The 54,759-nt window shown below is 67.3% G+C and carries 54 protein-coding genes and 2 riboswitches (1 of these 56 only partly in view); of the genes, 27 read left to right on the plus strand and 27 right to left on the minus strand.

Annotated elements, in window-relative coordinates; all coding sequences use genetic code 11:
- The 4 genes from ACIQCM_RS10445 to ACIQCM_RS10460 form a co-directional block, all read left to right on the plus strand.
- Positions 1–557 (plus strand): hypothetical protein (locus ACIQCM_RS10445; protein WP_400633676.1); only part of this gene is annotated, 557 nt, incomplete at its 5' end.
- A gap of 121 nt (positions 558–678) precedes the next feature.
- Positions 679–1,755 (plus strand): YihY/virulence factor BrkB family protein, encoded by a 1,077-nt coding sequence (locus ACIQCM_RS10450; protein ID WP_400608442.1) that lies wholly within the window; start codon positions 679–681, stop codon positions 1,753–1,755.
- Between the two features lie 347 nt (positions 1,756–2,102).
- Positions 2,103–2,360, plus strand: a complete 258-nt coding sequence (locus ACIQCM_RS10455) for a hypothetical protein (RefSeq protein WP_400608444.1) — start codon at positions 2,103–2,105, stop codon at positions 2,358–2,360.
- Between the two features lie 99 nt (positions 2,361–2,459).
- Positions 2,460–2,636, plus strand: coding sequence for a CsbD family protein (locus tag ACIQCM_RS10460; RefSeq protein WP_400608446.1), 177 nt, complete (start codon positions 2,460–2,462; stop codon positions 2,634–2,636).
- Positions 2,637–2,720: 84 nt separating this feature from the next.
- Here the strand turns inward: ACIQCM_RS10460 and ACIQCM_RS10465 are convergent, their stop codons facing one another.
- Entirely contained in the window at positions 2,721–3,398 is a 678-nt protein-coding gene (locus ACIQCM_RS10465; protein WP_400608448.1) for an O-methyltransferase, read from the minus strand.
- 49 nt (positions 3,399–3,447) lie between these two features.
- Entirely contained in the window at positions 3,448–3,771 is a 324-nt protein-coding gene (locus tag ACIQCM_RS10470; RefSeq protein WP_400608449.1) for an MTH1187 family thiamine-binding protein, read from the minus strand.
- 110 nt (positions 3,772–3,881) lie between these two features.
- Here ACIQCM_RS10470 and ACIQCM_RS10475 point away from each other — a divergent pair, with 110 nt between their 5' ends.
- Positions 3,882–4,556, plus strand: a complete 675-nt coding sequence (locus ACIQCM_RS10475; protein WP_400608451.1) for a TetR/AcrR family transcriptional regulator — start codon at positions 3,882–3,884, stop codon at positions 4,554–4,556.
- A gap of 151 nt (positions 4,557–4,707) precedes the next feature.
- Positions 4,708–4,947 carry a hypothetical protein gene (locus ACIQCM_RS10480; protein ID WP_400608453.1) on the plus strand — a complete coding sequence of 80 codons (240 nt, stop codon included), beginning with the start codon at positions 4,708–4,710 and terminating at the stop codon, positions 4,945–4,947.
- Here ACIQCM_RS10480 and ACIQCM_RS10485 read toward each other — a convergent pair.
- The 6 genes from ACIQCM_RS10485 to ACIQCM_RS10510 all read right to left on the minus strand — a co-directional run bounded on the left by ACIQCM_RS10485 (position 4,925) and on the right by ACIQCM_RS10510 (position 8,063).
- The gene (locus ACIQCM_RS10485) at positions 4,925–5,134 is read right to left on the minus strand and encodes a hypothetical protein (protein ID WP_400608455.1); all 210 of its coding nucleotides are present in this window, start codon (positions 5,132–5,134) and stop codon (positions 4,925–4,927) included. The two genes, ACIQCM_RS10480 and ACIQCM_RS10485, sit on opposite strands and share 23 nt — an antisense overlap.
- Positions 5,131–5,409 (minus strand): hypothetical protein, encoded by a 279-nt coding sequence (locus ACIQCM_RS10490; RefSeq protein ID WP_400608457.1) that lies wholly within the window; start codon positions 5,407–5,409, stop codon positions 5,131–5,133. Before ACIQCM_RS10490 ends, ACIQCM_RS10485 begins: the two co-directional genes overlap by 4 nt.
- Before the next feature lie 122 nt (positions 5,410–5,531).
- The gene (locus ACIQCM_RS10495) at positions 5,532–5,843 is read right to left on the minus strand and encodes an AzlD domain-containing protein (RefSeq protein WP_400608459.1); all 312 of its coding nucleotides are present in this window, start codon (positions 5,841–5,843) and stop codon (positions 5,532–5,534) included.
- Positions 5,840–6,622, minus strand: a complete 783-nt coding sequence (locus tag ACIQCM_RS10500; RefSeq protein WP_400608461.1) for an AzlC family ABC transporter permease — start codon at positions 6,620–6,622, stop codon at positions 5,840–5,842. The genes ACIQCM_RS10495 and ACIQCM_RS10500 overlap by 4 nt, the downstream gene beginning before the upstream one ends.
- On the minus strand, positions 6,619–7,149 hold the full coding sequence (locus ACIQCM_RS10505) for a hypothetical protein (protein ID WP_400608462.1): 531 nt from the start codon (positions 7,147–7,149) through the stop codon (positions 6,619–6,621). The genes ACIQCM_RS10500 and ACIQCM_RS10505 overlap by 4 nt, the downstream gene beginning before the upstream one ends.
- A gap of 8 nt (positions 7,150–7,157) precedes the next feature.
- Positions 7,158–8,063: a glycerophosphodiester phosphodiesterase gene (locus tag ACIQCM_RS10510; RefSeq protein WP_400608464.1), complete on the minus strand. Its 906-nt coding sequence runs from the start codon at positions 8,061–8,063 to the stop codon at positions 7,158–7,160.
- Positions 8,064–8,112: 49 nt separating this feature from the next.
- Here ACIQCM_RS10510 and ACIQCM_RS10515 point away from each other — a divergent pair, with 49 nt between their 5' ends.
- Complete coding sequence (locus tag ACIQCM_RS10515) at positions 8,113–9,459, plus strand: DUF445 domain-containing protein (RefSeq protein WP_400608466.1); 1,347 nt, start codon at positions 8,113–8,115, stop codon at positions 9,457–9,459.
- 31 nt (positions 9,460–9,490) lie between these two features.
- On the opposite strand, the gene ACIQCM_RS10520 is transcribed toward ACIQCM_RS10515, so the two are convergent.
- From ACIQCM_RS10520 to purU, 3 genes are all read right to left on the minus strand, one after another.
- Entirely contained in the window at positions 9,491–10,240 is a 750-nt protein-coding gene (locus tag ACIQCM_RS10520) for a LamB/YcsF family protein (RefSeq protein WP_400608468.1), read from the minus strand.
- Positions 10,224–11,036: a hypothetical protein gene (locus ACIQCM_RS10525; protein WP_400608470.1), complete on the minus strand. Its 813-nt coding sequence runs from the start codon at positions 11,034–11,036 to the stop codon at positions 10,224–10,226. The genes ACIQCM_RS10520 and ACIQCM_RS10525 overlap by 17 nt, the downstream gene beginning before the upstream one ends.
- A gap of 140 nt (positions 11,037–11,176) precedes the next feature.
- Positions 11,177–12,103 carry a formyltetrahydrofolate deformylase gene (purU, locus tag ACIQCM_RS10530; RefSeq protein ID WP_400608472.1) on the minus strand — a complete coding sequence of 309 codons (927 nt, stop codon included), beginning with the start codon at positions 12,101–12,103 and terminating at the stop codon, positions 11,177–11,179.
- 133 nt (positions 12,104–12,236) lie between these two features.
- Positions 12,237–12,337, minus strand: a riboswitch (glycine riboswitch).
- Between the two features lie 242 nt (positions 12,338–12,579).
- A riboswitch (glycine riboswitch) is annotated at positions 12,580–12,681 on the plus strand.
- A gap of 155 nt (positions 12,682–12,836) precedes the next feature.
- Here purU and gcvP point away from each other — a divergent pair.
- The 7 genes from gcvP (at position 12,837) to ACIQCM_RS10565 (ending at position 22,635) form a co-directional block, all read left to right on the plus strand.
- Positions 12,837–15,719 carry an aminomethyl-transferring glycine dehydrogenase gene (gcvP, locus tag ACIQCM_RS10535; RefSeq protein ID WP_400608474.1) on the plus strand — a complete coding sequence of 961 codons (2,883 nt, stop codon included), beginning with the start codon at positions 12,837–12,839 and terminating at the stop codon, positions 15,717–15,719.
- Between the two features lie 13 nt (positions 15,720–15,732).
- Entirely contained in the window at positions 15,733–16,866 is a 1,134-nt protein-coding gene (gene gcvT, locus ACIQCM_RS10540; RefSeq protein ID WP_400608476.1) for a glycine cleavage system aminomethyltransferase GcvT, read from the plus strand.
- 208 nt (positions 16,867–17,074) lie between these two features.
- Complete coding sequence (gcvH, locus tag ACIQCM_RS10545; RefSeq protein WP_400608478.1) at positions 17,075–17,458, plus strand: glycine cleavage system protein GcvH; 384 nt, start codon at positions 17,075–17,077, stop codon at positions 17,456–17,458.
- On the plus strand, positions 17,455–18,762 hold the full coding sequence (gene glyA, locus ACIQCM_RS10550; RefSeq protein ID WP_400608480.1) for a serine hydroxymethyltransferase: 1,308 nt from the start codon (positions 17,455–17,457) through the stop codon (positions 18,760–18,762). The genes gcvH and glyA overlap by 4 nt, the downstream gene beginning before the upstream one ends.
- A 92-nt stretch (positions 18,763–18,854) precedes the next feature.
- Positions 18,855–20,270 carry an L-serine ammonia-lyase gene (locus ACIQCM_RS10555; protein ID WP_400608482.1) on the plus strand — a complete coding sequence of 472 codons (1,416 nt, stop codon included), beginning with the start codon at positions 18,855–18,857 and terminating at the stop codon, positions 20,268–20,270.
- Between the two features lie 13 nt (positions 20,271–20,283).
- Entirely contained in the window at positions 20,284–21,297 is a 1,014-nt protein-coding gene (lipA, locus tag ACIQCM_RS10560; RefSeq protein ID WP_400633678.1) for a lipoyl synthase, read from the plus strand.
- A 39-nt stretch (positions 21,298–21,336) separates the two neighbouring features.
- Complete coding sequence (locus tag ACIQCM_RS10565) at positions 21,337–22,635, plus strand: MFS transporter (protein ID WP_400607449.1); 1,299 nt, start codon at positions 21,337–21,339, stop codon at positions 22,633–22,635.
- A 32-nt stretch (positions 22,636–22,667) separates the two neighbouring features.
- Here the strand turns inward: ACIQCM_RS10565 and ACIQCM_RS10570 are convergent, their stop codons facing one another.
- From ACIQCM_RS10570 to ACIQCM_RS10580, 3 genes are all read right to left on the minus strand, one after another.
- On the minus strand, positions 22,668–25,010 hold the full coding sequence (locus ACIQCM_RS10570) for a glycoside hydrolase family 65 protein (RefSeq protein WP_400607451.1): 2,343 nt from the start codon (positions 25,008–25,010) through the stop codon (positions 22,668–22,670).
- Positions 25,011–25,144: 134 nt separating this feature from the next.
- Positions 25,145–25,882 (minus strand): HAD family hydrolase, encoded by a 738-nt coding sequence (locus ACIQCM_RS10575; protein WP_400607453.1) that lies wholly within the window; start codon positions 25,880–25,882, stop codon positions 25,145–25,147.
- A 104-nt stretch (positions 25,883–25,986) separates the two neighbouring features.
- Positions 25,987–26,604: an alpha/beta hydrolase gene (locus ACIQCM_RS10580; RefSeq protein ID WP_400607456.1), complete on the minus strand. Its 618-nt coding sequence runs from the start codon at positions 26,602–26,604 to the stop codon at positions 25,987–25,989.
- A gap of 160 nt (positions 26,605–26,764) precedes the next feature.
- Here ACIQCM_RS10580 and ACIQCM_RS10585 point away from each other — a divergent pair, with 160 nt between their 5' ends.
- The 5 genes from ACIQCM_RS10585 (at position 26,765) to ACIQCM_RS10605 (ending at position 31,482) form a co-directional block, all read left to right on the plus strand.
- The gene (locus ACIQCM_RS10585) at positions 26,765–27,022 is read left to right on the plus strand and encodes a DUF6458 family protein (protein WP_400607458.1); all 258 of its coding nucleotides are present in this window, start codon (positions 26,765–26,767) and stop codon (positions 27,020–27,022) included.
- Positions 27,023–27,298: 276 nt separating this feature from the next.
- On the plus strand, positions 27,299–28,123 hold the full coding sequence (locus ACIQCM_RS10590; RefSeq protein WP_400607882.1) for a DeoR/GlpR family DNA-binding transcription regulator: 825 nt from the start codon (positions 27,299–27,301) through the stop codon (positions 28,121–28,123).
- On the plus strand, positions 28,120–29,100 hold the full coding sequence (locus ACIQCM_RS10595) for a 1-phosphofructokinase family hexose kinase (protein ID WP_400607461.1): 981 nt from the start codon (positions 28,120–28,122) through the stop codon (positions 29,098–29,100). The genes ACIQCM_RS10590 and ACIQCM_RS10595 overlap by 4 nt, the downstream gene beginning before the upstream one ends.
- 2 nt (positions 29,101–29,102) lie before the next feature.
- Entirely contained in the window at positions 29,103–31,136 is a 2,034-nt protein-coding gene (locus ACIQCM_RS10600; RefSeq protein ID WP_400607462.1) for a fructose-specific PTS transporter subunit EIIC, read from the plus strand.
- 67 nt (positions 31,137–31,203) lie between these two features.
- On the plus strand, positions 31,204–31,482 hold the full coding sequence (locus ACIQCM_RS10605; RefSeq protein ID WP_400607464.1) for an HPr family phosphocarrier protein: 279 nt from the start codon (positions 31,204–31,206) through the stop codon (positions 31,480–31,482).
- 112 nt (positions 31,483–31,594) lie between these two features.
- Here ACIQCM_RS10605 and ACIQCM_RS10610 read toward each other — a convergent pair whose 3' ends face one another.
- Complete coding sequence (locus tag ACIQCM_RS10610) at positions 31,595–32,458, minus strand: class I SAM-dependent methyltransferase (RefSeq protein WP_400607466.1); 864 nt, start codon at positions 32,456–32,458, stop codon at positions 31,595–31,597.
- Positions 32,459–32,620: 162 nt separating this feature from the next.
- Here ACIQCM_RS10610 and ACIQCM_RS10615 point away from each other — a divergent pair, with 162 nt between their 5' ends.
- A complete protein-coding gene (locus tag ACIQCM_RS10615) occupies positions 32,621–32,887 on the plus strand; it encodes a Rho termination factor N-terminal domain-containing protein (RefSeq protein WP_400607469.1) in 267 nt (88 codons plus the stop codon).
- Positions 32,888–32,892: 5 nt separating this feature from the next.
- Here the strand turns inward: ACIQCM_RS10615 and ACIQCM_RS10620 are convergent, their stop codons facing one another.
- On the minus strand, positions 32,893–33,948 hold the full coding sequence (locus ACIQCM_RS10620; RefSeq protein WP_400607471.1) for a Ku protein: 1,056 nt from the start codon (positions 33,946–33,948) through the stop codon (positions 32,893–32,895).
- Positions 33,949–33,988: 40 nt separating this feature from the next.
- Here ACIQCM_RS10620 and ACIQCM_RS10625 point away from each other — a divergent pair, with 40 nt between their 5' ends.
- On the plus strand, positions 33,989–36,514 hold the full coding sequence (locus ACIQCM_RS10625; protein ID WP_400607472.1) for an ATP-dependent DNA ligase: 2,526 nt from the start codon (positions 33,989–33,991) through the stop codon (positions 36,512–36,514).
- A gap of 116 nt (positions 36,515–36,630) precedes the next feature.
- On the opposite strand, the gene ACIQCM_RS10630 is transcribed toward ACIQCM_RS10625, so the two are convergent.
- From ACIQCM_RS10630 to ACIQCM_RS10640, 3 genes are all read right to left on the minus strand, one after another.
- A complete protein-coding gene (locus tag ACIQCM_RS10630) occupies positions 36,631–36,882 on the minus strand; it encodes a hypothetical protein (protein WP_400607475.1) in 252 nt (83 codons plus the stop codon).
- A gap of 171 nt (positions 36,883–37,053) precedes the next feature.
- Entirely contained in the window at positions 37,054–38,217 is a 1,164-nt protein-coding gene (locus tag ACIQCM_RS10635) for an MFS transporter (RefSeq protein WP_400607477.1), read from the minus strand.
- Between the two features lie 67 nt (positions 38,218–38,284).
- Positions 38,285–39,199 (minus strand): LysR substrate-binding domain-containing protein, encoded by a 915-nt coding sequence (locus ACIQCM_RS10640; protein ID WP_400607480.1) that lies wholly within the window; start codon positions 39,197–39,199, stop codon positions 38,285–38,287.
- Positions 39,200–39,476: 277 nt separating this feature from the next.
- On the opposite strand from ACIQCM_RS10640, the gene ACIQCM_RS10645 reads away from it, so the two are divergent.
- From ACIQCM_RS10645 to ACIQCM_RS10670, 6 genes are all read left to right on the plus strand, one after another.
- Positions 39,477–40,556 (plus strand): PrpF domain-containing protein, encoded by a 1,080-nt coding sequence (locus ACIQCM_RS10645; RefSeq protein WP_400607483.1) that lies wholly within the window; start codon positions 39,477–39,479, stop codon positions 40,554–40,556.
- Positions 40,557–40,629: 73 nt separating this feature from the next.
- A complete protein-coding gene (locus ACIQCM_RS10650) occupies positions 40,630–41,823 on the plus strand; it encodes a hypothetical protein (RefSeq protein WP_400607485.1) in 1,194 nt (397 codons plus the stop codon).
- A gap of 8 nt (positions 41,824–41,831) precedes the next feature.
- Positions 41,832–43,802, plus strand: a complete 1,971-nt coding sequence (locus ACIQCM_RS10655) for a tripartite tricarboxylate transporter permease (RefSeq protein ID WP_400607488.1) — start codon at positions 41,832–41,834, stop codon at positions 43,800–43,802.
- Between the two features lie 40 nt (positions 43,803–43,842).
- Positions 43,843–44,223, plus strand: coding sequence for a universal stress protein (locus ACIQCM_RS10660; RefSeq protein ID WP_400607491.1), 381 nt, complete (start codon positions 43,843–43,845; stop codon positions 44,221–44,223).
- A gap of 498 nt (positions 44,224–44,721) precedes the next feature.
- The gene (locus ACIQCM_RS10665) at positions 44,722–46,338 is read left to right on the plus strand and encodes an MFS transporter (protein WP_400607492.1); all 1,617 of its coding nucleotides are present in this window, start codon (positions 44,722–44,724) and stop codon (positions 46,336–46,338) included.
- 272 nt (positions 46,339–46,610) lie between these two features.
- The gene (locus ACIQCM_RS10670) at positions 46,611–46,793 is read left to right on the plus strand and encodes a hypothetical protein (protein WP_400607494.1); all 183 of its coding nucleotides are present in this window, start codon (positions 46,611–46,613) and stop codon (positions 46,791–46,793) included.
- On the opposite strand, the gene ACIQCM_RS10675 is transcribed toward ACIQCM_RS10670, so the two are convergent.
- The 8 genes from ACIQCM_RS10675 to ACIQCM_RS10710 form a co-directional block, all read right to left on the minus strand.
- On the minus strand, positions 46,777–47,565 hold the full coding sequence (locus ACIQCM_RS10675; protein WP_400607497.1) for an SDR family NAD(P)-dependent oxidoreductase: 789 nt from the start codon (positions 47,563–47,565) through the stop codon (positions 46,777–46,779). The two genes, ACIQCM_RS10670 and ACIQCM_RS10675, sit on opposite strands and share 17 nt — an antisense overlap.
- Positions 47,566–47,586: 21 nt before the next feature.
- The gene (locus tag ACIQCM_RS10680; RefSeq protein WP_400607499.1) at positions 47,587–49,413 is read right to left on the minus strand and encodes an IucA/IucC family protein; all 1,827 of its coding nucleotides are present in this window, start codon (positions 49,411–49,413) and stop codon (positions 47,587–47,589) included.
- A complete protein-coding gene (locus ACIQCM_RS10685) occupies positions 49,410–49,985 on the minus strand; it encodes a GNAT family N-acetyltransferase (RefSeq protein ID WP_400607501.1) in 576 nt (191 codons plus the stop codon). Before ACIQCM_RS10685 ends, ACIQCM_RS10680 begins: the two co-directional genes overlap by 4 nt.
- The gene (locus tag ACIQCM_RS10690) at positions 49,982–51,340 is read right to left on the minus strand and encodes a lysine N(6)-hydroxylase/L-ornithine N(5)-oxygenase family protein (protein ID WP_400607884.1); all 1,359 of its coding nucleotides are present in this window, start codon (positions 51,338–51,340) and stop codon (positions 49,982–49,984) included. The genes ACIQCM_RS10685 and ACIQCM_RS10690 overlap by 4 nt, the downstream gene beginning before the upstream one ends.
- 2 nt (positions 51,341–51,342) lie before the next feature.
- Positions 51,343–52,986, minus strand: coding sequence for a pyridoxal phosphate-dependent decarboxylase family protein (locus ACIQCM_RS10695; protein WP_400607886.1), 1,644 nt, complete (start codon positions 52,984–52,986; stop codon positions 51,343–51,345).
- Positions 52,987–53,186: 200 nt separating this feature from the next.
- Positions 53,187–54,176 carry a cyclase family protein gene (locus ACIQCM_RS10700; protein WP_400607504.1) on the minus strand — a complete coding sequence of 330 codons (990 nt, stop codon included), beginning with the start codon at positions 54,174–54,176 and terminating at the stop codon, positions 53,187–53,189.
- Positions 54,173–54,433 (minus strand): hypothetical protein, encoded by a 261-nt coding sequence (locus ACIQCM_RS10705; RefSeq protein ID WP_400607506.1) that lies wholly within the window; start codon positions 54,431–54,433, stop codon positions 54,173–54,175. Before ACIQCM_RS10705 ends, ACIQCM_RS10700 begins: the two co-directional genes overlap by 4 nt.
- 11 nt (positions 54,434–54,444) lie before the next feature.
- Positions 54,445–54,759: the final stretch of a TRAP transporter large permease subunit gene (locus tag ACIQCM_RS10710; RefSeq protein ID WP_400607509.1), read on the minus strand. 1,023 nt of this gene lie beyond the right edge of the window; the window shows 315 of its 1,338 coding nt (coding positions 1,024–1,338); its start codon lies off the right edge, out of view — the gene reads right to left on this strand; it ends in the stop codon at positions 54,445–54,447.

The following is a 54,759-nucleotide window of genomic DNA, read 5'->3' on the forward strand; positions in this document are numbered from 1 at the left end:
AAGTCAGCCCGTCCAACATCGTCCACCGCCAAACCGACAAGGCCAAAGAGGCCCTCACCGGCGTGAAGGAGAAAATCATGGGCACAGCAGACCACACCACCACCCGCGTCCAGGACACCATGCACACCGGCGCCGGACACACCACCGGCACCCTCCACGACGCCAAGGACACCGTCACCACCCGGCTCTCCGACGCCGGCACCGCGGTCTCCCACGCACCGGACCAGGTCAAAGCCAAAACCCAGGGCAACCCCCTGGCCGCAGGCCTGATCGCCTTCGGCGCCGGAATGCTCGTCTCCTCCCTGATCCCGCCCACGGACAAGGAACGCCAGGCCGCGGACCAGCTCAAAACCGCCGCCGAACCCCTCACCACCCAGGTCACCGACGCCGCCAAAAACATGGCCGAAGACCTCAAAGCACCAGCACAAGAAGCCATGGACCACGTCAAAACCGCCGCGACCGACGCCGCCCAAAACGTCAAAGCCGAAGGCCAAACCGCCGCCACCGACGTCAAGGACCGCGCCACCAACGCCAAAGACCACATCCAACACACCTAAACCTGGCGGCCCCACGCCCTGCCGGGAAAGCCGCAAGGGCAAACGCACCACCGGACAGGCCGGCCCCGCCCGCTGCGGGGCCGGCCTGTCCGGTGTCACCCCCTGATCGAGAGGAAACCCGATGGCCACTCACGACTCATCCGAAACCAGCACGGCAAAGGCGGGGCAGGCCCCCGCGCCGGACGACACCCGCAAACCGGACAGCCCAACCGACGTCGAAAAGCCGTCCTGGAAGTACATCGCCAAGAAGACGCTCCGCGAATTCTCCAAGGACCAGTGCCCCGACCTGGCGGCGTCCCTTACGTACTACGGGATCCTGTCGCTCTTCCCGGCGATGCTGGCCCTCGTTTCGCTGGTAGGGCTCTTCGGTGATCCGGAAAAGACCACCAACGCCTTGATCGAGATCGTTCGCGGCTTTGCTCCCGCCGAAACCGTGAACACAGTGGGCGGAACCGTAAAAGAGCTGGCCAGTGCGCCCGCGGCAGGGTTCACCCTGGTCATCGGTCTTGCCACTGCCCTGTGGTCCGCGTCCGGCTACGTTGGCGCGTTTGGCCGGGCCATGAACCGCATCTACGAAGTGGACGAGGGGCGCGGGTTCGTCAAGCTGCGCGGCACCATGCTGGCCGTGACGCTCCTGGCCATCGTCATCGTGGCGCTGCTGGGCGGCATGCTGGTGCTCAGCGGCCCCGTCGCAGAGGCAGTGGGCGGCCTGATCGGGCTCAGCGGTGCCTTCCTCACGGTCTGGAACATCGCCAAGTGGCCGGTCATGGTAGCGCTCATCATCGTGATCATCGCTGTCCTCTACTACGCCACTCCCAACGTCAAGCAGCCCCGCTTCAAGTGGATGAGCCTTGGCTCCGGAATCGCCCTGGTGGTTTTCCTGCTGGCGTCCCTCGGCTTTGGCTTCTATGTGGGCAACTTCGGAAATTACAACAAGACGTATGGGGCACTCGGTGGCGTGATCGTCATGCTGCTGTGGCTGTGGATCCTGAACATGGCCCTGCTGTTCGGCGCGGAGTTCGACGCCGAGATGGAGCGCGGCCGCCAGCTCCAGGCAGGCATCAAGGCGGAGGAAACGATTCAGCTTCCCCCGCGTGGCACTAAGAAGAGCGAAAAGCTGCAGGCGCAGGAGGAAGAGGACATCAGGCGCGGCCGCGAGCTCCGGGAGAAGTACGCGTCCGAGCCGAAGAAGGACTAGGCAGAACGCCTCCTGAAGGAGGAAAATTGTCCTGTAGGTCCCTTTGATTTCCCGGGTTTACTGAGGCTGGCGGTCGGCAGTCCGGGGCGTTAGCGGGGTCGGCGGTGAGATGGCCTCTACTGAGACCGAGGCCAGTCCCCCCAGTCGCCGTCGGCCCCCTCGTTTGCCGGCGGCGGGCCCATTTGGAGCATGCAGGGACAGGCACACAAGGATGTAAGGGGCAGGCAACTTTACATCGTGCGCCGTCTGGAATACTTTCATGATTACTCTGCTGGTTCCGGTCCGGAGCCGGCAGGCCGCTGAAGCAGATCCGGCGGCTCCACGGTCGACCCCGAAAACGAGCGGACATGCCTGCGACACATTTTGAAGATTTTCTTGCCGAAGCAGTCGTCCCTGACAGGGAGCCGGGCCTCGGCCTCGGACGCGATGAGCTTTACGGCCTGTACACCAGCTGGTGCCTGATCCAGAAAGCCCAGCTGCAGCCGCCCGAGTCACTCTGGGCAGCCATGCAGGCCCACGGAATCGACCCCGACAGCAACAACCTCTCCATGACCGGCCCGGCTGCCGCCGATTACATCGTGGCCAGCGCACCGGACCTGGTTTAGTCCCCGCTCCGGGCCTGTTGCAGCGCCCCATTGCTGGCTAGCATTGGGGGCATGGCTGGCGGAAGGGCCTGCCGGCCACCAGCCGAAGGGAGCAATGCCATGGGTTTGGATGACAAGATCGAGAACACCGCCGAGAAGTTGGGCGGCAAGGCAAAAGAAGCCGCCGGTCGGGCCACGGATGACGAGAGTCTCCGCACCGAAGGCCAGACAGACCAGGCCAAGGCGGACCTCAAGCAGGCCGGCGAAAAGGTAAAGGACGCCTTTAAGCAGGACTAGCCAAACTCACGGAAACGGGCCCCTGCACGCAGCGGCCCGTTTTTTGTGCCCGCGGCCCCCGGGCCTGCTCCTGCGCCGCAGGGCCTATGTAATCCGGGCCAGGGCGAACCCATCCCAACCCTTGGCGCCCACGGTCTGGATCACGGTGGCGTCCAGCCGAGGGTGCGAGCCGAGGAACCTGAGTGCTTCCACGATCCCGGGAGCGTTCACCGGGTCCATGCCCGGGTCAAGCACTGCGCCTTCCCACACGGCGTTGTCCAGCACCACAGCCGCACCCTTCCGGCCGAGCTTCACCGCCCAGTCGAGGTACTTGCTGTCGTTTTCCTTGTCCGCGTCGATGAAGATGAAATCGAAGGGCCCACGCCCTTCCTCCTCAAGTGCCGCCAGGGTGTCCAGGGCGGGGCCCAGCCTGATCTCCACCTTCTCGCCCAGGCCGGCGGCATCGATGTTGGCCCACGCCACCTCGGCGTGCTTGGGCAGGAATTCGCAGGTGACCACGGTTCCGTCGGCGGGAAGTCCCTGCGCCATCCAGATGGTGCTGTATCCGGCCAGTGTGCCAATCTCCAGGACGCGCCGGGCACCCGTGAGCTGCACCAGCAGCTTGAGCATCTTTCCGGCGTTGGGCGCCACTTCGATGCGCGGAAGGCCGGCCTCCTCCGCGGCCGCCGCCACGCGCTGCAGCGCCGCGCCGGGGTGAACCACGACGTCGGACAGGAACCTTTCCGTGTCGATCCACCCGGGCAGGGGCTTGTGCTCGAACATGGCCACAGTCTGGCACGCTGCCAGTCGGCGGTCCAGAGGAGAACGGTGCCTACGGGGCTTCGCCGATGGCCTCTTCCAGGCGCTCGACCTTGGCCGTCAGTTCCCCGGTGTAGCCCGGCCGGATGTCCGCCTTGATAACCAGCGAAACACGGCTGCCGAACTGGCCCACCGCTTCGGTGGCGCGCTTGACGACGTCGAACACCTCATCCCACTCGCCCTCTATTTCGGTGAACATGGAACTGGTGCGGTTGGGCAGCCCCGACTCCCTGACGATCCTCACGGCGGCGGCAACGGCGTCGTGCACCGACGCATCATCCGGCCGGGCGCCACCCGCCGGGACGCCGGAAGGGGCAACAGAAAACGCAAGCAACATGGGCCCAGTGTGCCACGGCCACCCATCCCGGCGGGCCCGTGGGCGTGTCACATTACCTCCTACCCTCCAGTAAGGATGTCGGGCCCAGGCTGCGTTGCTAGGCTCTTGGCATGAGTGTCGCAGTCGCCCGCAAACCCCTCCGCGCCGATGCCGCGCGGAACGTGGACAAGATCATCACGGCGGCGCGGCAGTGTTTCCGGGATTTTGGCCCCGAAGTGCCCCTGCAAACCATTGCCATCACCGCAGGAGTCGGCCCCGCCACCCTGTTCCGGAATTTTGCGGACAAAGAAGAGTTGGTACTGGCCACCCTTAACCGGCAACTGCGGCTCACCGTGGATCCGGTGATGGATGGGGCCCTGGCCGATATCGACGCTGCCGCCGGCCTGTTCAGGGTCATGGAGGCGATCATGGCTGCGGCCAGCACCGATGCAAACCTGCTCGGAGCCGTGGCAGGCCGCCGCGGACTGCTGACCGGCATTACCGGATCGCTGGTCGAATCCATCAGCGTCCTGCTGGTGCGCGGCCAGGGTCAGGGCAGCCTGAGGGCGGACATCGCCATGACGGACATGTTCCGGCTGCTGGCAATGCTCATCAGCGTGGTGGACACCATGGAGCCAGGCTCTGACGCGTGGCGGCGGCCGCTTGCGCTCGTGGAAGATGCCATCCGCGCCCAGCGTCCGGCGCGGCCGCTCCCGCCGCAGGTGCCGGTACCAGCCGCTGTGGCTCCAGCCGGGGTGGCCGAAGCCGCCGCGTCCCCTGCGGCCGACGCCTCGCAGGCGGGCTGAGCCCACCGGGTACAGAGCCGCCGGGGCCATTGTGGGCGCCCAGCGGGTGCCATACACTCGAAGAGGGTTACGCAGCCAGCCCCTGGAAGTCTCAGGATGGAGCCCCAATGAAGCCAAACTTGCCCGTCCGGCGTTCACCGGCAGCACGGAAATGAACCACTCCACGCTGCTTTTCCGTTGCCTCAGCGATCCCCGCGGCCCCGAGGAAATCCTGCCCGCCATGTCCTCGGAGGACTTGGCCAGGCTGCTGGATGCGTTGTTCCAGAACCTGGACACCCCGGAACCGGAGTTTGGGGCGCAGACCTGGTACGAGATGGCCGTGGAGGAAACCCGCCTCCGGACCGAAGCCCGGGATTGGATCGCTCCGGCTAGTGCTGGCGGCGCTCGTTAGGGATGTGGTCCTTAGCTTCCATGAGGTGCTGCTGCAGCTTCTCCTCCGCGTCACGCCGGCGCCGGGCCGTATCCCGCAGTTCACGGGTACCCTCCGACCCCCGGGTATCCCGGTAGCCCTGCCGGGGCTTTCCGGCCGGGTTTCCGCGTTCGTAGTCCCCGCCGCTTCCGTGCTCCTGCTCACTCATTCCAATTCCTCCATGCCCTCGGGCCGCCCTGCCGGCTTCCGCTTGGCCATTTCGCGGCGCACCATGGCCTTGAGTCCCGGTACCGGGGACTCCGGGCCGAACTCCATTGCCTTTCGCAGCCCCGCCGCAAACAGCTCAAGGTCCTGATCAGGGACGTCGGCGAGACCGGCAAAGCGCCTGAAGAAGCGTTTGGCCGGAAGTCCTGCCCTCCGTCGGCCATTGGGGTGGACGGGCCGGCCTGCCCTGTCTCCGGCTGCCTGCAGTTGATGATCCATGGATACCGTTCAGAAGAAGTTCCCAAGGCCAACTGCATAGCCAATCTCATCCTACAACCGCCGGGCGGCAGTGGGAGTGATTCAGCTCACGCGTCGACGGCACCGGGCAACCGCCGGCGTCCCTAGTTCCAGCCCAACAGGCGCAGGAGGGCCGCGGTTCCGGCTCCGGCGATCACCACCACCAGGAACGGGGCCCGGAACGCGAGGGCGACGGCGGCTGCCGCCAGGGCGCCAAGGCGGGCGTCGGCTGCGAGCTGCTGCCCGGACGCCACGGCGTTCACGACGGTGAGGGAAGCCAGCAGGCCGATGGTCATGGTGCCGGCAATGCGGGACGTCCGGGGATTCTCCAGGAGCCTGGCCGGCACCAGATACCCCACCAGCTTCCAGGCGTAGGCGAGCGCACAGGCAACGAGCAGCCAGATCCACAGGCTCATGCGTCCCCTCCGGAGGGGTGCCCGGCTTGGGGGCTGCCGGCGATGGGTGCGGTCCCGGAGTGGCGGCCGTGGTCCGAATACGGTTCAACGTCCGGCTCGAGCCCTTCGTCACTGCGGCCGTGGCTGAACCAGCCGGCCACCGCCGCCACCAGGGCGGCCACCAGGATGGGCACGCCGGCCGGGACGAACGGCACGGCAAGAACGGTGGCCACTGCGCACGCCGCCGCGATGGCGACGGGTTCACGGCCCTTGAGCCGCGGCCACAGCAGGGCAAGGAAGGCTGCGACAGCGGCCCCGTCCAGCCCCCACTGCTTGGGGTCCCCCAGCCCGCTCCCGGCAAGCGCGCCAACAGCGGTGAAGAGGTTCCACAGCACGTAAATGCCGATGCCCGCCGTCCAGAATCCACGCCGCTGTTCCACGGGATCCGCTTGGCCGGTGGCGGTTGCGGTGGACTCGTCGATGGTGAGCTGCGCACCCACGTACCTGCGCCAGCCGGATGGCCGGAACAGTGCGTTGAGTTGCATGCCGTAGATCCCGTTGCGCATGCCCAGGAGCGTAGCGGCGCTCATCGCGGCGATGCCCGAACCGCCCCCGGCTACCACGCCGATAAACGCGAACTGCGAGCCACCGCTGAACAGCAGGACGCTCAGCGCCATGGTCTGCCAGAAGTCGAGCCCCGAGGTGACGGACAGCGCCCCGAAGGACACCCCGTACAGCCCGGTGGCGATGCTGATCGAGATGCCCACGCGGACGGCCTGCGACGCCAGCAACTTTTTCACGGGCGGCCTCCGCCGAGCCGCGCGCCGCCCGGCTTGCGCAGGCTCCAGGCCCAGGCAACCAGCGGCGCCTGCAGGGGAAGGCGCAGGGTGTGGATCCCCCGCTGCAGCGGCGTTCCCCGGGGACCATAGGCCCGAAGCAGTGCATCGATGTGCCCCGCCATGAACGCGGTGAACATCACGGTAAGCGCGGTGGCCGTCGACTTCCGTGTCGACGGGAGGAGGATTCCGACGGCGGCGGCGAACTCGAGCAGGCCGCTCACCGCAATCCATTCATCCCTGGTGAGCACCGCGAGAGGCCGGCCGTCGCTGTGGTGCGCGCCGTCGTCGTGCGCTGCTGCGGCGGTTTTCCGGGTAGCGAGCGCATCTTCGCGGCACAGAAAGCGCGGCACCACCTGGTGGTAGAAGCGGGGGTTCCGGAAGTGGTGCCAGGCGCTGGCCAGGAGCAATGCGCCCATGGCAGCGGCGGAGAGGTTCCCGGCATTCCCCGGAAGGCTACGGGGCGCCCTTCGGGACCGCGGAAACAGCATGCCCCAACTCAATCACAGCAACCGCCGCCGCTCGTAACCCGGAGCTGGTCCAGTACCAGCGCGGGGACGTTCGTGGTGATCTCGTGGATGCCCGCCTCCCGGCACAGCGCCACGTCCTCCGGCTTATCCACGGTCCACACCCGGAACCGCCGCCCGGCGTCGTGCCAGCGCCGGATGGTTTCCGGATGCTCGCGCACGTAGTCGATGCCGGGTCCGGCCAGTCCGGCGGTGCCGGCATCCAGGATCCGTTCGGCCTCCAGCTGGGTGGCCTTCATCAGGTTGGCAACCGCGCTGCCGGTGATGGGGCCCAGTCCCAGGCCGCCCCGGATCTCGTGGATGTCGATGTCGTCCACCAGCTGGCAGACGTAGGGCGCGGGTACGGTTTCCAGCAGGTGGCGGACCGATTCGGGGCTGAAGCTCATGAACGTCACATCCACGTTGTCCAGCGTGGAGTTTTCCGGGTCAAACCCCTCGGCGCGGAGCACCTCCAGGACCCGGTCCTCCAGCTTCAACTGATAAGGGCTGGGGTGCTTCAGTTCGATGGCCAGCCGCACCGGCCGTCCGGCCTCGCGAAGGAGGTCCAGCAGGTCCGGCAGGGTCAGGAACTGCTCGGACCGCGCCCCGAAGGCTTCCGGAATCCGGGCGCCCTTCCAGGAGGAGAAGTCCAGGTGGTGCAGTTCCTGGAGCGTCCGCTCGGCGACAGGGCCGGTGCCGTCCGAGGTCCGGTCCAGGTTGGCGTCATGCAGCAGGACAACGTGCTGGTCCCGGGTGAGGTGGACGTCGCATTCCACGCCGTCCGCGCCGTCCGCCAGCGCCTGCAGGTAGGCGGCCCGCGTGTGTTCGGCGAACGCCGCACTCGAGCCGCGGTGGGCAAAGACCAGCGGCCGGTGTGGGCCTGGGCCGTCAACTGTCATGGTGCCACGCTAGCGGACCGGGCCGGGCGTGCGGGACTAGGCTGGGCACATGCAGGTGAACTCTGAGCCAACTACCCGCCCGGACCCGGCCGGTCCCGCACCGAAGGCGACCCCGCGCACCCGCGGTGGCGCCGCCGTGCGCCACCAGCTCACGGAAGCGGACGCCGAAAAGGCGGCAGCGCTGCGGAAAATGAAGGCTCTGGCCCTGGCGCTGCTGATCGCCATGGCCGTGGTCTTCGTGGTGGCGTTTGCGCTGCAGAAGGAGTATCCGTGGCTGCAGTACGTGCGGGCCGCGGCGGAGGGCGGCATGGTCGGTGCGCTGGCGGACTGGTTCGCGGTCACAGCACTGTTCAAGTACCCCCTGGGCATCAAAATTCCGCACACCGCCATCATTCCGCGCCGCAAGGACCAGATCGGCGCCTCGCTCGGCGAGTTCGTGGAAACCAACTTCCTCTCGGAGCAGGTGGTGCAGGAGAAGCTCGCCAGCGTCAATATTGCCCGCCGTGCCGGGGAATGGCTGGCCACCCCGGCCGGGGCTGACCGGGTGGCCAAGGAAGGCGCCGCCGTCATCCGCGGCGCCTTCAAGGTCCTGAATGACGACGACGTCCAGGCGGTGATCGAGGGCATGGTGCGCAAGCATCTGCTGGCTCCGCCGTGGGGACCGCCCGTGGGACGGCTTGCCGAGCGTATCTTCCATGACGGGCACCATCACGCCCTGGTTGACCTGCTGGTGGACCGCGCCGCGGACTGGGTGGACGACAACCACGTAACCGTCTCCCGACTGGTCTCGGACCGCTCCCCCACCTGGGTTCCGCAGTTCGTGGACGGACTGGTGGGCGACAAGGTGTACGTGGAGATCCTGAAGTTCGTCAAGGCGGTGCAGGCCGACCCCAACCACCAGGTGCGCACGCAGATCGACAAGTACCTCAACGACCTGGCCCGGGACCTGCAGCACGATCCGGCCATGATTGCCCGGGCAGAAGGCATCAAGGCACAGGTGCTGGGCGACCCCGAGGTGCGGGAGCTGGCATCGCGCACCTGGGACACCGTGAAGAACGCCCTTCTGGGGGCCGTGGACGATCCCGACAGCGACCTGACCATCAAGTTCAAGGCGGCGGTGCGGGACTTCGGGTCGCGGCTGGTGAACGATCCGGAGCTGGCCGGCAAGGTCAACGCCTGGATCGGCGACGCTGCGGGGTACCTGGTACGGACCTACCGCTCCGACATCGCCGGCGTCATCACGGACACCGTGGCCCGCTGGAATGCCGAAGAGACCTCCCGGAAGATCGAGTTGCAGGTGGGCAGGGACCTGCAGTACATCCGGATCAACGGCACCGTCGTGGGCTCGCTGGCGGGGCTGGCGATCTTCTCCGTGGCGCACCTGATCTTCGGCTGACCCGGCTTCTTAAAGCAACGCGGCGTAGAGGTCAGGCGAAGGACTCCAGCTCCACGCCGGCGGCTTCCAGGCCGGCCCGGACGCGTTCCGCCATCTCCACGGCACCGGGGGTGTCCCCGTGGATGCACAGTGAGTCAGGCCGCACCTGGACCAGCGTGCCATCGACGGCCACTACCTCGCCCTTGGTCGCAAGGCGCACGGCCCGCTCGACGATCGCGTCGACGTCGTGCAGTACCGCCCCTTCCCGGGAGCGCGGCACCAGGCTGCCGTCCGGGAGGTAGGCGCGGTCCACGAAAGCCTCCGCGAACACGGGGTGCCCGGCGTCCCTGGCCTGGTTGAGAAGTTCGGACCCCGGCAGGCCAAGGATGGGCAGGCCGGGATCGTAGGCGTTGACGGCGGCCACCACTGCCGAGGCCTGGTCGGGGTCGGCAACGATCCGGTTGTACAGCGCACCGTGCGGCTTCACATAGTCCACGGAGGCGCCCACGGCGTGCGCCACCCCGTCCAGCGCGCCCAGCTGGTAGAGCACGTCGCCGAACAGCTCATCGAAACTCATGTCCAGGGAGCGGCGGCCGAACCCCGCAAGGTCACGGTAGCCAACGTGCGCGCCCACGGTGACATCGAGTTCGTAGGCGGCACGGCAGCTGTCCAGCATGGTGACAGGATCACCGGCATGGAACCCGCAGGCCAGGTTCGCGCTTGTGACGAGGCGGAACATGGAGGCGTCGTCCCCCATGTTCCAGGAGCCGAATGATTCGCCGAGGTCAGCGTTGAGATCCAAAGGTGTCGCCTTCCAGCGCGGGGTTGTCCGGAGCTGCGGCGGCGGCCGTGAGCTCCCCGGGAATGGTGTCCGGCATGGGACCAAACGCCTCTTTGGCATTGGCCACCACCGCACGGCCCATCACGAGGTTACCCGCTCCGCCCACCACAGCACCGATGCCGAAGGGCAGGGCGCGGCCGAACATCGCTGTGCCCTGCCGCTTGAGCAGGTTCTTCAGGAAAGCCTTCTGGATGCGGTTCCGCACAGCTCCCCATCCGGAACCCGGCATCGCCTTGGAGAGGACATTTCCCCAGGCCTTGGTTGCACCCACGCCGTTGCTGGCGGCCTGCCCGCTGAGGGTGCCGAGCAGGGTGGTGCCTTCCTCGCCGAGCATGATCGCCATGACCATGGTGCTGGCTTTCTCCGGATTGGTCATCCGAATGCCGTGCAGTTCGGCCAGCGAGGTGGCATACAGCGCCGTGGCCTCCAGGAACCCCACGGTTGCGGCCGCGGAAAGCCCCAGGGACGCTACGGTTCCCACCCCGGGGACGACGGCGGTGGCACCTACCACGGCACCCCCGCCTGTCACGGCACGCAGGTAGTCGCGCTCCAGGAAGTCAGCCAGCTGCGCCGCAGTGGCGCGGGGGTGCTTTCGCTGGAGCCTCTTGATGTACGCCACGACCAGCGGGCGCTGGATCTCCACCGCGCGGAGGAGCAGGTTATGGACGCCGGGTTTGGGCTTGCCGTCTGCGTCGAACACCGCGTTGTGCGCGGTTTCCTGGGCGATTCGGAATGCTGGATTGCTGCGCTTGGCCATGGTCACCTTCGTTCGCGTCCGGCGGCAGCAGCAGCTGCCGCGTTTTCCCCCATCCTACGGGCAATACTAAGCATGCTTAAGGTTTACTGTCGCGGACCGCCGGCCTGCTGCGGCGCGCGCAGGCACCGCAGCAGTTGCAGTCATCGCAGGATGACCGTGCGGTTTCCCGAGAGCAGGATGCGTCCTTCGGCGTGCCAGCGGACCGCGTTGGTCAGCGCCTTGCACTCGGCATCCTTGCCGACAGTGACCAGGTCCGCCGGTCCGTAGGCGTGGTCCACTTCGATGACCTGCTGCGAGATGATGGGCCCCTCGTCCAGTTCTGAGTTGACGTAGTGGGCCGTGGCGCCGACGGTCTTGACCCCGCGCTCGTAGGCCTGGTGGTAGGGCCTGGCGCCCTTGAAGCTCGGCAGGAAGGAGTGGTGGATGTTGATGGCCTTCCCGCTAAGCCGCTCCGTGGCAGCGTCGCTGAGGACCTGCATGTAGCGGGCCAGGACCACCAGCTCCGCCCCGTAGCTGTCCACGAGCGCCAAAAGCTGCGCTTCGGCGTCGGGCTTGGTCTCCGGGGTGACCGGAATGTGGTGGAACGGGACGCCGTGCCAGTCCACCAGGCCGGACAGGTCCGGATGATTGGACACGACAGCCACGATCTCCACGGGAAGTTCGCCGTTTTGTGCCCGGAACAGCAGGTCGCGGAGGCAATGGTCATACTTGGACACCATCACCAGGATGGGCTGCCTGCGGCCATCCCGCTCCAGCTGCCACTCCATCCGCCACTCGGCGGCCACTGGCGCAAAATCTTCGCGGAGCCGGTCCGCTTCCCTGCCGTCCGGAGCGCTGAAGTGCACCCGCATGAAGAACTGGCCGCCGGCATGGTCCCCGAATTGCTTGATGTCCAGGATGTAGCACTCCTGCGTGAGCAGGAACCCGGCCACGGCCTGGACGATGCCAAGCGAGTCGGGGCACTGGAACGTGAGGACGAAACCGTCTGCGCCAGGGCGCGGGGGCTCGTTGCGCCGGCCTGCCGCGCGGGCGGACGGGGAGGGAGGAACGGTCACGTGGAACTCCATCGTTCGAGCAACGCCGGGGCGCCGCAGGGATTCGGTTCCTCCCCGCTCTGTATAGACCTGAGAGTTTCCGCAAGACCATGAAGATCCGCTTGCACCGTCGGTGAGCCGGAGTCCGGCTGCTTTTCAGAGTTGCCTCGCCGCGGCGGTACGGGGTGCCTGAGAGTTTCCTGGGGAGGACTTGCTCCTACGGCGCCTGCTGGATGTACCGGGGCAGGTCTCTCCCGCCGCAGGTCAAAGGCTTTGTCGGTTGTCGTGGGGATAAAGCCAGGCTGCCTTGGCGGCCGCCCCGGTCCATGCCGCACGATCCGGAACCAGTGTGTTGCCGGCCGGCCGGGAATGTCAAACGTCCCGCTGACTGCTGCAGCAGGAGCGTCCAGGACCACCGCCTTCCCGCCGGATGGAGGGGCGCGGATTTGCCTCGGGACGCATTGTCGTGTACCTTGTGAGCCGAATCACCCACATTTTAATATGCCTTTCGAGCTGCGGCGGGAGAGTTCTCCCGGACCGACATCCGGGCAGGCGCCGTAGGAGCAAATCCTCCCCAGGAATCTCTCAGGCCCATGTACCGTCGCGGCGAGGCAACTCTGGAAAGCAGCCAGGCGAAGCGCCAGGCTCACCGACGGTGCAAGCGGATCTTCATGGTCTTGCGGAATCTCTCAGGTCCAATACAGAGCGGGGAGGAGCCCACCGTATACCGTGCCACCCCCATGGCAGGCCAGACCTGGAGTTCCTCATGACGATTCAGTCCCTTCAATCAACGTTCGTTGACCGGCATATCGGCGCGCGCCGCCAGGCCGACATCGACACCATGCTCAAGGCCGTTGGCTACGACTCCGTGGACGGCCTTGTTGACGTGGCGGTTCCTGCGTCCATCCGCCAGGAGACTGCCCTTCGCCTGCAGGACGCCCTCAGCGAGGTTGAGGTGCTGGCCGAACTGCGCCGGTTGGCCGCCAAGAACAAGACTGCCGTGCAGATGATCGGCCAGGGCTACTACGACACCATCACGCCGGCCGTGATCCGCCGCAACATCCTGGAAGCGCCTGCCTGGTACACCGCGTACACGCCGTACCAGCCGGAAATCTCACAGGGCCGCCTCGAGGCCCTGCTGAACTTCCAGACCATGGTCCAGGACCTGGTTGGCCTGCCCATCGCCAACGCTTCCCTGCTGGATGAAGCCACCGCCGTGGCCGAAGCCGTGCTGCTGATGCGCAGGGCCAACAAGAACAAGGACGCCAAGGACGGCAAGACGGTCCTTGACGCTGACGTCCTGCCCCAGACCATCGCCATCGTCAAAGGCCGCGCCGAGGCCCTCGGCTTCGAGGTGGAAGTCGCCGACCTCTCCGCCGGCCTGCCCGAAGGCCCCATTAACGGCATCGTTCTGCAGCAGCCCGGTGTTTCCGGACGGGTGTGGGACCAGGCCGGCGTCATCGCCGAGGCAAAATCCCGGGGCGCCCTGGTCACCGTCGCGGCCGACCTGCTGGCACTGACCCTGATCACCCCTCCGGGTGAGCAGGGCGCCGACATCGCTGTCGGTTCCACCCAGCGCTTTGGCGTCCCGCTGTTCTTCGGCGGCCCCCACGCCGCCTACATGGCCGTCCAGAAAGGCCTGGAACGCTCCCTCCCGGGCCGCCTGGTGGGCGTGTCCAAGGACGACGCCGGCGCCCCCGCCTACCGTCTGGCGCTCCAGACCCGCGAGCAGCACATCCGCCGTGAGAAGGCCACCTCCAACATCTGCACCGCGCAGGCGCTGCTGGCCATCGTTTCCTCCTTCTACGCCGTCTACCACGGCCCGGACGGGTTGAAGGCCATCGCCGAGAACGTCCACAACAACGCCCGCCTCCTGGCCGCCACGCTGGAAGCCGCAGGCCGCGAGCTCGTGTCCGGCTCCTTCTTCGACACCCTGACCGTCCGCGTCCCGGGCAATGCCGGCAAGGTCATCACCGCCGCGGAAGCGCGCGGCATCAACCTCCGCTTCGTCGACGAGGACACCGTGGGTGTCTCCGTGGATGAAACCACGACGGCGGCAACCCTCTCCGCCGTCGCCGTCGCCTTTGGCGCCGGCCCCGTAGGCGACGCGGCCGGGTTCGAGCTGCCCTCCGCCGTCGTCCGCACCTCGGGTTACCTGACGCACCCTGTGTTCAACACCCACCGCTCGGAGACGCAGCTGCTCCGCTACATCCGCAGGCTCTCGGACCGTGACCTGGCACTGGACCGCACCATGATCCCGCTGGGTTCGTGCACCATGAAGCTCAACGCCACCGCCGAGATGGAAGCCATCTCCTGGCCGGAATTCGCTTCGATCCACCCGTTCGCACCGGAGTCCCAGACCGCCGGCTGGCGTGAACTGATCGAGGGCCTGGAAGCCGACCTCGCCGAAGTCACCGGCTACGACCAGGTGTCCATCCAGCCGAACGCCGGATCCCAGGGCGAGCTCGCCGGCCTGCTGGCCATCCGCGGCTACCACCTGTCCCGCGGCGACGAACAGCGCACGGTCTGCCTCATCCCCGCTTCCGCGCACGGCACCAACGCCGCCTCCGCGGTCCTGGCAGGCATGAAGGTCGTCGTGGTTGCCACCGCATCTGACGGCACCATCGACCACGCAGACCTGACCGCGAAGATCGAGGCCAACAAGGACGTCCTGTCCTGCATCATGATCACCTACCCGTCCACCCATGGCGTGTACGACGGCGACGTCCGCGACGTCTGCGACGCCGTCCACGCTGCCGGCGGCCAGGTGTACGTCGACGGCGCCAACCTGAACGCCCTGGTGGGCCTGGCGCAGCCGGGCAAGTTCGGCGGAGACGTCTCGCACCTGAACCTGCACAAGACCTTCTGCATCCCCCACGGCGGCGGCGGACCCGGCGTCGGGCCGGTCGCAGCCAAGGCACACCTGGCCCCCTTCATGCCCGGTGACGCCAACAGCGCTTCTTCCGAAAACGCAGCGGAAGGCCACGGCGTGGCGATCTCCGCGTCCCGCTATGGCTCTGCCGGCGTCCTGCCCATCTCCTGGGCCTACGTCAAGCTCATGGGCGGCGCCGGCCTGACCGAGGCCACGAAGTCCGCACTGCTGGCCGCGAACTACGTCGCAGCCCGCCTGAACGGCTTCTTCCCCGTCCTGTACACCGGCGAAGGCGGACTCGTTGCGCACGAGTGCATCCTGGACCTGCGTGAACTGACGGCCCGCACCGGCGTCACCGCCGAGGACGTGGCCAAGCGCCTCATCGACTACGGCTTCCACGCTCCCACCCTTGCCTTCCCGGTGGCCGGAACCCTGATGGTGGAGCCCACCGAGTCCGAGGACCTGGGCGAAATCGACCGCTTCATCAACGCGATGATCAGCATCCACGCCGAGATCGAGCAGGTTGCCAACGGCGACTTCACCCTGGCCGGCTCCCCGCTTCGGAACGCACCCCACACCGCTGCCGCCGTGGTCAACACCGGCTGGGACCGCAGCTACCCCCGCGAGCAGGCCGCGTTCCCGCTTCCGTCCCTGAAGCAGGACAAGTACTTCCCGCCTGTGGGACGCATCGACGGTGCAGCCGGCGACCGCAACCTCATCTGCTCCTGCCCACCCCTCGAGGAGTTCGAGGACACCGCGGCAGGCCCCAACAACTAAAGGACCAGTTCCAATGACCGAGAAATTCACTGCGCTCTACGACGAGCACAAGAAGGCCGGCGCCTCGTTCACCGACTTCGGCGGCTGGCAGATGCCCCTCAAGTACGAATCCGAGCTGGCCGAACACCGGGCCGTGCGCAACGCCGCCGGCCTGTTCGACCTCTCCCACATGGGCGAAGTCTGGGTCACCGGGCCGGACGCCGCGGCATTCCTGGACTACGCCCTGGCCGGCAAGCTCTCCGCCGTCGCCGTGGGCAAGGCCAAGTACTCGCTGATCTGCCAGGAAGACGGCGGCATCATTGATGACCTGATCTCCTACCGCCGCGCCGATGACAGGTACCTGGTGGTTCCCAACGCCGGCAACGCCGCCGTTGTGGCCGCGGCCCTGGCGGAGCGCGCCGCCAACTTCGATGTCACGGTGGAGGACGTCTCCGCCGAAACGTCGCTCATCGCGGTGCAGGGCCCCAGCGCCGAAGCCATCCTGCTGACCCTGGTCCCCGCTGACCAGCACAGCCTGGTGACGGAGCTGAAGTACTACGCAGCGGTGGAGGTAGGCATGGCCGTCAACGGCACTGTCCGGGACCTGCTCCTGGCCCGCACCGGCTACACCGGCGAAGACGGCTTCGAGATTTACGTGCCCAACGCCCAGGCCTCCGCCCTCTGGGACGCACTCCTCGAGACGGGCAAGGACCAGGGGCTTATTCCGGCTGGCCTCGCGAGCCGCGACTCGCTCCGCCTCGAAGCCGGCATGCCGCTCTACGGCAACGAACTCTCCCGCGAAGGCAACCCCTACGCTGCAGGGCTGGGCCCGGTCGTGTCCCTGGCCAAGGAGTCCGACTTCGTGGGCAAGGCAGCCCTGGCCGAACTGAAGGCAGCCGGCGCAGGTTCCACCACCGGGCGCAGGCTCGTGGGCCTCAAGGGCCTGGGCCGCCGGGCAGGCCGTGCGCACTACCCCGTGATGAAGGACGGGAACGTCGTGGGCGAGGTGACCTCCGGCCAGCCGTCCCCCACCCTCGGCTACCCGGTCGCCATGGCCTATGTCGACGTCGAACACTCCGAGGTGGGCACCGCCCTGGACATCGATCTCCGCGGCAAGGCCGAACCCTTCGAGGTTGTAGCCCTCCCGTTCTACAAGCGCCGGAAGTAAAGGAGTGGCCGACATCCTCCGCGTGCTCGGTCGCGAAGGCGCCCGCTGCGCGGACGCGACGCCTCCCTTAGGCGCACGCTTCCGGCTGCAGGCCACTCCCCGACGCTCTCTCACTTAATGTGCTGCCTGGCCCGACGCTCTCTCACTTAATGTGCTGCCTGGCCCGACGCTCTCTCACTTTTAAACACGAACTTAAGGAAGTAACACCATGGCTAAAGTTGCCGCTGAACTGAAGTACTCCGCCGAGCACGAGTGGGTTGCCGTTGATGGCGACGGCCCCGCCGGTATCGGCATCTCCGCCGTCGCCGCCGAGGCCTTGGGCGACATCGTGTACGTGGACCTGCCCGAGGTCGGCTCCACCGTGACCGCCGGCGAAACCTGCGGCGAGGTGGAATCCACCAAGTCCGTCTCGGACCTGTACGCCCCCGTCACCGGTGAGATCACCGAGATCAACGAAGCCGTCGTGGCCGATCCCGCCCTCATCAACAGCGACCCCTACGGCGCAGGCTGGCTCTTCAAGGTTGCCGTCTCCGAAGAAGGCCCCCTCATGACCGCTGAGGAATACGCGGCAGCCAACGGCGGCGAGCTGTGAGCGCCCCCGCCACCGCCGCTTTCCAGCAGGTAGACGCTCCGAGCCTGAACGCAGACCTGTCCGCCCTGGACCCGGAGATCGCAGTAAAGATCGACGCCGAGCTGGGCCGCCAGCGCGACGGCCTGGAGATGATCGCCTCGGAGAACCACACCGCCGTGGCAGTGATGCAGGCGCAGGGCTCCGTGCTGACCAACAAGTACGCCGAGGGCTACCCGGGCAAGCGCTACTACGGTGGCTGCGAGCACGTCGACGTCATCGAGCAGCTGGCCATCGACCGCGTGAAGGCCCTGTTCGGCGCGGAATACGCCAACGTCCAGCCGCACTCCGGCGCGCAGGCGAACGCCTCGGTGATGCACGCGCTGATCAAGCCCGGCGACACCATCATGGGCCTGAACCTGGCCCACGGCGGCCACCTGACGCACGGGATGAAGATCAACTTCTCCGGCAAGCTCTACAACGTGGTCCCCTACCAGGTCCGCGAAGACACCCACACCATTGACATGGCCGAGGTGGAGCGCCTGGCCCAGGAGCACAAGCCGCAGCTGATCGTGGCCGGCTGGTCCGCCTATGCACGCCAGCTGGACTTCGCCGAGTTCCGCCGGATTGCCGACTCCGTCGGCGCCTACCTGATGGTGGACATGGCGCACTTCGCCGGCCTGGTGGCCGCCGGGCTGCACCCCTCACCGGTGCCGCACGCCCACGTCACCACGTCCACCACGCACAAGACCCTCGCCGGTCCGCGCGGCGGCATCATCCTCTCGAACGACGCCGGCATCGCCAAGAAGATCAACTCGGCAGTGTTCCCGGGCCAGCAGGGCGGCCCGCTGGAGCACGTCATCGCCGGCAAGGCCGTGGCGTTCAAGATCGCAGGTTCGCCGGAGTTCAAGGAGCGCCAGGAGCGCGTCCTGGCTGGTGCCCGCATCCTGGCCGACCGCCTCACCCGCGAAGACGTTGCCGCCAAGGGCATCAGCGTGGTCTCGGGCGGCACGGATGTGCACCTGGTCCTGGTTGACCTGCGCAACTGCGAGCTCGACGGCCAGCAGGCCGAGGACCGCCTGGCTGCCATTGACATCACCGTCAACCGCAACGCCGTGCCCTTCGACCCGCGCCCGCCGATGGTCACCTCCGGCCTCCGCATCGGCACCCCGGCCCTGGCCACCCGAGGCTTCGGCGAGGCTGCCTTCGCCGAGGTTGCGGATATCATCGCCGAGGCATTGACGGCCGACGCCGACGCTGACCTTTCCGGCCTGCGTCACCGCGTAGAGGCACTCGCCGCTGCGCACCCGCTGTACCCGGGGCTTTAACCACGCGCGAGATGGCAGTTCACGGCAATGAATCGGAAGAACATTGGTGTGAACTGCCATCTCGGCACATAACTTTTAGTTAGGAACCTGTCATGGCCGTTGGAGTCTTTGATCTCTTTTCCATTGGGATCGGGCCTTCGAGCTCCCATACTGTGGGGCCGATGCGCGCCGGAGCGGTATTCGCCGGGGAGCTCGCCGCATCCGGGAAGCTCCCCGACGTCGCGGGGCTGCGCGTGGACGTCTACGGATCGCTGGCCGCGACGGGGCACGGACACGGCACCATGACCGCTGTCCTGCTCGGCCTGGAGGGCTACCACCCGGAGAAGATCCTCCCGGACGAGGTGGAGGACCGGCTCGCAGCAATCGCCGAGACCGGAACCCTCCAGCTGGCCGGCGCAGTGGACGGCGCGACGGCGGTTCCGTTGCCTTACGGGGTGGCGGACATGGTGCTCCGTCCGCTGACGGTCCTGCCCCGGCACACCAACGGGATGACGTTCACGGTCACGGACGCTGCCGGCGAGGTGCTGCACACGGCAACATTCTTCTCCGTGGGCGGCGGCTTCATTGTCCGCGAGGGCGAAGAGGATGCGGCCCTCAAGGAACTCGACGAGTCCAAGAAGGAACTGCCCCTGCCGTTCCGCACCGCCGCGGAGCTGCTGGGCCGGTGCCAGTCCAAGGGCCTGTCCATCGGCGAGATCATGTTCGTCAATGAGCGCGCCTCACGGTCCGAAGAGGAGATCCGCAAGGGACTGCTGGAAATCTGGGCCGTCATGGAGGAGTGCGTTGAAGTCAGCCTGAAGCGCGAAGGACTCCTGCCCGGCGGGCTGAAGGTCCGCCGTCGTGCGCCCGACTGGCACGAACGCCTCCTGAAGGAGGACAAGGACCGGGACCCGAAGTACTGGCAGGAATGGGTGAACCTGATCGCGCTGGCCGTCAACGAGGAAAATGCCTCCGGCGGCCGGGTGGTGACCGCACCGACCAACGGCGCGGCCGGCATCATTCCCGCGGTCCTGTACTACGCGCTGCACTACGCGCCCGGCATGGACAAGGCCACGCAGGAAGACCGCGACGACGTCGTAGTCAAGTTCCTGCTGACCGCCGGCGCCGTCGGGGTGCTCTACAAGGAACAGGCCTCGATCTCGGGCGCCGAGGTGGGCTGCCAAGGCGAGGTCGGGTCCGCGTCGTCAATGGCCGCCGCAGGCCTGGCCGAAGTCATGGGCGGCACGCCCCAGCAGGTGGAAAACGCCGCGGAAATCGCCATGGAGCACAACCTGGGCCTGACCTGCGATCCGATCGGCGGCCTGGTCCAGGTCCCGTGCATCGAACGCAACGCGATCGCTGCCGCCAAGGCCATCAACGCCGCAAAGATGGCGCTGTGGGGCGACGGCACGCACCGCGTTTCCCTCGACGAGGTCATCGTGACCATGCGCGAAACGGGCAAGGACATGTCCTCCAAATACAAGGAAACGGCCATGGGCGGCCTCGCCGTCAACGTCGTGGAATGCTAAGGAAAGAGTACTGATGACACTGGCACCTGAGGGCCGGAAGATGCTGCGGATTGAGCAGCGTAACGCGGCTGTCCCGGTGGAGCGGAAGCCGGAGTGGATCAAGGCGAAGGTCCAGATGGGCCCGGAGTTCGTCGGGCTCAAGAACCTGGTGAAGAAAGAGGGCCTGCACACGGTGTGTGAGGAGGCCGGCTGCCCGAACATTTTCGAGTGCTGGGAGGACCGGGAAGCGACGTTCCTGATCGGCGGGTCCGAGTGCACCCGGCGGTGTGATTTCTGCCAGATCGATACCGGCAAACCGTCCCCGGTGGACATGTTCGAGCCGACCAAGGTCGCCCGGTCGGTGCAGTCGATGAACCTGCGCTACGCGACCGTGACCGGGGTGGCCCGGGATGACCTGGCCGATGAGGGTGTGTGGCTGTACGCCGAGACGGTCCGGAAGATCCATGAGCTGAACCCCGGCACCGGGGTGGAACTGCTGATCCCTGACTTCTCCGGCAAACCGGAACACATCGCGGCGATCTGCGATTCGGCCCCGGAGGTGTTCGCGCACAACGTCGAGACCGTGCCCCGGATCTTCAAGCGGATCCGGCCCGCGTTCCGGTACGAACGGTCCCTGGATGTCATCACGCAGGGGCGGAACCTGGGCATGGTCACCAAGTCCAACCTGATCCTGGGCATGGGCGAAACCCGCGAGGAAATCAGCGAGGCCCTCCGGGACCTGCACGGTGCCGGGTGTGACCTGATCACCATCACCCAGTACCTGCGCCCGTCCGAGCGGCACCTGCCCGTGGACCGGTGGGTCAAGCCGCAGGAATTCCTGGACCTGCAGCACGAGGCCGAGGAAATCGGTTTCCTCGGCGTCATGTCCGGGCCCCTGGTCCGCTCCTCCTACCGCGCCGGCCGGCTCTGGGCCACCGCCATGCGCAAAAAGGGCCGCGAAATCCCCGAACACCTCGCCCACATCGCCGAAGGCATCCAGGACTCCGGCACCACCCGCCAGGAAGCCGCCAGCCTCCTGGCCCGCTGACACCACAACGCGGCAGGAGGGCGGAACTAGAATTGGGGGATGCCCACCCCCAAGGCCCTGCGGCCGTTTGCCCACCGTGAATACCGGGTCCTGACCGCGGCTTTGGCCATCTCGATTTTCGGCTCGGGCATGTGGGCCGTGGCCATGGTCTACGAGGTGATCCACCTGGGCGGCGGCCCGCTGGAACTGTCCACGGTGGCGGCCGCCGGCAGCGTTGGTCTGGTGGCGTTCGTGCTGGCCGGCGGGATCGCGGCGGACCGGGTTCCGCAGCGCCGGCTCATTATCGCGGTGGAGGGGACCAACCTGGCGGTCATCGCCGCCGTGAGCGGACTGGCTATGGCCGGGCTGCTGCAGGTCTGGCACCTGGCACTCGGCGCGTTCGTGCTGGGCGTGGGCGCGGCCTTCTTCTTTCCGGCCTACTCCGCCATCCTGCCGCGCATCCTTCCGCCCGGCGACCTCCTGGCCGCGAACGGGCTGGAAGGGACCATGCGCCCGGTGCTGCAGCAGGCTGCCGGCCCGGCGGTGGCGGGCATCGTGGTGGCGGCACTGTCGCCGTCGCACGCGGTGACAGCGGTGGCTGTGTGCCACCTGGCGGCGTTCATCGTGCTGAATTTCCTGGGCCGGCACGCCCTGGCGGCGCCCCGAACGGAGGAGGGCACTGAGGCCGCGTCGAAATCCACCTTCGTCCAGGACCTCCGCGAGGGCGTCGCGTACACAGTCCGCACGCCCTGGCTCCTCTGGACGCTGCTCTGGGCCTGCATTTCGGTGCTGTTCCTGATCGGCCCCATCGAAGTGCTGATTCCCTTCGTGGTGCGCGACCAGCTGGGCGGCGACTCCCGCATGTTCGGCTTTCTGCTCGCCGTCCTCGGAGCGGGCTCGGCGCTCGGCTCGCTCCTCACCGCATCGCTGCCGCTCCCCCGCCGCTACCTCACGGTGATGATGGCGGCGTGGGGCGCGGGCACCCTGCCGCTGGCCGCCGTCGGAATCATGGACAGCTTCTGGGCCGTTGCCGCGGCACTGTTCGTCTTCGGCGCCACCGGCAGCGTGGGCATGGTCATCTGGGGCACCCTGCTGCAGAGGCGCGTGCCGCCGCAGCTGCTGGGCCGGGTGTCCAGCCTGGACTTTTTCGTCTCACTAGCGCTCATGCCGGTGTCCATGGCGCTGGCCGGCCCCGCCGCCGAGGTGCTGCCCATCTGGCTGATTTTCCTGGTGGCCGGGGGCGTAGGCCCGGTCATGGCGATCGTCGCGGTGGCCGCCGCCCGGATGCCGGACGACGAACTGGCGCACCCCCTTGTCCACGCCGCCGGGATGGAAAGCACGACGGCGGTGGGAGACTGACGCAGGCCGCGCCAGCTCCCGCTCCCCGGCGGTCAGCCGCGGCCGCGCACCACGGGAATGCTCGACGTCGGCAGCTGGCTCGGGAAGACTGTCGCCTCGGGCACACTGACCGGGTCCAGCGCCACCTTCACCGGCGCTGAGCCCACGGTAAGCAGCTGCGCCCTTACGTCCACCTCGAGCGGTTCGCCCTCCTGGACCACCAGGGTGAGGGAACCGGCGTCGAGCGTTACCCGGAGGAGCCTGCCGCGGATCCGGAGGTGGAATGACAGGCCGTCCCACGAGGCCGGAAGGCGCGGGTCAAAGAACGGCACCGGACCCTGGTCGCGCAGGCCAGCAAAGCCGCAGACCAGCGAGCTCCACACGCCGCCGGTGGAGGCGATGTGCACACCGTCGATCGTGTTCCCGTGCGTGTCATCGAGGTCGATGAATGCGGCGTTCGTGAAGTGTGCCAGCGCTTCGCGCGAATAGCCCACCTCGGCGGCCATGATGCCCTGCACGCAGGCGGACAGTGTGGAGTCGCCGGTGGTGATGGGATCGTAGAAATCGAAGGCGCGCTGCTTCTCCTCCGCGGTGAAGTCCTGCCACTGCAGGAACATCGCCAGCACCGTGTCGGCCTGCTTCAGGACCTGGTGGCGGTAGATGACCAGGGGGTGGAAGTGCAGCAGCAGCGGATACTTCGAGCGCGGGGTGTCCCAGTCCCACCCTTCGAGCGTCATGAAGTCGTTGTCCTGCGAGTACACCTGCATGCGGTCGTCGAAGGGCAGGTGCATCCGGTCCGCGGCTGCCTGCCAGAGCTGGCGCTCCTCCTGGGTGATGCCCGCGTGCTCCAGGGCCGCGGCGGCGCGAAGGTTAAAGCGGGCCATGACATTGGTGTAGAGGTTGTCGTTGACCACGGCCGTGTACTCGTCCGGGCCGGTAACCCCGTGGATGTGGAAGAGCCCGTCCTTGCCGAAGAAGCCCAGGGAGACCCACATGCGGGCGGTTTCGATCAGGAGCTCCGCGCCCATCCCGGTCCGGAACGCAATGTCTTCGGTGGCCCAGAGGTAGCGGTTGGTGGCGAACGCAATCGCCGCGGCGATGTGGAACTGGGCGGTGCCGGCAGCGTAATAGGCGCTGGCCTCCAGCCCGTTGATGGTGCGCCACGGGAACAGTGCGCCGTCAACGCTCAGTTCCTTGGCGCGGACCCGCGCCTCGGGAAGCATTCCGTGACGGAACTCAAGGACCTGGCGAGCGCCGTCGGGATTGGTGTACGTGAGGTAGGGCAGGAGATAGACCTCCTGGTCCCAGAAGTAGTGGCCCTCGTAGCCGGAACCCGTGACGCCCTTGGCCGGGATGCCGGCCACGTCTGCGCGGGCTGTTGCCTGTGCCAACTGGAACAGGTTCCAGCGGATGGCCTGCTGGAGCCCCGGCTGGCCGTCCACCTCGATGTCAGAGGTCGCCCAATAGGCGCCGTAGTGCGCCGCGCTCTCGGCAAAAACGTCCAGGACGGGGAGCAGGCCGGCCTCGGCGGCTTCGGCTGCATCCGTGGGGTCATCGTGCGCATCGAAAACGGCCGCGTAGCCGACGCTCTTCTCCAGCCGGAACGGTTCCTCCGCGGTGACGGCCAGGACGTAGCGGACGTTGCTGTCGTCCTGGTCCACCTTCGTCTCAAACGGCTGGTGGCCCGCGGACGTCCAGTGGTCCACTGCCACCCCGACGCGCTGCCCGGAGGCGGCGGTCTGCCAGGAGAGCCGCAGGGAACCGTCGCCGCCGTCGAGCCGAACCGGCTGGAGCACCCGCCCTGCGTGCCGGCCGGAACGGCGGGGATCATGCTCGGAGTGGTCCTCCACAGGCTGGTCCTGGCGGTTAATGACCGAGGATGTCACGTCCAGCGACACCAGCCGGTCCGTGTCCACGTCCAGGGAAATGCCCAGGCTTCCGCGCGAGCGGTATCCCACAGCCCGGCGTTCGGTGGTGGTCACGGTAGCCCCGGACCGGCACAGCCAGGTGACGCGGCATTCGTAGACGCCGGTGGAAAAGTCGACGGAGCGGCGGTAATCCAGCACCTCGGACTCGGCCAGGCTAAGCGCCTCGCCGTCCACCACGATGGTGAAGTTGTTCGCATCGGGGACATAGATGATGCGCTGGCCGGTCCGGGCGAAGCCGAAGGCGTTTTCGGCGTGCTTGATGTCCCAGGTCTCGTGCAGTCCGTTGATGAACGTCCCGGGCAGCTCCGCATCGGCCGGGGTCCAGTGGGCCCCGCGGATGCCAAGATGACCGTTGCCCAGGGCAAAGAGGGTTTCCAGGGTGCCGGCGCTTCCTGGTTCGTGCCGTGTTTCCACGAGCTGCCAGGGGGTGTCGGGGAACCTTTCGCGGTCCGCGGTGATGAGTGCCATGGTGTTGGGGTCCTTTGGCGGTTGGCTGTGCTGCCGGTTCGTGGCCGGGCAAGTATTCGGGGTGGTGCCGGGGTGGTGCCGGGGTGCGGCGGTTCGGGGCTGTGGCGTCTTGGGGGGAGGGCGCCGCTGCGGATCTAGGGAACGAGTTCCTGCAGGTCGTTGACCACCAGCGTGGCTCCGGCGTCGAGCAGGACCTGCCGGCCGGCGCCGCGGTCCACGCCGATGACCGAGTGGAACGACCCCGCACGGCCGGCCTGGACACCGGAAACGGCGTCTTCCACCACAACGCATTCCTTGCCGGGCAGCCCCAGCAGCCGGGCGGCGTACTCATAGGTGGCGGGGTCCGGCTTGCCGGGGAGGCCTTCGCGGGCTGCGACCACGCCGTCAACCACCACGGGGAAATGGTGGCTCAGGCCGGCGGCCTCGAGGACCGCCGGGGCGTTCCGGGAGGAGGAGACGACGGCGACTTTCAGTCCGCGGGCCAGCGCGGCTTCCAGGAATCGTACCGATCCTTCGAACGGCTCGACTCCGGCGCTGACGATCTCGTTGAAGACCGCGTTCTTCCGGTTTCCCAGACCCTGCACGGTGGCATTGGCCGGGTCGTCGTCCAGGGGTCCCTCCGGGAGCGTGATCCCGCGCGAGGCGAGGAAGTCACGCACACCGTCGAACCGGGGCTTGCCGTCGATGTGGTCGAAGTAGTCGCTTTCGCTGTAGGCCCGGGCTTCCGGGTGTGCGGCAAGGTACCCCTCGAAGAGTTCCTGCCAGGCCTTTTCGTGCACGGTGGCGGTGGGGGTGAGTACACCATCGAGGTCGAAGAGGATGCCGGAGGCGCCGGTCCAGGCGGGGGCATCGGTTGCATTGTGTTCAGTCATCAGCAGTGCAGTGTCCTTAGTCCCCCGGTCGATTAGCAGCGGTCGCGGCCGAAGTAGAGTGTAAGCGCTTACAAATTTGGCTGGCAACTGTTTTTTCCCCACCTTCAGCCCAGGACGTAGTGGCGGAGGAATGCGGACACGTCCGCCATCTCCCGTTTGGACATCGCATGGCCCATTCCGGGGTAGGTCCGGGCGGTCAGCTGGGTGTGCGCTTCCAGCCATTCGGCCGTGTAATGAACGGCGTCCGGGTTGATCACCATATCCGCTTTGTCCCGGCCCCAGAAGAACGGCGGCCTGGCCTCAAACGAATCGGTCAGGGCGAGGAGCTCATTGTTGAGTACGAAACCGGACAGTCCCACCACCGCCCGGTAGTCCGCGGGGTGCAGGCGCAGGAGGGTGCTCGCCATGGCCATTCCCTGCGAATAGCCCAGCAGGCTCACGCTGCTGTGCCCGCCCCGGATGGATTCCACCCAGGCGTGCACGGCGTTGCTGACGCGGACCACGTCCGCGAAATCGTTTGCCAGGAAGTAGTCCAGGAGGAACCAGCCGTAGTGGTCTCCCACCGGCATCGGGGCACGGAGCGCCGCACAAGTGAACCCCGCGGGGAGGTAATCGAAGAGCCGGACCATGCGCGATTCGTCCGTGCCGTAGCCGTGCATCATCACCAGCAGAGGTGTTCCTGCCCGCTGGTGTTCGGGGCGTGACCACACCACAGTTTCCATGGGGCCATGCTAGCGAGGCCGCCCTGACCTGGCCCTTCCGTGCGGCGCGGATCATTGAATCAGCCCGAGCGGCGCGGTACCGTGACGCTTGCAGGCAGAATTCGACACACCGGCAGTAACACCTACTGGCTCCGCCGCCGCGGACACGAAGGAGTACGTCATGAGAATCGGTTCCTCAATTTTCCTCATCGCCCTGGGCGCCATCCTCGCTTGGGCTGTAGCCCCGGGACTGATCCCCTTTATTGACCAGGTCCTCGTCGGCTACATCCTGATGGTTGTGGGTGTGATCGGGCTGGTCGTGTCCCTGGTTCTGGCCTCGCCCGGACGCAGCCGCCGGGTCAGCGAAACCAGGTCGGTGGTGGATCCGGCCACCGGCGAGCGCATCACCCGCAACGAAAGCCGCGACGGCGAACTCTAGCCCCGGAACAGCGACCCCGCGAAGCCGGGCCGGACCAACGCAATGGTCCGGCCCGGCTTCCGCCTTTAAAGGCCCGTTCGCTTCCCCGCTTGTCGGACTTCTGCCGCTTCGCTTTTCGGGAGCAACGGCCGGCTGGCGGGAGAAAAGTAACAACCACTCCTCCATTTGGTTTCGTGTTGGTTTCCGTTGACAAACCAACAGATTCAAAGATAAAGTCAAGTATCTCAACATCATGTGATGCGAGTCACCACGCCGGAACTACGCAATGGAGGGTATGTGTTTGCCGAGGAGCGCCAGCAGAAGATTGCCGACCTGGTGGCCGGCAACGGCAGGGTCAGCGTCACCCTGCTGGCCGAGCGCTTCAGCATCACCACCGAAACCGTCCGCCGGGACCTCGCCGCGCTGGAGAGCGCCGGCACCGTCCGCCGCGTCCACGGCGGCGCCGTAGCCCCTGACCGGTTCAGCACCACCGAGGAGAGCGTCACGGCCCGCGCCATCCAGCGTCCCGACCAGAAGGTCCGCATCGCCGAAGCCGCGCTGGCCCTGGTTCCCCGCAACTCACACGCCAGTATCCTGCTCGACGGCGGAACCACCACCGAAGTACTGGCCGGCCTGCTGGCCAGGCGCGTCGCCGTCGTACCTTCCGAAGGGCGCCTTCCCGAAGCCCGGCCTGCCGATGGCGCCGAGCTGGTGGCCATCACCCACGCGGTCCCGATCGCCGCAAAGCTGTCCGCCGTCCCCGGGATCGCACTGCAGATCCTGGGCGGCCGGGTCCGCGGCCTTACGCAGGTCGCGGTGGGGCACGGGACGGTGGAAGCCGCGGCCCGTATCCGCCCGGACATCGCGTTCGTGGGCACCAACGGCGTGCACGCCACCTTCGGCCTGAGCACCCCGGACGCCGAAGAAGCCGCCGTCAAGGCCGCTTTCGTCCACTCGGCCCGCCGCATCGTGGTGCTGGCCGATTCCTCCAAGCTGGACGCGGAAACCCTGGTCCAGTTCGCCTCCCTGAAAGACCTGGATACCTTGATTACAGACAGCGAACCTGGCCCCGAACTCGCGGCCGCCCTGGATGAGGCCGGCGTTGACGTGGTGATCGCATGATCGTCACTTTCACGGCCAACCCCAGCCTGGACCGCACGGTGGCGCTCCCCGGCCCGCTGGAGCGCGGCGAAGTGCAGCGGGCCGTCTCCGTCAGCCAGGAATCCGGCGGCAAAGGCGTCAACGTCTCCCGCGCGCTGGTGGCCTCCGGCCTGGACTCCGTGGCCGTGCTGCCCGGCGCGGACGGCGATCCGGTCCTGGCCGGGCTGCGCGAACAGGCCGTCCCCTTCGTCTCCCTGCCCATCGCCGAACCGCTCCGCACCAACGTAGCGCTCACCGAGCCGGGCGGCGTGACCACCAAGATCAACGAACCCGGACCCGCGCTGGACGAAAGCCAGCAGGAAGCCCTGATCACGCTGCTGCTGGAACGCTCCCGCGGCGCCCGCTGGGTGGTCCTGGCAGGCTCGCTCCCGCCCGGATTCCCCGCGGATTTCTATGCCACCGTGACGCGCCGCCTGCGTTCCACGGACGACGGCGCGGCCCCCCTCGTTGCCGTCGACTCGTCCGGGCAGCCACTCGCCGCAGCCGTTTCCGGCGGTGCGGCCGGCATGCCGGACCTCCTGAAGCCCAATGCCGAAGAACTGGCGGAACTGGCTGCTGCAGCAGGCTTCGCCCCGGCCACCGCTGACCAGCTCGAAGCGGATCCGGAGGCAGCCGCCCAGGCCGCCGCCGCCGTCGTGCGTTCCGGTGTGGGTGCTGTGCTGGCAACTCTCGGATCCAAGGGAGCTGTCCTTGTAACGGCCGACGGCGCGTGGCTGGCCACGCATCCGCCGGTCGCCGCCGTGAGCACGGTGGGCGCGGGCGACTCCGCGCTGGCCGGCTACCTGCTCGCCCACGGCCGGGGTGCCGCCCCGGCTGATTGCCTCCGACAGGCGGTGGCCCACGGTGCCGCCGCCGCTTCCCTGCCCGGATCCACTGTTCCGGCAGTCAACCAAACCACCCCCGATGCCGTAACCATCACGGCCCTTCGAAAGGATTGACAGTGACCCAGCTCATCACCACGGAACTGGTCGAGCTCGACCAGAACCTGGGCAATGCACCTGAGACGGTGATCCGGCACCTGGCAAGCAAGGTTGCTGCCGCCGGACGCGCGTCCGAAGTTGAAGGCCTCTTCGCGGACGCATACGCCCGTGAACAGAAGACCGCCACAGGCATCCCCGGCGGCATTGCCATTCCGCACTGCCGGTCCGCGGCCGTCACCGAGCCCGCCCTGGCCATGGCCCGCCTGAACCCGAAGGTGGACTTCGGGGCCAAGGACGGCCCCGCCGACCTGGTGTTCTTCATCGCGGCCCCGGACGGAGCGGACCAGGAACACCTGAAGCTGCTCTCGAAGCTGGCCCGTTCGCTTATCAAGAAGGACTTCACGGCCGCGCTGCGTGCCGCGTCTTCCGAGGAAGAGATCGTGGCGCTGGTGGATGGCGCCCTGGCCGACAAGCCGGCCACGCACGCAGCCGCCGCCCTGGTTGACGCCGTACCTGCCCCCATGACCGACGGCGGTGCGCCTACCCCCACCGCTGCAGCACCCAAGCGCCTCGTAGCAGTCACCGCATGCCCCACCGGCATCGCCCACACCTACATGGCAGCCGACTCGCTTGTGGCAGCAGCCCGGGAAGCCGGCGTGGACCTGCAGGTGGAGACGCAGGGTTCCTCCGGCGCCAAGCCGCTGGACCCTGCCGTCATCGCAGCAGCGGACGCCGTGATCTTCGCAGTGGACGTGGACGTGCGCGGCAAGGAGCGCTTCGCCGGCAAGCCCGTCATCAACGCACCCGTGAAGCGCGGCATCGACGAACCCGCCAAGATGGTCCAGGAAGCCCTGACGGCCGCCACGGACCCCAACGCCCGCCGGGTTCCGCACTTCGGCGCCGAGGAACAGGCGGAACGTGCAGCCAGCGAGAAGGGCGAGCACATCGGCCAGAAGCTCAAGCGTGCGCTCCTCACCGGCGTCAGCTACATGATTCCGTTCGTGGCCGGCGGTGGCCTGCTCATAGCCCTGGGCTTCCTGCTGGGCGGCTACGACATCACGGACGTCGCGGACAAGGTGGTGGTGGAGAACAGCTTCGGCAACCTGCCTGAAGGCGGCCTGGCCATCTACCTGGGCGCGGTGTTCTTCAAGATCGGCGCCGTGTCGATGGGCTTCCTGGTCCCGGCCCTGGCAGGCTACATCGCCTACGCCATCGCCGACCGTCCCGGCATCGCCCCGGGCTTCGTTGCCGGCGCCGTTGCCGGATTCATGGACGCCGGCTTCCTGGGCGGCATCGTGGGCGGCCTCCTGGCCGGCTACGTCGCCCATCTGATCGGGACCTGGCAGGTACCGCGCTGGCTGCGTGGCCTGATGCCCGTGGTGATCATCCCGCTGCTGGCCTCCATCGTGGCTTCCGGCCTGATGTTCCTGGTGCTCGGTGGGCCTATCGCTGGCCTTACCGCAGGCCTCAACGGCTGGCTGTCCGGCATGACCGGAGCCTCTGCCATCATCCTGGGAGTCATCCTGGGCCTCATGATGTGCTTCGACCTGGGCGGCCCCGTGAACAAGGTGGCCTACGGCTTCGCCGTTGCCGGCCTCAGCGCGGGCAGCGCGGACAACCAGGCCCCGTGGCAGATCATGGCCGCGGTTATGGCCGCAGGCATGGTTCCACCGCTGTCCATGGCACTGGCCACCGTGCTGGACCGCAAGCTCTTCAGCCTGGCCGAGCGCGAGAACGGCAAGGCAGCCTGGCTGCTGGGCGCATCCTTCATCTCCGAAGGCGCCATCCCGTTCGCTGCTGCCGACCCGCTGCGCGTCCTTCCCGCCAGCATGCTGGGCGGCGCCCTGACCGGAGCGCTGAGCATGGCGTTCGGTGTCACGTCGCAGGCACCCCACGGCGGCATCTTCGTGTTCTTCGCCATCGAGAGCTTCCTGATGTTCGTGGTCTCGATCGTCGCCGGAACGATTGTGACGGCTCTGGCAGTGATCGCGCTCAAGCGCTGGGCCGCCCCGAAGAGCACTGCTACGGTGGAAACCGTTCCCGCGACGGTCTGACCCCGCAGCACCCCCCAATCCCAACGGCCCCCACGCACCACAGGGGCCGCTAGCCAAAGGAGCAAGAATGCCAGAACGCACCGCAACAGTCGCCAGCCGGGTTGGCCTGCACGCCCGCCCTGCCGCGATCTTCGCCGAGGCAGCCGGAGAGTTCGACCTGGACATCACGATCGCCCGCGAAGGCGAGCCCGCTGACGAGGCCATGGACGCTGCCAGCATCCTGTCCCTCATGAGCCTGGGTGCCGCCCACGGCGACGTGGTGGTCCTCCGCGCCGAGGGCGAGGGCGCGGACGGCGCCCTGGACCGCCTGGTCCAGATCCTGGAAACGGACCACGACGCCGAGTAGCGGCGCCGGTGCGCCAGCGCACCTGACCCGGCGGCCGCCGTCGGACGTTTTTCCGGAGATTTTCCCCGGAAGAAGCGCCCGACGGCGGCTTCCGCGGTTTATGCGCCCCCGCTCAGCGGGCCTTCTTCGCGGTGAGAAGCAGGTACTCCCATTCCATCTGGAAAGGGGTGTCCCCATGGGCGTCACCAAAGGCCTCGGCCAGATCGGTGAGGGCCTGGTCCAGCGCCTTGACCTTGTCCGCCTCACCGGCCAGGTTCTTGTAGACGGCGATGGTGGGACCGTAGTGCGACTTGAAATAACGGACGAAGTCCTCCGGGCCGGGGAAGCTGCGGACGGCGAGCTGCCGTCGGCGGGCATGCACATCTGTGACCCGGTTCCCCAGCAGCGACCGGACATGTTCTTCGTTCCCCCAGAGCGGCGGCGGCTGGGCACCAGGCGGGGGCGGCGGGGCGAACGGCTTCATGGCCGTGAACATTTGCCCCACGAAGCCTTCCGGCGTCCAGTTCAGCAGGCCGATGGTGCCGCCGGGCGCACACACGCGGACCAGTTCGTCCGCAGCGTCCTGGTGGTGCGGGGCGAACATGACGCCCACGCAGGAGATCACGGCGTCGAAAGCGCCTGCATCGAACGGGAGGGCTTCCGCGTCCGCTTCCACCCACTCGACGCTGACGCCGCGTCCGGCAGCCTGCCGACGGCCGGCCTCGAACAGCTCGGGGGTGAGGTCCGAGGCGACCACACGCGCGCCCAGCATGGCCGCCGGGATGGCGGCGTTCCCCGCCCCGGCAGCCACGTCCAGGACACGCTGGCGTGCCCTGATGCCGCAGGCTTCCACCAGGACGGCGCCGAGTTCGCTGACCAGCTCGCCGGCGAGTGCCGGGTAGTCTCCCGAGGCCCACATGGCCCGGTGCTTCTGCTTGAGCGCACGGTCCGCTTCCGCCGCCTGCTCCGCCTGGTCCGTGTCCTTGGTGTGGCTCATCCCGGATCCTCTCCCGCGGAGGGCACCTCCGCGGACTCGATGCGACTCATTGTGGACGCGTGCCGTCGGACTGTAAAGGTTCGGTGCCGGAAAGGTCCTTGAATCGCCTCCGGCCCGCGCATAGCGTGGGAAGATCAGCAGCTGCGAACCGAGGAGGGCGCCATGCCGGCAAAGAAGAACCCCAGCCTGAAGGACCCCGGGCTGTACGAGGAACTGCGCGAGGACGGCGCGTCCAAGCAAAAGGCCGCCCGGATCTCCAACGCGGCAGCGAAGAGCGGCCGCTCCGCCGTGGGGCACAAGGGCGGCAAGTCCGGCAGCTACGAGGACTGGACCGTTCCCCAGCTGAAGGCAAAGGCCAAGGACATCGGACTCACCGGCTACTCAAAGAAGAAGAAGGGCGAGCTCATCTCCGCCCTGCGAAACTCCTGAGCACCTCAGGCGCCCTTGGACGCCCGCTTGCCCGGAGACTTGGCCGTGGACTTCGACGCCGTACTCTTCGAGGCGCTGGTCTTCGAGGCGCTGGTTTTCGAGGCGCTTGCCCTGGCTGTGCTGCTCTTGGCCGCACCGGCCTGGGCAGCGGCGGCTCCCTTGCCCTCCGAAGCCTTGGCCCGGGAAGTGCGCCGCGCAGGAGCCTTGCCGTCCCCGCCTTCGTGCGCGCCGTCGTCGTCCGCTTCCGCGCCATCGGAGCCCGTACCGGACTCTGCGCCGCGCTTCCGGTCGAGGCTCCGCTTGAGGGCCTCCATCAGGTCGATGACCTCGCCCTTGCCGCCCTCGCCTGCGTCCGCGCCGAAGGTCTCCTCGGTGTCCAGCGACTCGCCCTGCTCCAGCTTGGCCTCGATGAGCTGGCGCAGCTGGACCTGGTACTCGTCCGTGAAGGACGCGGGTTCGAAGTCGGCCGCCATGGACTCGACAAGTGCCGCGGACATTTCGCGCTCCTGGGCGGAAATCCGGATGGACGTGTCCAGCGCGGGGAAGTCCACCTCCCGCACCTCGTCCGGCCAGAGGAGCGACTGCAGGACCAGGACGTCGTCCTTGATGCGCAGCGCGCCCAGCCGGGTCTTTTCCCGCAGCGCGAACTGCACGATGGCCACCCTGTCCGTGTCCTCGAGGGCTTTGCGCAGCAGCACGTAGGCCTTGGGCGACTTGGAATCCGGCTCCAGGTAGTAGCTCTTCTCGAACATCATCGGCTCGAGCTGCTCCGACGGGACGAACTGGACCACTTCGATTTCGTGGCTGTTCTCCGCCGGAATGGATTTCAGCTCATCCTTGGAGAGCACCACGGTGCGGCCGTCTTCCTCATACGCCTTTTCGATGTCGGAGTAGTCGATGACCTGGCTGCAGACCTCGCAACGCCGCTGGTAACGGATGCGTCCGCCGTCGGCGTTGTGCACCTGGTGCAGACTGATGTCATGATCCTCAGTGGCGCTGTAGACCTTGACGGGTACGTTGACCAGCCCAAACGCGATGGCACCTTTCCAGATGGCTCTCATCCCTCAAGTGAACATCACACCGGGCCGGAGGTGAAGCCCCATGGCCGGCAGTAAGGAGCGTGTCCGTGTCGCCGGACGGGAGTTGACCCTCACCAACCTGGACAAGATCATCTATCCGGAGACCGGCACCACCAAGGCCGACGTCCTGGCCTACTACGCGGCCGTGGCCCATGTCCTGATTCCGGCGGCGGCCAACCGCCCGGCCACCCGGAAGCGCTGGGTCAACGGGGTGGGCACGGCGGACAAGCCGGGTGAGGTCTTCTTCCAAAAGGACCTGGAGGACTCGGCCCCCGGCTGGCTGCCCCGGGCCGAGATCACCCACAAGGAACGGACCATCACCTACCCGCTGGTCAACGATCCGGCCACGCTGGCCTGGTTCGGCCAGATCAACTCGCTGGAAATCCACGTGCCGCAGTGGCAGGTGGATTCCCACGGCAACGCGCTGAACCCGGACCGGCTGGTGCTGGACCTGGACCCCGGCCAAGGCGCCGGGCTGGCCGAATGCCGCGAGGTTGCGCTCCTTGCCCGGGCCATCCTGCAGGACGTGGGGCTGGACCCGGTCCCCGTAACGAGCGGCAGCAAGGGCATCCACCTGTACGCGGCGCTGGACGGAACCCAGACCTCGGAGCAGATTTCGGCGTTCGCCAAGGAACTGGCCCGGGCCCTGGAAGCGGACCACCCGGACCTGGCCGTCAGCGACATGAAGAAGACGCTCCGCACCGGCAAGGTCCTGGTGGACTGGAGCCAGAACAGTGCCGCCAAGACCACGGTGGTCCCCTACTCGCTCCGCGGCCGGCCCACTCCCCTGGTCGCAGCACCGCGGACTTGGCGGGAGATCGGTTCAGCCAGCCTGAAGCACCTCGACTACCGCGAAGTGATGCGGCGGGTGCGGGACGGCAAGGACCCGTTCGCCGCCGTCGTCAACGCCTCGGGAGGCACCCCGGACGCTGACGGCGCGTCCCGTGACTCCAACCCACGGCTCGCCAAATACCGCAGCATGCGGGACCCCGCCGCCACGCCTGAGCCGTTCACCGGAGCGGGCGGCAGCGGGGATTCCTTCGTGATCCAGGAACACCACGCCAGCCGGCTGCACTACGACTTCCGGCTGGAGCACGACGGCGTACTGGTCTCCTGGGCGCTGCCCAAAGGCGTCCCCGAGACCGGCGGCCGGAACCACCTGGCGGTGCAGACGGAGGACCACCCGCTCGACTACGCCACGTTTGAAGGGACCATTCCCAAAGGCGAGTACGGTGCCGGCGAGGTGACCATCTGGGACCACGGCACCTACGAGCTGCACAAATGGATCAACGGCAAGGAGGTCATCGCCACCCTCACCGGTTCCGAGGGCGGCGGCCTGGGCGGGACCAGGAAGTTCGCGCTGATCCACACCGGCCGGGGGAAGGGCGGGGACGCGGAGGGACAGTGGCTCATCCACCTGATGGACCAGGAGCAGAAGGGCGGACGACGGCGGCCTGCGGCTGGGGCGGGCAGCCCCCGCCAGGACGCGGCGCCGCGGGACGGCGCGGCGGCAGCCTCCCGGGCTCAGGAGGAAGGGCCCCGGGCGGCGGCCCCCTCAGGTGGGGAACCCGCCGTCGACCCCCTGGACTTCCGCCCGATGATGGCCACGTCCGGCGACACCGCGGACCTGCAGGGCAGCGACTGGCGGTACGAACTGAAGTGGGACGGTGTGCGCGCGGTCCTGGTGGCGGACCGGGACCGGATCCGGATCTTCAGCCGCAACGGCAACGACGTCACCCGCACCTACCCCGAACTGGCGGACCGGAAGTGCTGGCCGGAGCAGCCGTTCGTGGCCGACGGCGAGATCATCGCACCCGGTCCCGGCGGCCGTCCCGACTTCGGCCTGCTGCAGGGGCGGATGAAGCTGACCCGGCCCGCCGACGTCGCCAAGGCGCAGGCGGCCGTCCCCGTGCGGCTGCTCCTTTTCGACCTGCTGTACGACGGCGGCACGGACCTTCGCCGTCTCGGCTTCAGCAAGCGCCGGGCCCGGCTGGAGGAGTTCTTCGGCTCGGCCGCGTTCGGCCAGGGCTGTCCGGTGGAACTGTCCCCGGTTCTCCCCGACAAGGTGGAACATATCCTGGAGAGCGCGCGGGAACTGGGGCTCGAGGGCGTGATGGCCAAGCGGACGGATAGCCGCTACGTCAGCGGACAGCGGACGCGCACCTGGATCAAACTCAAGGTGGAGCAGACGCAGGAAGTGGTGGTGGGCGGCTGGCGGCCAGGGAAGGGCGGACGCCAGGACACCGTGGGTTCACTGCTGGTAGGGATTCCCGACGGCGACAAACTCCAGTACGTGGGCAGGGTGGGCAGCGGGTTCAGTTCCCGGGAACTGGCGGAACTCCGCCAGACCGTGGACCGGCTGGCCCGGAAGACGTCCCCTTTCCACGACGTCCCCCGGCCCGATTCCGCGGACGCGCACTGGATCACGCCGCAGCTGGTGGGCGAGGTGGCCTACAGCGAATGGACCGGGCCCGGTCGGCTGCGGCACCCCGTGTGGCGGGGCTGGCGGCTGGATAAGGGCGCGGACGAGGTGGTCCGGGAGGGCTGAGCCGCCGCGTTTTCGACCCGCATATTCCCGGGCGACGCGCAGATTCCCTGGCGCACCGGATATTCAGTGGGCGCCAGGGAATCTGCGCGTCGATTTCATTTTTGGGTGTGGGCAGACTACGAGGAATGCGGCATCTGCGGCCTGCTGGTGCGGTGGACCGCCGTCACAGCGGCCTCGTGGCCCATGCGGCCGTGCCCGGCGCCCCGTTCCTTGGGGTGCCGGCGCTTGCCTTTGCCGTCAGGCCAGGAGTTTTGCTGCGGAGCACCGCCGAAACGTACGGGCGCCGGCCCGGGCATGTCCGGGACGTTCATTGCCGCTGCCAGGTGGTCCGCCACCTCGGGTGCAAGCGAAGGTTCGTGGTGAGCCATTGTTCTTCCTTTCCGCCGTTGTGAAATGGAATCTTTCCCCGGAAACGGGGCAGGCCTGGAGGAACATCCGGCGGCAGGCGCGGGCCTCGCCGAACCAGGAGTCCCATGGATCAACGATAGGCACGCCGTGCGCGTCTGGGAACCCCCGGGAGGGCTGCGAAACCCAGGGTTTTATTCCTTCTTTCCGGGCCAGCGAAGGCAGGCTGCGCCGAGGACGACGCAGGACATCCAAAGCGCCCCGCTTGGCCCGACCGGAGCGGCCAGCAGCCCGGCCGCGGCCGGCAGCGTGACCTGTCCTATCCGGTTTCCCAGCAGGCGAAGGGCAAGCGCCGCGCCCCGTGAGGCCGGTGGAACCGCCTGGGTTACGAGGGACATCGTGATGGGCTGGCCCAGCCCCAGGAAGAACCCGCCGAGCGCCAGCAGGATCCCTGCAATCCATGGACGTTCAAAAAGCCAAGGCACCAAAGCGAGCGCGGTTCCGGCTCCGGCAAGGCTGGCCAGGACCAGCCCCGGACGGCTCCAATGGGCCACGAGCAGCGGCAGCAGCAGGCGCGATGCGATGGAGGCGGCCGCCCTCGTGGCAAGGAGGACGCCGACCACTGTGGGAGAGACGCCGGTGGACTCGCCCAGTAGCGGGAGGAAAGCGACCAGGATATCCGTGGTGGCAAGGAGTGCCAGGCTCGCCACCATGTTGGTCTTCACCGTCGGGTAGCGCAGCAGTGAGGCAATGGAGGCGGGCCGGGCCCCTGGCGCCTCCGTTCTTGGCCCGCCTGCGGCACCGCCGGCGGCGGTTCCGAGGGCGAAGGGGACAGCAAGGACGGCAATGATGCCGGCGATGATCAGGGCGGCGTTGGAGTCCGCGAGGCGGACCCCGGCCGGGGCTCCTCCGGCATCGCCCATGGCAAGGCCGGCGAGCAGTGGCCCAACCATTTGTCCCACGGCAAAGGACGCGGTGAACCAGCCAAAGGCAGCGTCCATCCGGTCCAGGGAAACGAAACGGGCGATGGCCGACTGGCCGGCAATGGTGAAGAAGAGATGCCCAAGCCCAAGCACCGCGCTGGCCGCGGCAACAAGGAGAAGCGACGAGGACGTGAAGAGCACGAACGGGCCGGCGGCAAGCAGCAGGGTGCCTGCCGCCACCATCCCGCGGAGGGAATTTCGCCGGTCGGAAACCCTGCCCAGCCATATTGCCGCGGCCACGGGGACCAGCGCATACGACGCCGACGTCAGGCCCACCGACAGAGAGTCACCGCCAAGGGCCAGGACTTTATAGGAGATCAGCGGGCGGGCAAGGTTCAGGGCGATCTGGCAGAGGACGGCAGCTGCTATCAGCATCCACAGCCACCGCTGCGATCGCGATCGGTTCTTGCTCAAGGGTCCCCCGTCGTTGCCTGCGCCAGCGCTACTTGAAGTCGCCGCTGCTTTCTTTCGCCACTTCCAGGAGCGTTGCCTGGAAGGCGATTTCGGCCGCAGCCCGTACCCGGTCGTGCCGGTGGGCCAGGAGCACCCGCCGGGAGGGTGCGCTGCTGCCCAAAGACACGATGCTGACGCCCGGGTGCTTGTTCACAACGGCCGTCCGCGGAGCCAGCGCAATACCGAGCCCCACACTGACCATGGCCTGCGCTTCCTGGTAGTCGTTCGCGTGGAAGGAAATCCGCGGTTCGAACCCTGCCGTGTGCGCACTTCTGTGCAGCACTTCGACGACGGGGTGGTCCTGCTCCCGGACGATCCATTCTTCGTGCGCCAGGTCCGCCATGTCCACCTGTTTGCGGCGGGCAAGCCTGTGTTCCTTGCCCACGATGAGCGCGGTGGAATCCTCGAACACGGTGGTCAGCGCGAAATTGTCCGGACTGAGCCGGTTCCACTCATAGTCCCACAGCAGCGACATGCCTACCTGGCCGTTTTCAAGCATCTCGATCAGGTCATCGAACCGGCTGCTACGGACGTGCAGTTCGATGGCCGGGTACTGGGCTTTGAATCTGCTGATCACCAGGGGCAGGAATGATCCGCCAAGGGTGGGGAAGGTTCCCAGGGTGAGGCTGCCGCGGTTGAGCCCTGCGATTTCGGCGAGGTCTGCCTCGGCTGCTGCCATTTGCCGCAGTATGCGGCGGGCATGGGCCGTCAGGACATGGCCGGCATCGGTGGGAACCATTCCCCGGGCCTGGCGCTGCAGCAGGGGCTGTCCGACTTCCGCTTCCAGCCGGCGCAGTTGCTGGGAAACCCCGGAGGGTGAGTAGATATGCTTCTCTGCTGCCGCCGTGATCGAGCCGAGCTCCACGACATCGAGCAAGAGCTCGAGCCTTCTAATGTTGAGCATCCGCGGTCCGCCTTTGAAGTGTTGATTAACCCGGCCTAACGATTCTATACATAGTCTTCACGTTCGGCCCGAAATCCCACGCTTCGGCCAGGCGCGCGGGCCATGAAAACTCCGAAAGCACCGCCCGATGCTCCGTTGCCGAGTAGTGAATGAAGTAAAACTGCACGTCTATGCATTTTTTCGTGATTGTAATTCATACATGACCGGCCTCACACTGGGTTAGGCCATGAGGCCGGTGGCCTGGAAAACAGGCCAGAGAAAGGTGTTGAAAGCGATCATGTTCAAGATTCCGGCTACGTGGATGCGCGGAGGAACCAGCAAGTGCTGGGTGTTCGAATGGGACCATCTGCAGGTTCCCGGCAAGACCGTGGATGAGGTGCTCCTCCGCCTCTTCGGGAGCCCTGACCACCGCCAGATCGACGGCGTGGGGGGCGGCACGTCCACCACCAGCAAGGCGGTCATCCTGTCCCGCTCCATCAGTGCTGAGGCAGACGTGGACTACACCTTCGCACAGGTGGGCGTTGATGAGCAGAAGGTGGACTGGGCCAGCAACTGCGGAAACTGCTCCGCAGTGGTGGCGCCTTACGCGATTGAGCGGGGGTGGGTCGCCGCCGGTGCGGACAGCACGTCGGTCCGGACGCTGAACACCAACACCAACCAGCTCATCCTGCAAAAGGTGGACACCCCCCAGGGGGAACTGCTGTACCCCGGCACGCAACTGATCCCCGGGGTCCCCTTCCCCGGCATGGCAGTGGGAATGGGGTTCTTCGACCCTGCAGGACGGACCACCGGCAAGCTCTTTCCCACCGGGGAGCCGGTGGACAAACTGGACTTCGCCGGCAGGCAGGTGGCGGTCACGCTCATCGATGCAGGAGCTCCGCTGGTCATCGTGGAAGCCGAAGCCGTGGGGCTGACCGGTCATGAGATGGCAGCGGACATCGACACCAGGGAGGACTTGCTGGTGCATCTCGATGACCTTCGGCGGGATGCCGCCGTGCAGATGGGCCTTGCCGCCAGCCGCGCCACGGCCGAACGCGCCATTCCCAAGCTGGCGCTGGTAGCAAGGGCCGGGGAGGCGGACGAGGCCGACGTCGTGGTCCGGATGCTTTCCATGGGCCGCCTGCACCCCGCCCTTGCAATCACCGGCAGCGTGGCACTGACCATGGCGGCGCAGCACACCGGAACGGTGCTGGCCGGCCTGATTTCCACCGACGTCTCAGCAGGAGTCACCATGCGGACCCCCGCCGGCCTGGTGCAGACCTGGTCGGAAACCATCGACGGCGCCACGGTGGTGGGCGCACTGCGAAGCGCCCGCAGGATCGCGGACGCCGAGCTCATCCTCCCGGACACCTGGTAGCCCCACTAAACAAGCCACCCCAAATCCGCCGCGGCTCCCCGCGCAGGCGGCTTACAATCAAAGGACATCCTCAATGACGAGTCAGAAAACATACGTGGAACCCCCCGGTCCGTCATATGACACCCCCACCGCCGAGCAACCGGAACCTCCGAAGCACTCCCGGCGAACCATACTGGCCGTAGTTGCCTCCTTCGCCGCGCTCGGCGTCGCCACCACCGTGGTGGGCGGCGGCCTGCTGAACCCGCCCTCCAGCACCGAAGACGGCAACTTCAGCGGCGAGACCCTGGAATTCCTCATCCCCCTCGCTTCCGGCGGCGGAACAGACACCTGGGCGCGGTTCATCGGCACCGAACTGACCCACTACATCCCCGGCAGCCCGGGATTTGCCCCCGTCAACGAGCCGGGCGGCGAGGGTATCTCCGGGACCAACAAGTTTGCCCGCTCGGCAAAGACGGACGGCACGGAAATACTCGTAGGGACCGCCTCCACGGTGGTTCCCTGGGTCCTGGGCCGCTCCGCCGTACGGTACTCCTTCGAGGACCTCAAGCCCCTAGTGGTGAACGGCACCGGCGGCGTCATCTATGCCCGGACCGAAGCCGGCGTGAACGGCGTCGAGGACCTGGTCAACCGGGATAAGCCCCTCGAATTTGGTGGCATCAGCGCCACCGGGCTGGACATCACCACCCTGGTCGCTTTCGACCTGCTCGAGGCAGAGGTGACCTCCACGTTCGGTTTCGAAGGCCGGGGGCCTGTGAACCTGGCGCTCCAGCGGGGCGAAATCGACCTGGACTACCAGACCACTTCCGCCTACGGTTCGGCCGTCAAGGGCATCGCCGAGGAAGGCAAGGCGACGGTGCTGATGTCCTTCGGCCAACTCGACGAGTCCGGCGAAGTCATCCGCGACCCCAATTTTCCCGATGTCCCCACCGTTCCGGAGGCCTACGAGCGCCTCTACGGCAAGAAGCCATCGGGCGAGAAGTTCGAGGCCTACAAAACCCTGCTTGGCCTCACCTATACCTACCAGAAAGGTCTTTGGGTACCGCAGGAGACGCCGGAAAAGGCCGTCACCCTGCTGCGGGAGTCCAGCGAAAAGCTGGGTGCCGACAAGGACTTCCAAGATAAGGCCGCCAAAGTTCTCGGCGGCTACCCGCTCGTGGCCGACGCCGGCATGGCCGATCGCGTCAGGGACGCCTACACCGTCAGCAGCTCCGTCAGGTCCTATGTCAAGGAACTGCTCGAGAGCAAATACGACATCCACGTTGAATAAGGACAATCATGCTTGATTCCGCTATGGCAGCGCTGGCGTCGCTCGCTGACCCTTCCCTGCTCCTCATGCTCCTGATCGGTGTTGTGGCCGGCCTGGTCATGGGCCTCATTCCCGGCCTGGGCGGCACCGGCGCCGTCGCCATCCTCCTTCCCATTACCTTCGGCATGGAACCGCCCCAGGCGCTGGCACTCCTCATCGGCGCCCTCGCCGTCGTCCACACGTCCGACACCGTCTCGGCCGTGCTGCTCGGCGCGCCGGGCTCGGCCTCCGCAAGCGTCACCATGCTTGACGGCTACTCCATGGCGAAAAAGGGCGAGGCCGCGCGGGCCCTGACGCTCGCTTTCCTGTCGTCCATGGCCGGCGGCATCATCGGTGCCATCGGCCTGACGCTCGCCATTCCCCTCGCCCGGCCGCTCGTGCTTTCCTTTGCCAGCCCCGAACTGTTCATGCTGACGGTCCTGGGCGTTGCACTCGCGGCAGTCCTGTCCCGCGGGAACATCATCAAGGGCGTTTCGGCCGGCCTCCTCGGTCTTATCCTCGGCATGGTGGGCACCTCGCCCACCACGGCCGAGGAGCGCTTCACTTTCGGCAGCCTCTTCCTTGGTGACGGCCTGTCCCTCGTGGCTGTGGCCCTGGGCATCTTCGGCCTGGCGGAAATCGCGTCGCGGGCAAGCCAGCGGCGCGGACAGAAGCAGAACATCAGCCTTGGCGGCGGCTGGGGCAAAGGCATCCGCGAATGGCTGTCCCACTGGACGCAGGTAATCCGTGGAGCATTGATCGGGATATGGGCGGGCGTGCTGCCCGGCGTCGGCGCCACAGCGGGAACCTGGCTCGCGTACGGGCAGGCCGTGGCAACGGCAAAGGACAAGCGCAAGTTCGGCAAGGGCGACCCCCGCGGCATCGTGGGCCCGGAAAGCGCCAACAACTCAGTGGAAGCCGGGGACCTCATTCCGACGCTGCTCTTCGGCATCCCCGGCGGCGTTCCCTCAGCCATGCTTTTGGGCATGCTCCTGACCTATGGCATCCAGCCTGGCCCGTCCATCATCACGGAGCACCTGGACCTGATGTACCTCATCGTGTGGTCCTTCGCCATCGCGTCCATCCTTGGCGCCCTGTTCTGCTTCCTCAGCGTCAAGCAGCTCGCCAGGCTCACGAAGGTTCCCTTCGCTGTCCTCGCGGCCGGCCTGGTTGCCGTCATGCTGCTCGGGTCCTTCCAGGAGGGCGGCCAGCTGGGCGACCTCTGGGTCATGATCATCCTCGGCGTCTTCGGCTGGCTGCTGAAGTCCACCGGCTTCCCCCGGGCCCCGTTCCTGATCGGCTTCGTCCTGGCCATTCCGCTGGAGCGCTACTACTTCCTCACGGACAGCCTCTACAACGGCCTGGACTGGATGGCCCGCCCGGGCGTGCTGGTCTTCCTCGCGATCCTGGTCCTGCCCATGATCTGGGCGTTCATCAAGTTCATCCGGGCCCGCCGCAACACCAACCTCGACGACGGCCACCGCGACGAACGTCCCGAAGAGGACGAGAGCCCGCTGAAGAACTCCACCTGGTCGCTTGCCGCGGCAGGCATCTTCGCCACGGCATTCGCCGCAGCCCTCATCGCGTCGGCATCGTTCTCACCGGAAGCGCGGCTGGTCCCCCAGCTGGTCAGCATCGGCGGCCTGGTGTTCTCGGGCATCCTGCTCGCCACGGAAATCAGGACCCGGTTCCGCGGACGGACCGCGGGTGCGGGATGGACGCTTGATGCCGGCTTCGCCCTGAAGACGTTCCTGTGGATGACCGGGTTCCTGGCCCTCACCGCAGCATTCGGCTACCTCGTGGCGGTGACCATATTCATCCCCGCGTTCCTGCTGGTCGTCGCCAGGGCAAGGCTCAAGGTGGCCGTCATCTACACCCTGGCCCTCTACGCCGTGCTGCTGGTATTGCCCTCCCTGCTGCCGATCGACCTGCCGCAGGGCTGGCTCAATACCCTCGTCTAGCCCCAGCCCACCCGCACCACATACCGGAGAGAAGCCCAACATGACGGTTCTCGTTGCTTACCAGCCCTCCCTCGAAGGCCGTGAGGCCCTGACCACGGGCATAGCCGAAGCGCTGCTTAGGAAAACTGACCTGCTCATCGTGAACGTGGGCCGCGGCCACCACGACCTGGAACCGGCGGAAGTGCAGCAGCTGGAATCCCAGCTGACGGCAGCGGGGCTGACGCTCACGCTTGAGTCTTCGGTCCTGTCCGACCCCGGCGATGCCGTGATCCAAATCGCGCAGGATCGGAAGGTGGACATGATTGTGGTTGGCCTCCGCCACCGCTCGATGGTAGGCAAGCTCATCCTCGGCAGCACCGTCCAGCGCATCCTGCTTGACGCCACGTGCCCCGTGCTCGCGGTACGCCCCGACAGGCTGTAGGGGCACCCGGCCGCACCCAGGCTGCCGGTCCTTCCGGCGGGCGTGCATCCCTCCCCGCATTCCATCGCAACAGGCAGCCCGAAGGACGGGCGCGGCGGAGGGGCAGCCACGCAGCAGGAGGCAGGTGGTCCATCTGGACCACCTGCCTCCATCAGCGTTCCCAGCCGGAGTCCGACGGCGGCAATCGCCTCCCCTCCCGGCGCCGCCAAAGCGGTGTCGCCCGTCACATTCAGCGCTGGTTTGGGCGCTTAGGTGCGCTGGGGAGGGGCGGACAAGGAAAAATTTAGGTAACGATCCGCCGTGACCTGCCGCATCCCAGTGCTGGCGCGGGAAAGGCCGCGGTGCCCCGCGCCGCCGTCGGCCGCCAAACAGCCCAAAAACACCCGATCCTACGGCACCCGGACCGAAAAAGGCTGGGAATTCCCGTAAAATTGAAGGCCTGCCCGGAGCGGGGCAGCTACAAGTCGCAAGCAAATGACCTCCACAGGAGTCGCCCAAATGCCCATAGACCGAAGCAACACCGACTCTTCCGCAGGCATCACCAACGCCTCCGGAACCAACCCAGCCACACCCCCTGGTACGCAGGTGAACGCGGGCCCGGCCGGCCCCCGGAAGCCCAAGATCCTGGGCCGGCGACGGCTCAAGGAATCCGATGTGAACGTCGTGGACCAGCCCATGCTGAAGAAAGCCCTGGGCGGAACCATCGTGGGCAACACGATGGAATGGTACGACGTAGGCGTGTTCGGCTACCTGATCACCACCATGGGCCCGGTCTTCCTGCCCGAATCGGACCCCACCACCCAGACCCTGTTCCTCCTGGGAACCTTCGCCGCCACCTTCATCGCCCGTCCCCTGGGCGGCGTGGTCTTCGGCTGGATGGGTGACAAGATGGGCCGGCAGAAGATCCTTGCCGCCACGCTGATGCTGATGGCCGCGAGCACCTTCGCCATCGGCCTGCTGCCCGGTTACGCCCAGATCGGTCTCTGGGCAGCAGCCCTGCTGGTTTTGCTGAAGATCGTGCAGGGTTTCTCCACCGGCGGTGAATACGCCGGCGCCACCACGTTCGTGAGCGAATACGCTCCGGACAAGCGCCGCGGTTTCTTCGCCAGCTTCCTTGACCTGGGAAGCTACCTTGGCTTCGCGATCGGCGCAGCCCTCGTTTCAGTGCTCCAGCTGACGCTGGGGCAGGCCGTCATGGAGGACTGGGGCTGGCGCATTCCGTTCCTGATTGCCGGCCCGCTGGGGATCATCGCCATCTACTTCCGTAGCCGGATTGAAGAGTCCCCGCAGTTCCAGGCCACCCTGGACGCGCAGGAGGACCTGGCCAAGCACGCCGCTGCCTCCGAGGACGCCGCGGCCAAGGGCCCGATAGGAATCGTCAAGGCCTACTGGCGCTCCATCATCGTGGCCATGATCCTGGTGGCCGCCGCGAACACGGCCGGCTACGCCCTCACCTCCTACATGCCCACGTACCTCACCGAGTCCAAGGGCTACGATCCCGTGCACGGCACGCTGCTGACCATCCCCGTGCTGGTTGTCATGAGCCTGTGCATCCCGCTGACCGGCAAGCTCTCCGACCGGATCGGCCGCCGGCCCGTTCTCTGGATCGGCGCGGTCAGCACCGTCCTGCTCGCCATTCCGGCGTTCCTGCTCATCGGCATCGGCGAGATCTGGTCCACCCTGGCAGGCCTCGGCCTGATCGCCTTCCCCGTGACCTTCTACGTGGCAAACCTGGCCTCGGCATTGCCGGCCCAGTTCCCCACCTCAAGCCGGTACGGCGCCATGGGCATCGCGTACAACTTCTCGGTGGCCATCTTCGGCGGCACCACGCCGTTCATCGTGGCCGCCCTGATCAGCGCCACGGGCAACGACATGATGCCCGCGTATTACCTGATGGCTACTTCCCTGATCGGTGCCGTGGCCATTTACTTCCTGAAGGAATCGGCCCAGCGTCCGCTGCCGGGCTCCATGCCCAGCGTGGACAGCCAGGCGGAGGCCCGCGAACTGGTTGCCACGCAGGACGAGAACCCGCTGATCGACCTGGACGAACTGCCGTTCGAAACCCAGGACATCACGGACTCCTCCGGATCCGGAAAGGTCCCCGCCGGGGTGTAGCCCCCGGCTCCCGGCCAGGGCACTTCTTGCAGCCCGCGCTCACGAGGCCCGTCCAGCACTTCCCGGCCAGGGAACGTGCGGGGCGGGCCTTAGCCGTCTTCAGGCGACACAGGATGCCGCAGCCTCCAGGCGTTCGCGGAATATTTCAAAGCATATGAAGTGCGTGATGGACCACGCCGGCCGCTACGTGCCGGCCGTGGGAGCGGCCGGGACCGCCGGGGTGCTCAGCGGCAGCGGCCACCGTGTTCACCACCCGCCACTATGGGTCTGCGATGGTGTCGTTCACGCCGGTGATGCTGCTCATCTCCCAGCTTTCCGCGTTCATAAACCCGGGCGTGCTGATCCTGGAACGCGGGGTGGAGACCCTGGTGGGTGCGCTGGTGGGCATCGCCGCCGTTGTAGCGGTCCGCCGGAGCGGGGTCGCGCACGCTCCCCGGCTTATTGGGCGGCGCTGACCTGTTTGGGCCGGCGCGGCGGGCCCGCCATGAGCCTGGCGGGCGCCACCCGGGCCAGCGCGGCCACGATCTTGTACCGGCGGGTGGGGATGGACAAGGCCTTCCCGCGTTCATTGTCCGCCAGGCCTTCCCGGACCACGCGTTCAGCCTGCAGCCAGGCCCAGGACGGCGCCACCGACTTGTCCATCCCCATCCGGTCGTGGAATTCGGTGTGCGTGAAACCCGGGCACACGGCCGTCACCCGCACCCCGCCCGCACGATAGGCCAGGTTCGCCCATCGGCTGAAACTCACCAGCCACGCCTTTGCCGCCGAATAGGTCCCTCGCGGCAGGAACGCGGCGATGCTCGCCACATTCACGATCCGGCCCGCACCCCGCTCCAGCATGCCCGGCAGGACGGCGCGCGTCAGCACCAGGGCCGCCTCGGTGTGCAGCCGCAGGTGCTGCACTTCCTCCTCGGCCGGATTGTTTTCGAACTGGCGCAACAGGCCGGTCCCCGCGTTGTTGACCAGGACCCCCACCGGCCGCAGCGGATCGGAGAGGCGTCCGACGACGGCGGCCAGGCCGCCGTCGTCCGTCAAGTCCGCGGGAAGCACCTCAGCCGTGGTTCCGTACCGCCGTTCCAGTTCCGCCGCAACCTCTTCGAGGCGCGCGCGGTCCCGCGCGACGAGCACCAGCCGGTGGCCCCGGGCGGCGAGCTGGCGGGCGAACTCGGCTCCCAGGCCGGCGCTGGCTCCGGTGATGAGGGCGGTCTCGGGTGCGGCGGAGGTCATACTGCCAGCCTAGCCAACGCTTCAGGCGCCGGGCCGGAACCGGGCCAGGGGGTTCGCCAGCCGCCCGGCCTTTTGCAGGCCGCCGGAGGGGTCGGCCAGGTCCAGCATGTTCTGGTTGTTGCGCAGCTGGAGCCGGTTGAGGCAGGAGAGCTCGAAGTCAGCGGCGAACAGGTCGTGCCGGGCGAACTGGTCCGCGAGCTCCGGGTGCTGCGCCTGGTAGTCGGCCACAGCCGCGGCCGCCGTCCGCCAGAATTCCTCCTGCGCAAGCGTCCCGGCCTCGTCCAGGAGGGCCGCGAGGAAGCGGAAGATGCAGTCGAAGATGTCGGTGAAGACGGCCAGGACCTTCTCCCCGTCGGGGATGTCGGCCTTGATCCGGGCCACTTCCTCCGGAAGGTCCAGCCGGTCCCCCATCGCCACGATTTCCTCGGCGATGTCCTTCATGATGGCCCTGACCGGTACCCCGTTTTCGAGGACCAGGATGACGTTTTCGCCGTGCGGCATGAAGGCGAGCTCGTACTTGGCCACGCAGTGCACCAGCGGCACCAGGTACGCCTCGAAGTAGCGCCGCAGCCAGGCGTCCGGCGCGAGGCCGGACCGTCCGATCAGTGCGGAAACCATCGGTTTGCCGGCCGCGTCGACGTGCAGGAGGGACGCCATGGTGGCCAGCTGCTGGCCCTCCTCCAGCAGGGGCAGCGGACTTTCCCGCCACAGGGCGGACAGCATCTTGCGGAAGGGCGAGCCGGGCGCCGAGCCCGCCTCGTAGGTGCCGTTGTGGTAGCCGATCGCGGCGACCTCGGCGATCATGGTGAAGCCGCGCTGCTGCAGTGCACTGTCAGTCTCGATGAGTTTGCGCAGCCAGTCGTTGATGGCGGGCGTGGCCTTCATGTACTGCGGGGAAAGGCCGCGCATGAAGCCCATGTTCAGCACGGACATGGCGGTCTTGACGTAGTGCCGGTCCGGGGCGCCGGTGTTGAAGAACGTCCGGATGGACTGCTGCGCCTGGTAGGTGTCCGTCCCGGTGCCCAGGTGCACGATCAGCTGCCGGGCGATCTCCGCCGCGAATGTCACCGTGAGCTTGTTCTCCCACTGCCAGGGGTGCACGGGCATGAAGAAGTACTGGTCCGGGTCCAGCCCTTCCAGCTGCAGGTGGGCGGTGAACCGGCCGACCAGCGGCCCGAGTTCAGCGTCCAGGTGGGCCCGGTAGTCCAGCCCGGCGCTGGTGGTGAACACGGCCCGGCTGCGGTGTACGGCGATCCATTCGAGCTGCACCGGAGCGCCGGTTTCCGGGGCGAACGCGAGGTAGTCGCTGATGCCGAAGCCCAGCCGGCCATTGTTGGCCACGAAGCACGGGTGGCCCTCCGTCATGCTGCGTTCAATGGTCTGGAAATCCGCGGCCGGGTCCTGCCCTCCGGTGACGCCGGCGGCAAGTTCCGCGGCGGACGGCTGCCCGGCCCACTGCTTGTAGGCGTGGCTGGACAGGGTGCTGCTGACCTCTTCGAGGTAGACCGGCAGCATCTGGATATTGATTCCGAGGGTTTCGTGGAAGGCCGTGATGAACTCCAGGACGTCCAGGGGCGCCTCGGTGCCGTCCCGGAAATGTTGCATGGAACCTGCGTCGATGGACCAGTGGTCCAGTTCGAGGAGCCGTGCGCGGAACCGGTATTCGTGGCTGCCTTGGGCCACGCGGTAGGTGCCGTCCGCGGCAGGTTCCGGGGTGAGGATGCGTTCGTGTGAAAACTCGGCGAGCGCCTTGCGCAGCAGGTGCCGGTTGGCGCGGGCCCAGCGGTCGGCCGTGAGGTGGGAGGCCTGCGTCAGGGTTGCGGGGACGGGTTCGAGGTGGATGGTCACAGTGCGGCTCCCTGGAGGTTGGTTTCGGAGTCGGGCTTGGGGGAATGGGCTGCGCGGGCGGCGTGGAAATCCGTGCGGGTGCAGAAGCTGAGCAGGGCTTCCTTGTCCGGGAGGGCGACGGTCCCGGCTGGCCGGAAGCCGAACCGGGCGTTGAGGGCGTGGATCCTGGTATTCCGAATGTCCGGTTCCACCACCACGCGCTCCACGTCCGGCCGGTCGAACAGCCGGCTGAGGACGGCGTCCATCACCCCGGCCGTGTACCCCGGTTTTGGAGCGGACGACGGCGGCGCCACCAGCAGGTGCATCCCCACGTCACCGGGATGCACCGGATAGAGGGAGGCCAGCGGCGAGGACCCCGGAAGGTATTCCTCCGTGAGGAAGGCGGGGACGCCGTCGTCGAGCCCCAGAAGCGCGTGGTGGTGGCCGCTCGCCTGGATCGCGGAGTACTCTGCCGCGACATCGGCGACTGACGCGGACTCCATGCCCCAGAACGAGGCGTAGGGCTGCGTGACCCAGCTGTGGAGGAGGGGTGCGTCGGCTTCTGCGTCCAGGCAACGGAAAGTGAACCTCATGCGGGCACCTCCTCTGCCGCAGGTACACCGGCGGGAATGCCTGCCGTGGCGCCGAACTGCTGGAACGCGATGCTCCGCTCCACCGGGTAGACCTCGCGCCCGGTGATTTCGCGCAGGATGCAGGAGTTGCGGTAGGCGCCCATGCCCAGGTCCGGGGTGACGAACCCGTGGGTGTGGAGCTCGGCGTTCTGGACGAAGATCTCGCCCGGCACCACACCGGTGCCGTAGTTGCGGTCCACGGCGAAGCGGCCTGCGCTGTCCCGGGCAATGCGGTCCTGGATTCCGGCCAGGAACGCCGGTTCGCGGTAGCCGTAGCCGGTGGCCAGGACCACGGCCTCGCTCTCCAGGGTGTAGTCGGTTCCCTGTTCGCCGTGGTGCAGCTGGAGAGTGTGGGTCCCTGCGGCGGCATCCCAGCGGGCGCCGGTGAGGGCCGAGTGCGTCAGCAGCTGCGTGTCCACCAGGCCCGAGAGGCTGCGGGTGTAGAGGAGGTCGTAAATGGCGTTGATCAGGTCCGAGTTGATGCCCTTGTAGAGGTTTTTCTGGCTCCTGATCAGGTCATCGCGCTGGCCCCGCGGCAGGCCGTGGAAGTAGTCCACGTACTCGGGCGAGGTCATTTCGAGGGTCAGTTTGGTGTATTCCAGGGGGAAGAAGCGGCCGGACCGGGTCACCCAGTTCAGCTGGTAGCCGTGGGCGTCTGCCTCCTGGAGCAGCTCGTAGTAGACCTCGGCTGCGCTCTGGCCGCTGCCCAGGACGGTGATGCTGCGCCGCTGCTGCAGTTCGGCCTTGCGGGCCAGGTAGTCCGAGTTGTGGAGGACCAGCCCCCCGCGGCCCGCGGCGGAGTCTGCCAGGATCCCTTCCGCGGCCTGGGGTACGTAAGGGCTGGTGCCGGTGCCCAGCACCAGCCGCCGCGCCCTGAGCACCTCCGGCCCGGCCGGGCCCTGGACTGACAGGTGGTACACGCCGTCGTCGTACGCCGTTTCCAGCACGTCCGTGCTAAAACGCACCGAGGACAGCTGGCCGGCAACCCACTGGCAGTACTGGTTGTATTCGGCGCGGAGGGGGTAGAAGTCCTCGCGGATGTAGAAGCGGTAGAGCCGGCCGGTCTGCTTGAGGAAGTTCAGGAAGGAGTAGGGCGAGGTGGGGTCGGCCATGGTCACCAGGTCGGCCATGAACGGGACCTGCAGGTGCGCGGGCTCCAGCATCATGCCCGGGTGCCAGTCGAAGGACGGGCTGCGGTCCAGGAAGAGGCCGTCCAGTCCGTCCACGGGTTCCGCGAGCGCGGCAAGGCCCAGGTTGAAGGGTCCGACGCCGATCGCGGCGAAGTCGTAGATCCTGCCGCTGTTGGAGGTGCTGATGCTCATGCCGCCGCCGCCTTGGCGAGGAGCTCCGCGCCGGTGGTGCGCAGGAGGGTGATGATGCCGCCGATGTCCTCCAGGGTGGCCTCGGCGTTGAGGAGCGTGAATTTGAGGTAGTGGCGCCCCTGAACCTTGGTGCCGGCCACCACTGCCTGGCCGGAGGCGAACACGGCGGCCCGGATGGCGGGGTTGAGCGCGTCGGCGGCGTCCTCGGTGATGCGTTCGCCGGAGCCGGTCCGCGGCCGGTAGCGGAACACCAGGGTGCTCAGCTGGGGTGGGGCGGCGAGCTCGAAGTCATCGTCGGCCTCGAGGAGGCAGCCGACGCGCGCGGCGAGGTCGATCGCTTCGTCGAAGAGGGCCCCCACGGCGTCCGCGCCCATGATCCGGAGGGTCAACCAGAGCTTCAGGGCGTCGAAGCGGCGGGTGGTCTGGATGCTCTTGTCCACCTGGTTGGGGATGTCCGCCAGGGCCGCGCTTTCGGGGTTGAGGTAGTCGGCGTAGTAGGTGATGTGGCGGAGCATGGCGGATTCGCGGACCAGGAGGGCGCTCGAGCTGACGGGCTGGAAGAACGTTTTGTGGAAGTCCACGGTGACGGAATCAGCCAGGCCGGACCCGTCCAGCAGGTGGCGGTAGCGGCCGGAGACCATGAGGCCGCCGCCGTAGGCTGCATCGACGTGGAACCAGGCGCCGTAGGCGCGGGCCAGCGCGGCGAGCTCTGCGAGCGGGTCAACCACGCCGAAGTCGGTGGTTCCGGCGGTGGCGACGACCGCCATGGCGGTGAGGCCGGCGTCGTGCGCTTCCGCCATTGCCGCGGCGAGCGCGGCCGGGTCCATCCTGCGGTCAGTCGTGCACGGGACGGTGATGACGGCGTCGAATCCGAGTCCCAGCATGGACGCCGACTTCTGGATGCTGAAGTGGCTGTCCTCGGAGGTGAAGATGCGGAGGGTGTCCAGCAGCGCCGGGAGCCGGTGGCTGCTGCGGGCGGGGTCGCGGCGGAGGCCTGCCACGGCGTGGTTGCGTGCGATGAGCAGGGCCTGCAGGTTGGACTGGCTGCCGCCGGACGTGAACACGCCGTCCGCGTTCGCGCCCAGGTGCAGGCGTTCGGCGGTCCAGTCGATGAGGCGGCGTTCAATCATGGTGGCGCCGGCACTCTGGTCCCACGTGTCCAGCGACGAGTTCACAGCGGAGAGCACCGCTTCGCCCACCAGCGCGGGAATCACCACGGGGCAGTTGAGGTGCGCGGCGTATTTGGCGTCGTGGAAGTAGACGGCGTCGCGGAGGTACACCTCCTCCAGCTCCTGCAGTGCCGCGGCGGTGTCCGGCAGCGGCGCGTCCAGGTCGACAGCCGCTACGCGCGCCTTCATTTCGGAAGGACCGATGCCGGTGAACGGCTGCGCGGTCCGCTCCAGCTTGGTGGCAACGGCGTTGACCCCCTGCAGCACCTGCGCCACGTAGCGGGGCGAGTTGCGCGCATTGAAGAGGTGGTTGGTGGCACCGAGCGCCAGTTCCACGCGGGAGCCGAAGTCTTTGGCGGGGTTTTGGGGGCGGGTGTTCCGGGGGCTGGGGCCTTTAGGGCTGGTGGCTTCGGTGCTGGGACGCACGCGGCCGTGGGGGTCGTCCACGGGCGGTTCGTCGAGGCGGGGCATCAGCGGCACAGGTCTTCCTTTGCTCAAGGGCAGGGTGGCATAGGTAAGCCTTACTTAGGGAACCCTTTTAAGCAAACTTTTGTGAGCTATTTCCGTTGCGGTGCGTAATTCCGGGATCTTTGCCGGTTCTCCCGGCGTCATTGACTCGCTGGATCGGCAACTTTACGGCAGAATATGCCCACCTGACGGCGGGTTGCAGGTCAGGTGATTGCTGTGGCGTTGGCGGGCGACCCCGTACCGCCGGTGATGTTCAGAGGCTTGATGCTGACGAAGGAATCCCAGTTGCCGCTGGACCTCATATGCCGTGCCAGCGGGCCGAGTTTCCAGAGTTCGCCGAGAGGCACGCCCAGTTTGGCCAAGAGATCCTGGTGCATCATTCCGTGATCGTTGGGCGCGGAGTTCCGGAACGGGCTGTACGCGATGGCGGGAAGGCATTCGAAGGCGAAGTTGTCAGCAGCGATGACGGCGAACCTGCTGTCCCACGCCCATGCGAGGAATTCCCGGGACTGGGCCACTCCCGTTGCCTTCCGGCTGTCCCGGATCCGCTGTTTCTCCCCGGGAGCCAGGGCGAGGAACCATTCGCACCAGCCGGTGTGCAGCATCAGGATGTCGCCCGGCCTGGGGATGAGGGACTGGGCTGCCAGGGCTTCCTGAATCGGCTCCAGGCCGAGGGGTTCGCCCTCCGCGTGGTTGATGGGCTCACCGACGCCCTCCCGGTATCCGGCCAGGTCCACCAGGATCCCCCGGCCGGCGATCGGATGTTCCGCCCACTCCTGCACCCCCAGCTCGGGAGTGCCCTCAACGATCAGGTCATCAGGCGTGCCGTTGTAAAAGCCGACGTCGTCCGCCCTGCGGTGCCGCAGTCCGTCTATCTGGGTGGATCCCTGGAGGTAGTACCCGTCCAGGTAGTCGTCCCGGTGGGCAGGATGTGAGGAGTAGATGGTGTGCCTGGGAGCACCGCGCTTCAGGGACATGCCGGGATCGAATGCATCTGCGGGGTAGTCCAGGCCGAACACGGTACCGGTCCGGATGGAGTCCCTGGCATGCAGGACTATGTCCGGCCCGATGAAGGAAGGGGTCCCGCGGCCGGGCTCGGGAAACAGTCCCCACGAGGTGCCTGCAAGCTCTCCGGGCCGCTCCAGGAGTTCGCCGTAACTGGGGTAGGCCGGGGAGTCCTCAATGTCCGTCATCGCGATGTTGTTGCTTCCCGGGCGGCCACGCCTTGTTCATTGCCGTGTTGGTAGGTGAGCAGGAACCCGGCAACCGCGCACACCGAGGCTGCGATGCACATCGGGTCCTTGAAGGTTGTGTTGAAGAACTCCAGCCACTGCCCCTGCCCGGCAGCGAGCGCCACCGCCTGGCCGGCGACGAACATCACTCCGCCCAGGAGCAGGAGCAGGAGCGTGAGGACGAAGACGGCCTGGACGGCGCGCCGGATCTTGTGCATGGTGTGTCCCCTTAGACCGGCAGGACGCCGATGATGATCAGGACGCCGATGCCGAGCAGCGGCAGGGCGTAGTGGGTGAGGAGCCGGGCAAAGGTCTTGATGGGGTCCACGTCGGCGATGCCGCACGCCACGTACAGCGGGGCTCCGCCCGGCGGGACCGCCGCTTCGCAGGAGGAGAAGACCAGGACGGCGACGGCAGCCGTGGTTGCCGGCACGCCGGCTGCCACCAGTGCGGCCACTCCTACCGTTCCGACGGCAGCCATGGTGGCCGTCGCGGACAGCGGTGCGGCGACGGCGATGACGATCAGCCCGATCAGGATGGCCAG

It is taken from the genome of Pseudarthrobacter sp. NPDC092439 (assembly GCF_044754945.1).
In the GTDB taxonomy this organism is placed as follows: domain Bacteria; phylum Actinomycetota; class Actinomycetes; order Actinomycetales; family Micrococcaceae; genus Arthrobacter.

What these genes read in the sequence shown, in the direction of transcription:
- ACIQCM_RS10450 (WP_400608442.1), top strand. Translation starts at nt 679, where the DNA reads ATGGCCACTCACGACTCATCCGAAACCAGCACGGCAAAGGCGGGGCAG.
- ACIQCM_RS10455 (WP_400608444.1), top strand. Translation starts at nt 2,103, where the DNA reads ATGCCTGCGACACATTTTGAAGATTTTCTTGCCGAAGCAGTCGTCCCT.
- ACIQCM_RS10460 (WP_400608446.1), top strand. Translation starts at nt 2,460, where the DNA reads ATGGGTTTGGATGACAAGATCGAGAACACCGCCGAGAAGTTGGGCGGC.
- ACIQCM_RS10465 (WP_400608448.1), bottom strand. Translation starts at nt 3,398, where the DNA reads ATGTTCGAGCACAAGCCCCTGCCCGGGTGGATCGACACGGAAAGGTTC.
- ACIQCM_RS10470 (WP_400608449.1), bottom strand. Translation starts at nt 3,771, where the DNA reads ATGTTGCTTGCGTTTTCTGTTGCCCCTTCCGGCGTCCCGGCGGGTGGC.
- ACIQCM_RS10475 (WP_400608451.1), top strand. Translation starts at nt 3,882, where the DNA reads ATGAGTGTCGCAGTCGCCCGCAAACCCCTCCGCGCCGATGCCGCGCGG.
- ACIQCM_RS10480 (WP_400608453.1), top strand. Translation starts at nt 4,708, where the DNA reads ATGAACCACTCCACGCTGCTTTTCCGTTGCCTCAGCGATCCCCGCGGC.
- ACIQCM_RS10485 (WP_400608455.1), bottom strand. Translation starts at nt 5,134, where the DNA reads ATGAGTGAGCAGGAGCACGGAAGCGGCGGGGACTACGAACGCGGAAAC.
- ACIQCM_RS10490 (WP_400608457.1), bottom strand. Translation starts at nt 5,409, where the DNA reads ATGGATCATCAACTGCAGGCAGCCGGAGACAGGGCAGGCCGGCCCGTC.
- ACIQCM_RS10495 (WP_400608459.1), bottom strand. Translation starts at nt 5,843, where the DNA reads ATGAGCCTGTGGATCTGGCTGCTCGTTGCCTGTGCGCTCGCCTACGCC.
- ACIQCM_RS10505 (WP_400608462.1), bottom strand. Translation starts at nt 7,149, where the DNA reads ATGCTGTTTCCGCGGTCCCGAAGGGCGCCCCGTAGCCTTCCGGGGAAT.
- ACIQCM_RS10510 (WP_400608464.1), bottom strand. Translation starts at nt 8,063, where the DNA reads ATGACAGTTGACGGCCCAGGCCCACACCGGCCGCTGGTCTTTGCCCAC.
- ACIQCM_RS10515 (WP_400608466.1), top strand. Translation starts at nt 8,113, where the DNA reads ATGCAGGTGAACTCTGAGCCAACTACCCGCCCGGACCCGGCCGGTCCC.
- ACIQCM_RS10525 (WP_400608470.1), bottom strand. Translation starts at nt 11,036, where the DNA reads ATGGCCAAGCGCAGCAATCCAGCATTCCGAATCGCCCAGGAAACCGCG.
- purU (WP_400608472.1), bottom strand. Translation starts at nt 12,103, where the DNA reads ATGGAGTTCCACGTGACCGTTCCTCCCTCCCCGTCCGCCCGCGCGGCA.
- gcvP (WP_400608474.1), top strand. Translation starts at nt 12,837, where the DNA reads ATGACGATTCAGTCCCTTCAATCAACGTTCGTTGACCGGCATATCGGC.
- gcvT (WP_400608476.1), top strand. Translation starts at nt 15,733, where the DNA reads ATGACCGAGAAATTCACTGCGCTCTACGACGAGCACAAGAAGGCCGGC.
- gcvH (WP_400608478.1), top strand. Translation starts at nt 17,075, where the DNA reads ATGGCTAAAGTTGCCGCTGAACTGAAGTACTCCGCCGAGCACGAGTGG.
- ACIQCM_RS10555 (WP_400608482.1), top strand. Translation starts at nt 18,855, where the DNA reads ATGGCCGTTGGAGTCTTTGATCTCTTTTCCATTGGGATCGGGCCTTCG.
- lipA (WP_400633678.1), top strand. Translation starts at nt 20,284, where the DNA reads ATGACACTGGCACCTGAGGGCCGGAAGATGCTGCGGATTGAGCAGCGT.
- ACIQCM_RS10565 (WP_400607449.1), top strand. Translation starts at nt 21,337, where the DNA reads ATGCCCACCCCCAAGGCCCTGCGGCCGTTTGCCCACCGTGAATACCGG.
- ACIQCM_RS10570 (WP_400607451.1), bottom strand. Translation starts at nt 25,010, where the DNA reads ATGGCACTCATCACCGCGGACCGCGAAAGGTTCCCCGACACCCCCTGG.
- ACIQCM_RS10575 (WP_400607453.1), bottom strand. Translation starts at nt 25,882, where the DNA reads ATGACTGAACACAATGCAACCGATGCCCCCGCCTGGACCGGCGCCTCC.
- ACIQCM_RS10580 (WP_400607456.1), bottom strand. Translation starts at nt 26,604, where the DNA reads ATGGAAACTGTGGTGTGGTCACGCCCCGAACACCAGCGGGCAGGAACA.
- ACIQCM_RS10585 (WP_400607458.1), top strand. Translation starts at nt 26,765, where the DNA reads ATGAGAATCGGTTCCTCAATTTTCCTCATCGCCCTGGGCGCCATCCTC.
- ACIQCM_RS10595 (WP_400607461.1), top strand. Translation starts at nt 28,120, where the DNA reads ATGATCGTCACTTTCACGGCCAACCCCAGCCTGGACCGCACGGTGGCG.
- ACIQCM_RS10605 (WP_400607464.1), top strand. Translation starts at nt 31,204, where the DNA reads ATGCCAGAACGCACCGCAACAGTCGCCAGCCGGGTTGGCCTGCACGCC.
- ACIQCM_RS10610 (WP_400607466.1), bottom strand. Translation starts at nt 32,458, where the DNA reads ATGAGCCACACCAAGGACACGGACCAGGCGGAGCAGGCGGCGGAAGCG.
- ACIQCM_RS10615 (WP_400607469.1), top strand. Translation starts at nt 32,621, where the DNA reads ATGCCGGCAAAGAAGAACCCCAGCCTGAAGGACCCCGGGCTGTACGAG.
- ACIQCM_RS10620 (WP_400607471.1), bottom strand. Translation starts at nt 33,948, where the DNA reads ATGAGAGCCATCTGGAAAGGTGCCATCGCGTTTGGGCTGGTCAACGTA.
- ACIQCM_RS10625 (WP_400607472.1), top strand. Translation starts at nt 33,989, where the DNA reads ATGGCCGGCAGTAAGGAGCGTGTCCGTGTCGCCGGACGGGAGTTGACC.
- ACIQCM_RS10630 (WP_400607475.1), bottom strand. Translation starts at nt 36,882, where the DNA reads ATGGCTCACCACGAACCTTCGCTTGCACCCGAGGTGGCGGACCACCTG.
- ACIQCM_RS10635 (WP_400607477.1), bottom strand. Translation starts at nt 38,217, where the DNA reads ATGCTGATAGCAGCTGCCGTCCTCTGCCAGATCGCCCTGAACCTTGCC.
- ACIQCM_RS10640 (WP_400607480.1), bottom strand. Translation starts at nt 39,199, where the DNA reads ATGCTCAACATTAGAAGGCTCGAGCTCTTGCTCGATGTCGTGGAGCTC.
- ACIQCM_RS10645 (WP_400607483.1), top strand. Translation starts at nt 39,477, where the DNA reads ATGTTCAAGATTCCGGCTACGTGGATGCGCGGAGGAACCAGCAAGTGC.
- ACIQCM_RS10650 (WP_400607485.1), top strand. Translation starts at nt 40,630, where the DNA reads ATGACGAGTCAGAAAACATACGTGGAACCCCCCGGTCCGTCATATGAC.
- ACIQCM_RS10655 (WP_400607488.1), top strand. Translation starts at nt 41,832, where the DNA reads ATGCTTGATTCCGCTATGGCAGCGCTGGCGTCGCTCGCTGACCCTTCC.
- ACIQCM_RS10660 (WP_400607491.1), top strand. Translation starts at nt 43,843, where the DNA reads ATGACGGTTCTCGTTGCTTACCAGCCCTCCCTCGAAGGCCGTGAGGCC.
- ACIQCM_RS10665 (WP_400607492.1), top strand. Translation starts at nt 44,722, where the DNA reads ATGCCCATAGACCGAAGCAACACCGACTCTTCCGCAGGCATCACCAAC.
- ACIQCM_RS10670 (WP_400607494.1), top strand. Translation starts at nt 46,611, where the DNA reads ATGGTGTCGTTCACGCCGGTGATGCTGCTCATCTCCCAGCTTTCCGCG.
- ACIQCM_RS10675 (WP_400607497.1), bottom strand. Translation starts at nt 47,565, where the DNA reads ATGACCTCCGCCGCACCCGAGACCGCCCTCATCACCGGAGCCAGCGCC.
- ACIQCM_RS10685 (WP_400607501.1), bottom strand. Translation starts at nt 49,985, where the DNA reads ATGAGGTTCACTTTCCGTTGCCTGGACGCAGAAGCCGACGCACCCCTC.
- ACIQCM_RS10695 (WP_400607886.1), bottom strand. Translation starts at nt 52,986, where the DNA reads ATGCCCCGCCTCGACGAACCGCCCGTGGACGACCCCCACGGCCGCGTG.
- ACIQCM_RS10700 (WP_400607504.1), bottom strand. Translation starts at nt 54,176, where the DNA reads ATGACGGACATTGAGGACTCCCCGGCCTACCCCAGTTACGGCGAACTC.
- ACIQCM_RS10705 (WP_400607506.1), bottom strand. Translation starts at nt 54,433, where the DNA reads ATGCACAAGATCCGGCGCGCCGTCCAGGCCGTCTTCGTCCTCACGCTC.